The following is a 57,671-nucleotide window of genomic DNA, read 5'->3' on the forward strand; positions in this document are numbered from 1 at the left end:
GGAACTGACGATTTTCCAGCACGGGCAATTGGCTTACATGGAATTCTTCCAACCAGCGGGCAGCCTTTTCCGTCGAGTCCGTCAGCTTCAGCGGCGGAATCATCTGGTTAAGCAAGTCTTCGGCAATCATTGAATGCATCGGGGCGGGCGGGAAGAAAACGGAACACAAGAACCAGAAAGCAACGCTGGCTTTCAAACAGCAAGGAAGTTACTTAGCGAAGAGCGGTACACCAAGTCAAACAGAAGAGTAGAAGTAATTTCCTAACCGTTGCATCAACGAATAAGATTACCCTCTGCACTCCTCGCCTGCCCTAATCAACGACTTTTACCGTAGTCTGGTTTTTAACTAAGAACTGCCGCAGCAGTTGGTTGAACTCCTGCGGGCGTTCCATCATGGGCGCATGGCCGCAGTGGTCGAGGAAGCGCAGCTCGGCCTTAGGCAGCAAGCGACTAAACTCATGCGCCACTACTGGTGGGGTAATGGTATCGTTCAACCCCCAAACCAGTAGCGTAGGCACCTGTATTTTGTGCAGATCCTTAGCCAAGTTATGCCGCTGGGCCGAGCGTGCAATGCTGATAATGCGCAAGCACTTGGCGTTGGAATTGGTAACGTTGAATACCTCGTCAACCAACTCGCGGGTAGCTACAGCTGGGTCGTAAAAAGTGTAGGCCACTCGCTCCTGTACGTAGCTATAGTTACCGCGCTTGGGGAAAGAGCCACCCATACTGTCCTCAAACAAACCGCTGCTACCCGTCAGCACCAACCGGCTCACCCGGGCTTGATTACGCAGAGCATACACCAAGGCAATATGCCCTCCCAGGGAGTTACCTAGTACTGTACATGGCTCCGTTAGCCCTATTTCGGCTAAGAATTCCTCCACAAACTGCACTAGCCCAGGGACGCCGGCTTTGGTAAGCGGCATATCATAGATGGGAAGCAGAGGAATAATCACCCGATAATCCGTGCTGAACTCGGCCACTACGTCTTGCCAGTTGCTGAGCGCACCAAAGAGCCCATGGAGGAGCAGTAGCACCTCACCGGAGCCTTCCTCTACATACTGAAACTCGTTCTGTTGTTTTATCTGCAATTCCATCTTTTCAGGGGTGGCCGTTGCCGGAAGCAGCCGCCGACCCAGTCTGTGCAATGATACAACTCTTGACCCAATTGCCCAGCAAAGCTAGGCCGTGGGGGGTGAGCAAGGCTTCGGGGTGAAACTGCACGCCGCATAAAGGCAGCTGCTGGTGCCGAAAAGCCATGATTTCCTGATGTACGTCGGCGGTTCGTGCCAGGACGTCAAACGTGGCAGGCAGGCGCTGTAGTATCAGAGAGTGGTAACGCGTAACGGGCATGCGCTGCGGCAGGCCGTGCCATAACACGTCGGGTTGCGTCCACTCTATTTCTGATACTTTACCGTGCATGGGCCGGTGCCCGCGAAGTAGCTCCGCCCCAAAGAACTCTCCGAGCGCCTGGTGGCCCAGGCATACTCCCAGCATTGGTACGCGCTGGTGCCAGGCCTCAATAACCTGCAGTAGAATGCCGGCTTCTTGTGGGGTACCTGGGCCAGGCGAGAGTACAATGCCATCGAATTCCAGCTCTTCCAGTGATTCCAGCGGCACATCGTTGCGCCGAACTATGACCTCGCACCCTAGCTGCCGGAGATAATCCAGCAGATTGTAGGTGAAAGAATCAAAGTTGTCGAGCAGCAACAAACGCATACACTGCCTGGAGAAGATGGTTCAGAACGATGTAAATGAGCTGAGGCAACCAATGTTTTTGGCGTGTGGCTAAAACACCGCTCGGAGCTTTTCGAGCAGCGTACCAGCAAACGGCAGCACGAAGCCTACTATCTCCAGCGCTAGCGGGGTTGCGTGCTGCACCACTGGTAGCACCTGCGACTGCGCTACTAAGCCCGGTGAAATGAGGTTGAGCCCCGCTAGGCCTATACCATGCAAAAGCAAGCTTAGGCCCAGCACCCATTTTAGTACTCCGCAGGCCGCACCACCTAAATTATCCAGCAAGCCCAGCGGCGTAAGGTGCACAGCTGTTTTAATGAAAGTACTTAGCAAATGTACGCCCCACCCAATCAGGGCAAAGACCAAGAGGAACGACACCAGCGGCAGTAGCCCGAATGCTTCGCCTACGTAATTCCGTACCAACGGAATGGCATCGTTTAGGAGCGCTAAGCCACCTATCACCCCTAGTACAAAGGCCAACAGGGAAGCCACTTCGAGCACAAGCCCCCGGCGGAAACCTTTCACGGCTCCAACACCCAAAGCTAACAGCAGCAGCAAGTCAAACGCAGACATGCGGGAGGTGGTGAATGAGTAATGAGCGTGAATGAGTGAGGTGGTGGTTGTGCTAATGCAGTGTAGGCCACTTCACTCATTCACGCTCATCACTCGTTCGCCGTTTACACGTTGGTGTTATTGAGCAGGTTGTTCACGGTCTGCGAAATGGCGCGGCCATCTGCTTGCCCGGATAGCTCACGCGCGGCTACGCCCATCACCTTGCCCAAGTCAGAGGGACCGGTGGCGCCTACGCGCTGGATGATGGCTACCAGCTTCTCCACCAAATCTGCTTCGGAGAGCTGCTGGGGCAGGTATTCCTCAATGATAGCCAGCTCGGCCAATTCCACTTCTTCCAGGTCGGAGCGGAACTGCTTCTGGTAGGTTTCGGCAGCTTCGCGGCGCTGCTTGGCCGCTTTCGTCAGGAGCTTTATCTCAGCGTCAGGTGTGAGGGCTGCACCATGCTGCCCTTCGGCAGTTTCGGCCAGCATTATCTGCGACTTGATGCTGCGCAGAGCCGTCAGACGAACTTTATCCTTGGCCAGCATGGCCTTTTTAATATCTGCGTCGATGTTTTCTTTCAGAGCCATAATATAAAGAAGAATGGAGATGCAAGATTACGGGATATTCCCGACTCCGGCAGCGCTAGGCCACTGGCAGGCTCTGCTGGAAAGCGGCGGGATGATCAAGGTATACGGCTACGTGGCGTACCTGCCGCTGTAGGTCGTATGGGCCGCTGACTTTAACGGGCTGCGCAAAAGAGAGTAACAGATTAGGAGCTGTAAAAAGCAATTGAGCCGTGTTTAGCACGTCAGCATTCCGCACGGGTGCTTCTTTCAACTGCTGCACGTGTACCAGGGCAGCCAGCGGCACCCGCAGCTGCCACACAAATCCAACGCGTAGTACCAACTCCTGCTCCTCGGTGATAACGGATGGCCGGAGGCGAACGGCCCGCAAGTGGCCTACCAGAAATAGCAGCCCGTAGACATGCCCCATCAGCACTAGCCCGGCCGCTACCGGGCTCCAGCGCGTTAAGAGCAAGTGCACGGCGCCCATTTCAATCAGAGACAAGAAACCAGCAGTAGCCAGCAGTGCCTCTACGGCTGACTCTCGGTGGCTGGTAAATACTTTGTCGGTAGTCTGAACTTCTGGCTTGGCGCGCCAGCTGAGCAGCGCATAATATAGCATGCCTATTTCTGAAACCAGCAGGCTGAATGAGTGGCCAAACACCTGCTCAAAAGCCGCTTCCAAGCGCTCCATCATGCCGGGCTCCGTGTGAGCAGTAGTTGCGTAGGCCAGTCGCAACTTGCGCAGCTTTACAACGGCCAGGCTGATAGCCGCCAGTTCTAGCGCCGGGCCAGCATACCGCGTATAGGACAGGTACTGCTGTTGGGGCTCTGGAATTAGAAAGTAAGCCAGCGTAATGGCGGCACCTGTTGCTCCTAGCAAGCTACTTAGGGGAAGCTTGTAAGGCCGGATGACCTGCCAATAAAACAGCAGGGGCAGCACCGTGAGCAAATCAAACGTAACGGCGGCAGGCAGCACGGGCCGGGTGGCAAAGTCGGGGCGCCTGATTACCAGTATTTCTACCGCTACAACAGCCAGGGCAAGGCAGCCAAACCACACGGCGGGGCGGTAGCGCGTAAAGGACGTTAGCATCATGAGGATAACCGGAAAGTGAGGTGGCCTGTTTGGGGTTGTATCTTTGACACCCAACCTCCGTTCAGCTCACCCTAAGATATGACGAAGCTCAGCGTTAACATAAACAAAATAGCGACCCTGCGGAATGCCCGCGGCCACAACCGCCCCGATCTGCTGCAAGCCGCCCGCGACTGTGAGCGTTTCGGTGCTCAAGGTATCACGGTGCACCCGCGCCCCGATGAGCGCCACATCCGCTACCAAGATGTGCGCGACCTGAAAGCAGTGGTGACGACGGAGTTCAACATTGAAGGCAACCCCACTCCTGATTTCCTTGACTTGGTGCGTGAAACGCGCCCGGAGCAGGTAACGTTGGTGCCCGACGCGCCCGACGCTATTACTTCCAACGCAGGCTGGGATACCATTCGCCACCAAGAGTACCTACAAGGCGTAGTGCGGGAGCTCAAGGAGCTAGGCTGCCGCGTCAGCATCTTCCTCGACCCCGATCTGGACATGGTGCGCGCCGCCGCTACTACCGGCACCGACCGTATTGAGCTTTACACGGAAGATTACGCCCGCCAGTACCCCCAAGATCCAGCGGCGGCTATCCGCAGCTACCGCGCCGCCGCCGAGCTGGCCCAAGAACTAGGCCTGGGCCTCAACGCTGGCCACGACCTTGACCTCGATAACCTGGCCTACCTGCACCAGAATTTGCCGGGTCTCGCCGAAGTCAGCATTGGCCACGCCCTAATCTGCGACGCCCTATACTTGGGGTTGGAGAACACCATTCAGCTCTACCGCCGCCAACTAGCGAGCAGCCCGACGCAGTACTAAATGAACAATGAGCCCCCATTAGGCCGTTGATAAATCGCTCTGCCCAAGCACCAATGGTCAGGGCTCATTGTTAAGTTCTTCTCATGCCCCGTCTCTCTCTTCCCGACTTCCTGCAAAACCCTTCCGCTGCACCGATTCTAGACGTGCGGGCTCCCATTGAGTACCAGCATGGTCACATACCAGGGGCGGTAAGCTTTCCACTGTTTACGGATGAGGAGCGGGCCCGCATTGGTACTACCTACAAGCAAATCAGCCAGGACAAAGCCGTGCTGCTGGGGCTAGATTTCTTTGGCCCGAAGATGGGTGAGCTAGTGAAGCAGGCCAAAAAGCTGGCGCCACACAAAGAAGTGCGGGTGCATTGCTGGCGCGGAGGCATGCGCAGCGGTGCCGTGCTGTGGCTGCTGGAGCTGGCCGGTTTTCAGGTGCAGCTCCTCGACAAAGGCTACAAGGATTACCGCCGCTGGGTGCTGCAGGAGTTTGAGCGCCCTAGGCCACTGCTGGTATTAGGAGGCCTCACGGGCTCCGGTAAAACAGATGTGCTACACGCGTTAGCTAGCCACGGACAGTCCATTGTTGATTTAGAAGGGCTAGCTCGGCACAAGGGCTCCGCATTTGGCAGCATTGGGCAGCCGGTGCAGCCTACACAGGAGCAGTTCGAAAATGATTTAGCCGGCATACTGGCGGCTTTGCCCGAGGCGGGGCCCATTTGGGTGGAAGATGAAAGCCGCACCATTGGCGGCGTGCACGTACCCTCGCCCCTATTCGCGCAAATGAGTTCTGCCCCGCTCATTGTGCTGGATATTCCGCGGGATGTACGGGTGCGTAAGCTGGCCGAAGAATACGGTCGGCAAGACCCCGCGGCACTGGCGGCAGCTATTCTCAAGATTCGGAAGCGCCTGGGTGGCCTAGTAACCAAAGAGGCCCTGGCAGCCATTGGCGAAGACGATATGGAGAAGATGGTGAGCCTGGTGCTCGACTATTACGATAAGACCTACAGCCACGGCACAGAGAGCCGCCAGATCACCCGCGTGGAGTCCTCCACCTGCGACCCGGTTGTGAATGCCAAGTTAGTACAGCAGGCCTTGGTTAAAAGCGGCTTTTCTCCTAGCTCTCAGTCTGTAGCGCATGATTCCTAAGCTGAGAGTTGCGCGGCCTACCAACAACCTGCAGCCACTAATACGGTTCTACCGTGATGGGCTAGGCCTCTCTGAACTAGGCTCATTCACCAATCATGGTGGGTTTGATGGTGTGATGCTAGGCCACCCGCAGGCACCCTACCACCTGGAGTTTACTACCCAGCAAGACCACCTGATAGCCCCTGCCCCCACTCCCGAGCATTTGCTCGTATTCTATTTGCCTGACCATTCGCAGTGGCTGTTGGCCGTGGAGCGAATGCAGGAGCAGGGCTTTGCTCCGGTAGTGGCCTACAACCCTTATTGGGACCAGCTAGGCCGTACTTTCGAAGACCCCGATGGTTACCGGGTGGTGCTGCAACATGCTGCCTGGAAATATTAAGTATCTGTAACGCCTTTCTGACTTATGTCTATCGCTCCCGAACCCACCGACCAGATCCGCCTCACGCAGTACAGCCACGGCGCGGGCTGCGGCTGCAAAATCGCACCCAAGGTCCTCGACCAGATTTTGCACACTAGCATTCCGCAGCCTCACGATGCTCAGCTCCTGGTTGGCAACTCCTCCCGCGACGATGCCGCCGTGTATGACATTGGGGGCGGCCAGGCCATCATCAGCACCACCGACTTTTTCATGCCGATTGTGGATGATGCCTACGATTTCGGTCGGATAGCTTCTGCTAACGCTATTTCTGACGTGTACGCCATGGGCGGGCGGCCCGTCATGGCTATTGCCGTGCTAGGGTGGCCTATTGATAAGCTGGCACCCGAGGTAGCACGCCGCGTGATTGAGGGCAGCCGCAGCATCTGCGCCGAGGCGGGTATCCCGCTGGCGGGTGGCCACAGCATCGACTCACCCGAGCCTATTTTCGGCTTGGCAGTAACCGGCCTACTCGACATCAAGAACCTCAAGCAGAACGACACCGCCACCGCTGGCTGTGAGCTATACCTAACTAAGCCCCTGGGCGTAGGAATGCTGACCACAGCACAGAAACGCGGCATTTTGCGCCCCGAGCACGAGCAACTGGCCCCCCAAAGCATGATGCAGCTCAACAAGATTGGGCAAGAGCTAGGTCAGGTAGCAGCCGTGCGGGCCATGACCGACGTCACCGGCTTTGGTCTGCTAGGCCACCTCTCAGAGGTATGCGAGGGCAGCAACCTCACGGCAGAGGTAGAATTCAGCAAAGTACCACTGATTGCTGCCGCTGAAGAATACCGGGCTCAAGGTGCCGTACCCGGCGGCACCGTCCGTAACTGGGATTCGTACGGCCACAAGATCGGTGAGATAACTGCCGAGCAGCGTCAGTGGCTCTGCGACCCGCAAACTTCCGGTGGCCTGCTGGTGTGCGTGGATCCTGCAGGTCGCGCCGAAGTACTAGCCATTTTTGAGCGCCATGGGCTGCAGTTAGAACCATTCGGCCAGTTGCGTGAGCACGCGGCTGGGGAGCCCTGGATTTCTGTGCGCTAGGCCCCTGTGAAGCTGATTCCGTTTTTGCGGCCGCTGCTGGAGGCAGCGGCCGCTATTACGCTCATGGCTGTAGGGCTGCGGTTTATTACCAGCTTTTTCGCCAGTAAGAGCCGAGTATATCGGCCCACATTTCTGCGCCAGTTTGCCTTAGCTTTCTGGCCGCTGCTATGCCTTGGGGTAGGCCTACCTTTTCTGGGCTCCTTGTTCTATCTCGGCTCCATGGCTGTATACGAGCAGGTATTGCTTGGCCTCATTACTGCCGTTGTATTGGGCTTCTCAATGCCAGCGCTGGTTCTGCACGCTCAGTATTACGCCCGAAACCTTGACACTACGCTTGTGTTCGACCCCAAAAGGAACGTGTTGGAGGTTTACGAAGGCCGCGTGCGCATTCCCTTCAGCAAAAGTGACTTGGTCCGTGTGGAGCGTGTAACCTGCAAGTCGCGGCGCATGTTCTGGAGCAACTACAACTACATCAAGCTGCATCTGCGCACGGGCGAGGTGCTCACGCTTACGTCCTTGCTTACCCGCCTTGAGCCGGTAGCGGAGTTCCTCCGGAATACTCCTGTCGAGCATCAGCAGCGGTGGTTTTGCTTCGTGTAAGTAGCCCTCAAATTCACAGAGAAGTCAGGAGCTATACTACTTGCTAGTCCACTAGCGTTTATACTTTGAGATACGAGTTTACCCCTGCAATTATTCGATAAAACCGGCTTTTTGCCCGGTAAAGCTCGGAATCAGGCATCTACCTTTGCTTCATTCCTTTTGCCTCTCCCGAGCTGATGCAGCGATTTTTGCTTTTTTGGTTGCTGCTTTTCGCATTCCCCAGCCTAGGCCACACCAGTGAAGAACAGGCCGAAGTAGCTTTGCTTCGCCAGTTAGCAACTCAGCCCGCCGACACTAGCCGGGTACGTCAGTTAGCTTCGTTGTGCCACATATTGCACGACTCCGCCCCTACCCGCGCCATTCCGTATGGTGAGCAAGCGGTTCGGCTAGCTCGGCGCCTCAATGATGCGCAGGGTCTGTTGCGCAGCCTGCTGGTATTGAGCAGCTCCTACGCTAACATCTCCGACGGCCCGCACGCCCTGCATCTGCAGCGCGAGGCTCTGATTCTGGCCCGCCGCCTGCACGACAATAATGGTATTGTGCGCAGCTATACTGGTATGGGCGGCGTGCACCACGAACGCAACGACACTACCGCCGCGCTGCTCAACTACCAACGGGCCCTTGACTTGGTATACCGCCCCGGCGTACACGTGCGCACCCAGCTCATGCTGTTCGGCAACATGGGCAATCTGTACTTCTACCTCAGGAAGCACCAAGATGGACTTTTGTACACCCGCCGGGCGCTTCAGCTTGCACGGCGCATCGGCGACGTAGCGGGCGAGTCGCTGTATCTCGCTGATCTGGGCTCCTACTATTTACAGATGAACCAGCTAGGCACCGCCGAGGGACTTCTGCGGCAAGCACTGGCCCTGGTTGCGCCGTTGCACCGGCCACGCTTTGAGGCTGGGCACCTAGAACTGCTGGCTACTGTTCTCTACCTTAAAGGCAACCTACGTGAAGCGGAGACCCTTACGTTGCAGGCCATGCGGCTGGCCCGCCAGATCAACTATGGGGAACGAGTACTCGATGCCTACAGCTTGCTGACCGACATTTATGCGCGGCAGCGGAAATATGAGGAGGCTTTTCGCTGGCAGCATATGTTCCGCAACCTCAACGACAGCCTCAACAACCGGACTCGACTACAGGTACTCACGGCTCTGCAAGCGCGTTATGAGTCTGCAGAAAAAGAAAACCAGATTCGCCTCCTCACCGAGCGCAGCTACACTGCTCAGCTTCGTAACCGCGAGTTATGGACGGCAGTTACGCTGCTTCTGGTTGGGTTGGGCGGCATGGCCCTCTTATACGGGCAGCTCCGGCGCAGCCGCGCGGCTCTGGCCGAAAACAATGCTGCCCTACAGGAAGCTACTCTCGAACTTCGCCAACTGGCGGCTTCTAAAGACCGCCTATACTCTATTGTAGCTCATGACCTGCGCGGGCCGGTAACCTCTTTTGCCGGCGTCACGGAGCTCATTGACTTCTACCTGCAGCGCGGTGATGAGGAAGGTCTCCGCCGCCTGCCAGACATCGTCCGGCAAGCCGCTCAAAACCTGAACAGCCTTCTCGATAACTTACTGAACTGGGCCGTTACCCAGACCGGTGAGCTGGCATTTCAGCCGGAGCGGTTACCCGTAGCCGAACTGTTCACAGAACTTGCCAACCTCTACAGTACCTCGGCCCAAGCCAAGCAAATTACCCTGCAGGTTGATTATGCTCCTAACCTGACCATTTGGGCCGACCCCCATATGACCCGCACCATCTTGCGCAACCTGATCAGCAATGCTCTCAAGTTTACGCCGGTGGCTGGCAGCATAGTTCTCAAGGCAGAAGCTTTGCCCAAGGGAGTTGTACGGCTCAGTGTCACGGACACTGGCCTAGGCATGCCCCCACAGCAGATTGCAAGCCTACTGGACGCCGATGGCCCGCTCATGCCCACGTATGGCCCCCGCTCAGGCACTGGCCTAGGTTTGATGCTGTGCCGGGCTTTCACCCAGCGCCAGGGCGGAATGCTGCACATTGAAAGCACCGAAGGTCAAGGCACCACCATCTCGGTTACGCTGCCTAACGCCCAGCGCTAAGGCTTGTGGCGCGCATGTGGCGCCGTCTTCCGACCTTTGTCAGACTCACACTACTGTACTTCCGGCTATGCTTCTTCACTTCCGCGAAATGGGCCAGGGCAATCCTCTGGTTATTCTCCATGGCTTATTTGGCACCTCTGATAACTGGCAGACCCTGGCACGGCGCTGGTCGGAAGCAGGCCACCGCGTAATTGTGGCCGACCTCCGTAACCACGGCCGCTCCTTCCACTCCGCAGAACACTCCTACGAGTTGATGTCGCAAGACATCTTGGGCCTGTTTAACCACTTGCAGCTTGATGCAGCTACTACCACGCTACTAGGCCACAGCATGGGTGGTAAAGCCTCCATGCGCTTCGCCCTCGACCACCCAGAACGGCTGGCTCGCTTGGTGGTGGTAGACATTGCACCCCGCGTTTCTGACATGGCTCACCAAGATGATATTCTGGCGGGCCTGAATGCCGTACCCGTTTCAACACTAGAAAGCCGACAGCAGGCCGAAGATGCGCTAGCCCAGCATATTCCTCAGCCCAGCGTTCGGCAATTTCTGCTCAAGAATCTTTACCGCTTAGAAGATAACTCCTTTGCGTGGCGGCAGAACCTGGCCGCTCTGAATGAGCACATGCAGGCTATCGGCGCTGAAATCACCAGCAACCAGCCCTTCCTCAAACCGGCCCTCTTCATCCGTGGCGGTAAGTCTGACTACATTTCGACCGAGGACAAATTGTACGGCATCCCGGCCATTTTCCCCAATTCACAGGTTGAGACAATTGTGAATGCGGGACACTGGGTACACGCTGAGGCCCCTGATGCTGTATTTGAGCTTGTGCATGCCTTCGCAGCCCAGGGCTAACGCTTAAACGAAGGTACCCTGCATAGGCCTATGCTACTCAGTTATCACTTTTACTCCTCTCTGCTTTGAAAGGCACGCTGTACCTCATTCCCACCATCCTCGCCGACGATACAGCCGCGCAGGTGCTTCCCCCGCAGGTGGGAGGCCGGGTGGCCGCTTTATCTTATTTTCTGGTGGAAAACGCTCGCACCGCGCGGCGCTTTATCAAGAGCGTAGCGCCCCAGCACGTTATTGAGGACTTACGCATCGGTGTAATTGATAAAGACAGCACCGAAGCCCAAATTCAGGCCGCGCTGGAGCCCGTGCTCAATGGCAAGGATGCAGGAGTGATTTCCGAAGCTGGCTGCCCTGGCATCGCCGACCCCGGCGCTGAACTAGCCCGCCGCGCCCATCAGGTAGGCATTAAAGTGGTGCCGCTAGTTGGCCCCTCGTCTCTGCTACTAGCCCTGATGGCTTCCGGCATGAATGGCCAAAGCTTTGCGTTTCATGGCTACTTGCCCATTGAACGGGCTAAGCGCGTAGCCGCGCTTAAGAATCTCGAGAAACAGGCGTTAACTCAGCACCAAACCCAACTGTTTATTGAGACGCCCTACCGTAACATGCAGCTGCTGGAAGACCTTCTGACGACGCTGCACCCTGGCACCCGCCTGTGCATTGCCGCCAGTCTCACCGCCGAAAATGAGTACGTGCGCACCGATACCGTAGCAGGCTGGAAGGGCAAACTACCCGAAATTCACAAGCAGCCAGCTGTCTTTCTAATCGGCAAATAGCTTCTTAGTTGCCACTCCTAAAACAGTAGCGCGAGTACCGGATGTAGGCCACTTAGGGCCGGCTCCGATACTCGCGCTACTGTATTTTAGGCAGCTAGGCTTGTTTCTATTTCATCAGTTGATAGACTAGCAGCGCAGAGAAGTAAGCTAGGCCAGTCATGTATAGAAGCTGCATCAGGGGCCATTTCCAGCCTTTTGTTTCGCGGTAGGTAGCAGCCAGTGTGCTCATGCATTGCATGGCAAAAACGTAGAATACAAGCAGAGAAAATGACCGGGCCGGCGTGAAAAACGGCTGACCGTTGGCATCCTTTTCCGATGCCAGCTTTTGCTGCACAGTTTGCTGATCGGCATCCTGGCCTACGCTGTAAATCGTAGACATCGTCCCAACGAACACCTCGCGGGCAGCAAAGGAAGTGAGTAGCGAGATACCAATTTTCCAGTCGAAGCCCAAGGGCCGAATGGCTGGCTCAATCAGGTGTCCGAAATGGCCGGCGTAGGAGCTCTCCAGCTTCTCAGAGGCCACATGCGAGTCAGTCTCAGCAGCGGTAAAGCCCTTCGCTTGGCCTTCTACTTTCGCTCGCTTTTCAGCTTGTTCTAGCGCATCGGCTGGGCCGTAGGAGGCCAGAACCCAAAGCAGAATAGAAATAGCCAGAATGACCTTACCTGCTTGAAAAACGAATGCTTTTACTTTCTCAACAATAGTGATGCCTACGTTTTTCCAGCGGGGCCAGCGGTATACCGGAAACTCCATGATGAAGTAGCTACGCTCCTTGGTTTTCATCAGCAGCTTCATGGCCCACGCCGATAAAATTGCTGCTACAAAACCAAGTAAGTACAGCCCCATCAAGGCAAAGCCGCGCAGATTGAAAATACCCAGCACTGGCTGATCTGGTACTACCAGCCCTATCAGCACCGTGTAAACCGGAATCCTAGCCGAGCAACTCATCAAGGGCGTGACGAAGATGGTAATCATCCGGTCCTTCCAGTTCTCAATGGTGCGCGCGCTCATGATGGCTGGCACGGCGCAAGCCACCCCCGAAATGAGGGGTACTACACTCTTACCGTTCAACCCGAATTTACGCATGATGCGGTCCATCATAAACGTGACCCGCGCCATGTAACCGGTTTCTTCCAGCACCGCAATGAAGGCGAAGAGCAGGGCAATTTGTGGGATAAAAATAAGCACGCCCCCCAAGCCAGCCAGCACACCTTCGGTAAGTAGGTTAATCAGCGGCCCATCAAAGTTTGTTTGGATGAGGCTGTTGATCCAGGCCACTCCCTGGTCAATCAAATCCATGGGGTAGCTGGCCCAGGCAAATACGGCCTGGAACATCAGGAACAGAACCCCCAAGAAAATGAGGTAGCCCCACACTTTATGGGTCAACACCTTATCGAGACGGTTGCTGTACGGCTCGTTGCGCTGGGTGCGCGTAACGGATACTGTGTTCAGCAGAATATCGTTGATGCTGGCGTAGCGGGCAATGGTTTCCTGCGCCTGCCGGGGTGTAGCCTCAAACCCGTACTCTTGCACCAGCTCTCCAATGTAGGCCCGATCATCAGGCGACAGAAAGCTGATCTGGCGGTACTGGTGCGCGTAGTGCAACGCTAGGTAATCGTTGTGCAGGTTGAAGTAGTAGCGAATCTGCCGAATCATGGGCAGTAGCTCATCTTCAATCTCATAGAAGTGCGTAGCAGGCGCATCCAGCATCTGCGCCATCACTATTTTGAGAGCCGCAACACCAATGCCTTTGCGCGCATTCATGGGGATAATGGGCACACCCAATTCCTGCTGCAACGCCACAATATCAATGTTCACGCCATGCTGCGCCGCTACATCCATCATGTTGAGCGCTAGCACCGCAGGCAGGCCTAGGTCGGCCAGCTGGGTAAAGAGCAACAGGTTCCGGCGCAGGTTGCTGGCATCGGCTGTTACCACCACAAAGTCGGGGTACTGGTCGCTCGACCGGTCGTAGAGCAGGTCAGTAATAACCTTCTCGTCGAGGCTTTTGGGATAGAGCGAGTACGTACCGGGTAGGTCGATAATCTCGGCCCGGAGCTGCGGCGTCAGCTGGCTCACGCCGGTTTTACGGTCAACGGTTACACCTGGAAAATTACCCACCTTCTGATTCAACCCCGTAAGTTGGTTAAACAGAGAGGTTTTGCCCGAGTTGGGATTGCCGATCAGAGCAATTCGAGTGAGGGCACCGGGGTGCCGGGGGGCAGCGGCTTCTAGTATCGCGGCCGATGCGCCCGCGCCGGCTCGGCCGGTAACAAATTCCACCCCTGCCATTCGCCTAGGTTATTTCAGAATAATAGTAGCTGCCTCGCTTACGCGTAACGACAACGTATAATCCTCGCTCTCCCCTACCACTACCGTAATAGGGCAGCCCAACGGGGCCCGGCTGTTAAGCCGAACCTGCGTACCCGGTATACAGCCCATTTCCAGTAGCTTAAGCGCCATTTCAGGATCTTTCAGGCAGCAAATTGTCCCACTTTCGCCTAAGCGTAAATCTTTCACGCTACGAGGCATGGCGGGCGAAGCAGTAGTGGAACGGGTGGACACGGGCAGGCGGGATTATTTAGATTCACTTTAAACAAAGGTACCACCCTTTTAGGTTTCGGCCAAAGCGCATAATTCTCTTCGCGTAACGACCGAAAATCTTAATTGTCAGGCTTATAATTATTCTCAAAACAAATTGCACAATTATAAATATTCTGTGAGGTATTGCTTTTAATGCCCGAAATCATTGTAGTTTTGGCATAGTCTTATCCTGTCTGCATATGCTCCAACGCGTACTCTCACTTCTCTTCTTGGCCTTGCTTCTCCCAGCCTTAGGTTTTGCTCAGGAGAATAAAATATCAGGCCGCATCGTGGACGAAAAGTCCAAAGAGCCCATTCCTTTCGCCTCAATAGGCCTACGGGAAGAACAAACGGGTGCTCTTACCAACGAGTATGGTTACTTCCAGCTGGCTATGCCCGAGAAGAACCCTCAAGACTCCCTCATCATTAATGCCTTGGGCTACTTCCGCAAAGCGGTGCTCATCAAGCCCGGCATTAAGGTGCAGGACATGATTATTGAGGTTCCGAAGCGTGCCATTGCTCTAAAAGAGGTAAAAGTGGTGAGCAGCGCCAAGATTAAAAATCTTGACCTAGGCTCTAAGTCTACCACTCCGGGTGAAGGCATGATCCAGGGTATGCCGGGCAGCCAGTATGCCTTCTTCGTGAAAAACGATAAGGGCAAAAACTTGGGCAACGTTCGCTCGGTATCCTTCTACATTGGTGAGAATGGTTTCCCTCGCGAGCCTTTCCGCGTACGGCTCTACAAGGCCGATGGCAACTACAACTCCCCCAACACCGACTTGCTGACTGATAACATTGTGGTATCAGCCCCCAAAGGCGGCGAGTGGTACACTATTGACTTAACACAGTACAACATCGAAGCGCCTAAAGAAGGCTTCTTCGTAGCCATGGAATGGATTGTAAGTGGTGACAAGTTCTACACCACCAACTTCATGGACAACTACACGCCCTACGGTCAGATCCTGCGTCCCACGTTTGAATTTAAGGAGAGCCGCACCTGGAACTACACCATCGGCCGCGGCTGGAGCCTAATTACTCTGGCCAATAACGGCCAGCGCTACAACGCCATGATCCGCGCTGAGGTGGATATGATCAAAGACTAGTTATGGGCTGGGGTAAGGCTTAAAGCTGCTTTTAGCTGCGCTAGGCCACCTCAAAACTCATCAGTAAAACAAACAGGCCGGTCCACTCAGTGGACCGGCCTGTTTGTTTTACTGATGGGGGCACCTTGATTAAGGTGTCCCCATTTCATTTCTTCAATGCTCCGGTTTACTTGAGTTAGAACTCTACTAAACCGAAGCATCTCACACTTTATTTACGCACGGCAATTTCTACGCGGCGGTTCTCTTGACGGCCTGCAGCCGTAGCGTTAGAAGCCACCGGAGCAGACTCGCCGAAGGACTCAATGCTCACGTTGGCAGCGTTCATTTGCCCGTTGCTAGTCAGCCAATTTTTTACTGCAGCAGCGCGCTTGGCAGCCAACTCCCGGTTGTACGACTTATCGCCGCGCGAGTCAGCAAAGCCCAGAACCCGTACCTCTTTGCCACGGAAACGCTGAGCTACAGAAGCACTGATTTCTGACAAAGCCCGGGTAGCAGAAGGCTTAATCTCAGCTTTGTCGGTGTCAAACAGAATCTTCTCTTCTAGGCCATACACGTTGTATTGATCATCGCTGCGCACGGTCACTTCTGGAAGGTCAATTTCTTCCAGTTTTACGTCTGCGAGCTTAGCCTTCGTCATGTCCCAGGCATTGCTTACAGCGGCACCAGCTTTGTCAGCGGCATTTTCAATTTTATCGCCAGCTGTACCAGCCGCGTCGGCAGCAGTTTCGCCTTTGCGGTAAACCACAGCCGTATCGGCGGTAGCTTCCTGAGGCTGGTCTTTGGTTTCGGGGTTTTTAAGGTCGCTGCAGGCAGTTAGGAGAGCCGTAGCAGCGAAGACAGAGAGAATTTGCTTTTTCATACTATAGTAAGGGAGAGAGAAAAGATGAGTTTCCGCATACGCAAAAGGGGGCCGAATGGCTAAGCTCATTCGGCCCCCTATCTTAAATACGCTCTAGCAAAAGGCGTTATTTTTTGGCTTTATCGGGCTGAGTCTGCTGCACTACCCACTCCCGGATAGCTTCTTGAGCTGCGGGGGAGAAGGTCGGCTTTTGTTGTCCATTCACCAGAGGCCACTCCTTCGGATCTGGCTGGAAAAGGTGATTAACTCCTACAAGCTTACGGGGGGTCACGCTGCCGCTGCTCTTCAAGCATTTAGTAAGTACCGCCAAGTTAGCATCCGCTCCCACATCTAGGTCAGCGGTGCCATTCAGGAGTAGTACTGGGCATTTAACATCACCCATTTTGGCGGTAGGGTCGAAGCTGAGAAATGCTTTGTAGCGAGGAGAGGTTATGTCGGCGGCGGCAAGCTGCACAGCGCTAGAATCTAGCAGTGGATTGCTTTGGCGCAGCATGTTAGCGATGATTGGCTTCGCTTGTGAGGGATCTGGCGTTTGGGTGATGAAGTCAAACATAGCTTGCTGATTTTTCAACGCAGCCTCAATTTTGGCGGCATCAGCACCTGCTGCTTTCAAGATATTCGCCTGCTGCTGGGCCTGCAGTACTTTGCCAGGCAAGCCAGGGGCGCCAAGTGTCACTACAAAGCTGGGCGGTAAAGGCTGAGCAGCCGTGAGCAGGGCCACATTGCCGCCCTCTCCGTGCCCGATTACACCCAGGTGCTCCAGATCAATTTCGGGGCGAGTACGCAGAAAGTTCAACGCGGCCTGCACGTCGGATACCATATCCGGCACAGTGATTTTGTTGGACTCTCCGCCTGATTTACCTACGCCACGGTCATCGAAACGTATGACGGCAATACCCCGCCGAGTCAGGTAGTCGCCCAAGGCCCCCAGAACGTGGTAGTCGCCAACGGTACCTTCCCGATTATGAGCGCCCGCATCGGACACTAGTACTACCGCGGGGAAAGGCCCTTTACCGGCTGGTATAGTCAACATTCCCGCCAAGCGCAGGTCCACGGGGATATTGGTGAAGAGCACTTCTTCCTCCCGGTAAGGTGGCGTAAGGTGAGCTTTGGGATTAGTATCGATGGTAGCTGGCACAAACTCTAGCAGCATCGGGACCGTGAAACCGGGTTGGCTCCAGGTGCCATCGATTTTCTTTCCATCTGCCGTCAGGCGACCCATGAAGCGGCTCCCAGCTTCTTCGGCAGCCAGCGAAACTGTGTCGCCATGCACCGTTACGGCTACTGGCATTCGGTTGACCTTCTGCAAGGGCACATCCATAGCCGCGAAGTAGGTACCATCGCTCAACTTCACTAGCCGAAAGATTACTTCCAGCTTGCCGCCTGGCACTTGCAGCGGGCCTTTCCAGTACCCATCGAGGGCATTCTGAGTTTCGCCAGCGAGACTACGCCCGCATGTTAGAACTACTAGTAGCAGATACAACAGCGCGTGCTGCCACCAGGATACGTGTACAAGTTTATTCATGCAGTAGGTGGTAAGAGTAGGGGACGAAATGCGCAAAGGCAGAATCGGGTAAGCAATTCTAAAATGGCAGGTGCCTGGTCTTACGTGAGGGAGAGAAGTGAAAGAGCGACCCTCTTTTACAAGCTCTACGGGCTAATTTCGGCCTATAGCTCCTGTTTAGAGAGGTAATTGAGTGAAGCAAGTATAGTAGGTATACATTCTTTCTCATTCTGAGACAGCAAAACTGCTCAAGCCCCCTCAGAATGAAATAACAGCCACCATAAATGAGGGGTCAAAATTATCACACAGTGCGGTATAAAATAGCATTGATGCTATAATTATTTCTACATCCTCTAAGACAATTATTATTCTAATAATGAATAAGACATTTCCCCTCAGACACTTGCTAAATTAAGACTAAGTGACTCACTGCACTATTCGGTGACAAACACCCGTTTTACTCGCTCACTCACGTTAGTGAGGAGTTCATACGGAATAGTACCAACGCGGCTGGCTAGTTCTGGTAGAGGCACTCCTTCACCAAATATTACGGCCGTATCACCGGCGTGCACCTCCGGAATATGGGTTACATCAACCATGCACATATCCATGCACACATTCCCGATAATGGGCGCCCGCTGGCCGCGGATGAGTACTTCACCCGCGCCGTTGCCGAAACGTCGGTCATAGCCATCGGCGTACCCAATAGCCAGGGTAGCAATGCGCCGGTCATGGTCCACGGCTTGTCCGCGGCGGCCGTATCCCACAGTGTGGTTAGCAGGAAGGGTCTTCACCTGCGAGATAGTGGTACGCAAAGTGCTAACGGGGCGTAGCGCATCCTGCTCCTGCCCCGTTGCTTCTACCCCGTAGAGGCCAATACCTAGGCGCACCATATCTAGCTGCGACTCGGGAAAGCGCACAATGCCCGCCGAGTTAAGCGCATGTTTAATGATAGAGTGGCCTAGGGCGGCTTCGAGCTGCGGCGTCATGCGGTGAAAAGCGGCTAGTTGCTGCCGGGAGAAGTCATTGTGCTGGGCTTCGTCGGCGCCGGCCAGATGGGTAAGGGCACTGGCTACGCGCAAGTGGCCTAGGTTGCGTTGCAGGACCTGGCAAAGAGCGGGCACGTCTTCCTCCGCAAAACCCAGGCGGCGCATACCGGTATCGAGCTTGAGGTGGATGGCGGGCAAGGGGCTCTCCTGAGCAGCAGCCAAATAGGCATCCAGCAGCTCAAATGAGTATATTTCAGGCTCCAGATGGTACTGCCGTAGTTTCTGAAAGGCATCCGGCGACGGGTTCATCACCATGATGGGCAGGCTGATGCCATGCTGGCGCAGATCCACTCCTTCGTCGGTGTAGGCCACCGCTAGGTAGTCGGCCCGATGGAACTGGAGCAGGTTAGCTACCTCATAGGAACCACTACCGTAAGCAAAGGCTTTCACCATGACCATCAGCCGGACGCCGGGCTGCAGGCGGCGACGGTAGAAGTTGAGATTATGCACCAAGGCATCAAGGTTTACCTCCAGCACTGTACCGTGAATCTTCTGCTGAAAAACTGCCACAATCCGCTCAAACCCATAGCGCCGCGCACCCTTCACCAAGATGGTCTCATGGCGAAACTGATCGGCCTGGAAGCTGGCTAGGAATGCTTCGGTATCAGCATAGAAAGCAGTTTCTAGGCCAGTAAATGCCCCTTGGTTCTGGCTGATTTCAGGGCCAACCCCAATGAGGCGTTCTACACCGTGGGCCGTAGCCTGGGCCGCAACCCGCTCGTATAGCTCATTAGCCGGCAGCCCCGACTCCAGCACATCAGAGAGAATGAGCGTCCGGCGGCCCCGGCGCGGCTGGCGGGCCAGTGCATCGAGGGCGAGGCTAAGGCCGGCCAGGTCATTGTTGTAGGTATCGTCGAGAACGTAGCAGTCGTTGAGGGCCTGCTTCATCTCTAGGCGCATGGCCACCGGCTGAAGGCGGTCGAGGCGACGCTGGATTTCAGCGGGACCCACTTGGCGCCACAGCAGCACCGTGAGGCCGTGGAGGGCATTTTCTACCGAAGGCTCATCGGCGAAGGGCAACGTAAATGTGTGCTCCTGGGGTAGTGGCCTAGCGCGCTCAACGCGCACCACGGTGCGCTCAGCTGAGGCCTCGTGGATGGTGATAAGCACATCGGCCTGCTGACTATCAAAGAGCGTCCGCTGCCGAGTCCAGGGGAAGCGTATGGTACGGCGGCTGTCGAGCTGGGCCTGCGCTACTTCATGAATCAGGGTGTGGTCGGCGCAGTAGAAAAGTGTGTCGACGTTCTTGAAGAGCTGCATCTTCTCCTGGGTTTTCTCACGTGCTGAGGTAAAACCAGCGTCGTGAGCTGTGCCGAGGTTCGTAAACAGGCCTAGGGTGGGTTGAATAACGCGGGCCAGACGCGCCATTTCGCCGGGCTCTGAAATGCCGGCTTCAAAAATGCCCAAAGTATGCGTTGGGTTTAGCTCCCACACGCTCAGAGGCACACCCACTTGCGAGTTGAAGCTGAGGGGGCTTTTACAAATCAGCTCATCGGGGCTGAGCAGCTGGGCCAGCCACTCCTTTACAATGGTTTTACCATTGGAGCCAGTGATGCCAAATACGGGCAACCGGTACTGCTGCCGGTGGCAGGCGGCCACTGCTTGCAGAGCAGCCAGCACATCGGGCACTAACAGAAAACCGGCTTCCGGAAAGGCCGCTAGGCCACCCTCCCAAGCTGCTTCGGTATCAATCACGAATAGCCTCACGCCCCTGCCGTATAGCTCCGCCAGGTAGCGGTGCCCATCATGCCGGGGACCACGCAAGGCGAAGAATAGTGCCCCCGACGGCTGCCCAACCCGACGGCTATCAATGAGCAGTTGGTGAATGGACGCCGCTGTAGCTGGCGTTTGGAGCAGGGTGCCGCCCGTGCAGGCCGGCAAATCGGTGAACTGAAGCATAGCCCCGCAAAGGTACAACGAGAGGCCTAGGTGTTGACAGCGCAGCAGCCGAGGCCAGTTACTCTAAGGCTACAAATAAGACGGGCTTTAGCAATCCTGGCGATTTGTAGCGGAAGTTCTAATGGGGGCCATATAGACAAAATTCTATTTTCAGAGGCCGTGCATTGTACCTTTGTGGCGCCAATATTTTTTCTGGCTCTGCTTTTGAAACTCTCGCGTCATCACCTGGCTGCTTTGGCGGCTTTTCTCATCTGGGGGTTCTTCCCTATTCCGCTGCGCTGGTTAGCGGGATATGCCAGCGGCCAGATCCTATTTTTTCGCATCCTGCTTTCCCTACTTATTCTGCTGCTGTTGCATGGGTTAGGCCGGCGCGCAGTCGTACAACAGGTGTGGGCTCAGTGGCAAGCCGCCCCCAAAGCAGAGCGCCGTAGCGTAGGCCTATCGACGGTGGTAGGCGGCTTGCTGCTGACCTCTAACTGGCTGCTGTTTATTTATGTCATCAATCAGGTGAGTGTGCAGGCGGGTTCGTTTGCCTACCTCATCTGCCCCATTCTAACGGCGCTACTGGGCTTTGTAGTGCTGGGTGAGAAGTTGCGCAACAACCAGTGGCTTGCCATTGGGCTGAGTGCATTGAGCTGTTTGCTGCTGGGGGCTGGGGAGCTGCGGAGCATGCTGATGAGCTTGGTGGTAGCCATTACCTATGCGGCCTACCTGATCAGCCAGCGCCGTTTACAAGGCTACGACCGGCTGGTACTGCTCACGGTGCAGCTGGTACTGGCTGCCCTACTTATTCTGCCGCTAGCCCCGCTACTGGGCGCCGACCCAGCCGCTGGCTTCCAAGATACCCGGTTACTGAGCGTGGTATTTATCCTAAGCTCCCTTTTCACGGTTATTCCGCTGTTTCTGAATTTGTATGCCCTCAATGCCTTGCCTTCGGGTACGGTGGGCATCATGATGTACATCAACCCCATCGTGAGCTTCGCGCTGGCATTCGTGTACTTTGGCGAAGCGGCTACTGGAGTGCAAGGGGTAGCCTACACCATAATTTTTTTCTCCGTATTGCTGTACAACAGCACCTTGCGCGTGGGGCGGCGCTAGTTGACCAACCACTTAAGTTGGTTGAAGTAAGACAGCGGTTGATTGACAACCACACGGAGCAGCCATGCGTGCACTCAGGGCAGCAACGCTCTACACTGGCCTAGAACTGCATCTGATAGGCAGCTAGAAACCCTGAAAACGGCTACCTTCGGGCTGCTTTGCCGGGCCAAGTGGCCTAGCAGATCGTTTTCCGACTTTCTTCAAGCCGAATGACCACACTTTCCCGTCCGGCCGATGCGCCCCTGTGGCGGCGGGTGCTGCCGCACCTGCTGGCCGTTTTATTCTTCTTGGTGCTGGCCGCCGTCTACTTCTCCCCCATTCTATTCGGGGGCAAGACCCTGGCCCAGCACGACATCGTACAGTTCAATGGGGGCGCACATGAGGCCGCCGAGTGGCGGGCCAAAACGGGCCAGGAAGCACTCTGGACGAACTCCATGTTCTCGGGGATGCCCACTTACCTTATCAGCACCCGCTTCCCCGGCGACCTGAGCATCTACTTGCACAACCTGTTCACGCTAGGCCTGCCGGCAGTAGTGGCCAACCTGTTTCTGGCGTTGGTGTGCGGCTACGCGCTGTTTGTGGCGCTGGGGCTGCGGCCGTTGCTGGCGGTGGTGGGCGCCATAGCCCTGGGCTTTACTAGCTATAACATTGTGATTCTGGCCGCGGGCCACAACACCAAGTCCTTGGCCCTGGCCTACGCGCCATTAGTGCTCGGTGGCTTGCTCGTAACATTTCGGCGCAACCAGTGGCTAGGAGCGGCTCTGTTCACATTGGGGCTGACTATGAACATGCGTTCCAACCACTTGCAGATAACTTACTACCTGCTGCTACTGGTATTGGTGTTTGGTATTGTGGAGCTGATTTTTGCCGTTCGCGAGAACCGCATTCCTGATTTCATCCGCCGTACGGCCCTGCTGGGTGCAGCGGCGCTAGTAGCCGTGGGCGTGAGCTTTGGTCGCCTCTACGTAACGGCCGAATATGGTAAGTACTCCATCCGGGGCAAATCGGAGCTGACCAAATCGGCCCCAACTGCGCCAGGCCAGGCAGCCGCAGCAACTGAGGAAGGTGGCTCCGGTCTGGAGCGCGATTATGCCTTCAACTGGAGCTACGGCGTGGGCGAAACCATCACCCTGCTCATCCCGAACTTCTACGGCGGCGCCTCCCAAGGCAAGCTCAGCGACAACTCCGAAACCGGCAAAGCCCTGGCAGCCGCAGGGGTACCTCCCGTGCAGCTCAGCGACTACCTGGCCCAAATGCCGCTTTATTGGGGCGACCAGCCCAGCACCAGCGGGCCCGTGTACGTGGGCGCCGTAGTGTGCTTTCTGTTCGTGCTAGGCCTACTAATTGCCGACCGCCGGACGCGCATTTGGCTGCTGGTGGGCACTATTCTGTCTATCATGCTAGCTTGGGGCAAGAACTTCGAAGTGTTTAACAACCTCATGTTCGACTACTTCCCCGGCTATAACAAGTTCCGGTCTGTGAGCATGGCCCTAGTAATTGCCCAGCTGGCTATGCCCCTTCTGGCGGTGCTTGGGCTGGCCCGGGTACTGCAAGGCCGCCCCACTACGGCGGCAGCACCTGGCAGCACGCATCCTAGCCTAGCTGCCCTCACCGGCCAACCCGTTGATGATGCTACGACCAGCCTGCTCAAGCGTAAGGTGCTTATGGCCCTGGGAATCACGGCTGGTATCTGCGCCCTGGCCTTCATGGCGGGTTTAGTTGCCGATTTTGCCGCTCCTGTTGATGCACAGCTGCAGCAGCAGGGCTTTCCGCTGGATGCGTTGCGGGCCGACCGCGCCTCCCTCATGCGCACCGACATCTTCCGCTCCCTTGTATTCATTGCCTTGGCTGGCGGAGTGCTGTGGTTTTTCCTGCAGCGCAAGCTCTCCATGAGCATGGCAGCGGCGCTGGTAGGCCTGCTCACGCTGATTGACCTGTGGGCCGTAGATAAACGCTACCTCAACGAAGCAAACTTCCAGAACGAAACCGTGGCGGAGCAGTTCGTGCCTTCCCCTACCGATCAGCAGATTTTGCAGGATAAGGACTTAAGCTACCGGGTGCTCAACCTAGCCAGTCCCTTTCAGGAGGCCAACACCTCGTACTTCCATAAGAGCATTGGGGGCTACCATGGCGCTAAGTTGCGTCGTTACCAAGAGCTGTTCGATTGGCAGATGCAGCCCCAGCTTCAGCAGATTTTTGCCCAGAGCAAGCCTGATGCGGCCCCGGTGCTCAACATGCTGAATATGCGCTACCTCATTATTCCCGCCAACGCGCAGGCCAAACAGCCAGAGCAAGCCGTGCGGAACCCCGGCGCGCTGGGCAACGCCTGGTTCGTGCAGGATGTGCAGAAAGTACAGAACCCCGATCAGGAAATTCAGGCGTTGGGTGCTCTGAACCCCGCCACTACGGCGGTAGTAGATGCATCGAAATTCCCGCTACCCAAAACCACTTTTTCGGCCGCCGGCTCTACCATTGCTCTCACCGCCTACGAGCCTGATAAGCTGACGTACCGCGCCACGGCAGCCCAAGACGGGTTTGTGGTATTCTCCGAGATCTATTACAAAGATGGCTGGAACGCTTACCTCGACGGCAAGCAGGTGCCTTACGTGCGAGCCAACTACGTGCTGCGCGCTATGCAGGTACCCGCAGGCCAGCACACTATTGAGTTCCGCTTTGAGCCGCGCGAGTATGCGCTAGGCAACACCATCTCAATGGTGGCATCTATTATCCTGTTTGTGGTGCTAGTAGCCGCACTCTACTACGCCATTAAGCGCCGCCCGGAGCCTCACTCAATCCAGGATACACTACTGACGGCTTAGCCGTGAAGTAGGCAAGGAGATGCCGGGCAAAACCCGCACGTCATCCTGACGCGGGAAGACTCTCATTACGTAGGAAATTGGGCGCTAGGCCTGTCGTTCCAACGTGGTAAGATCCTTCCTGCATCAGGATGACGTGTTTTTTACGTTTTCAACTCACACTTCACTCCGGCCAAGCCCATGCTTTTGCAGCCCCTCAACGAGCCAGTAGCTGACCGCGCCGGGGTACGGCTACTGCTCCTGCGCGACGACCTGACGCATCCGGAGCTGCCGGGCAACAAGTGGCGTAAGCTTAAATATAACCTCCAGGAAGCCCGCCGCCTAGGCCACCACACGCTGCTTACGTTTGGAGGTGCGTACTCCAATCACTTGGCCGCCGTGGCTGCCGCCGGCCGCCTCACCGGGCTGCGCACCATTGGCATAGTACGCGGCCAAGAGTTGAGCCAGCAACCTCTCAACCCCACGTTAGCTCAGGCCCGAGCCGATGGCATGGAGCTACAGTTTATTGACCGGGCAACCTACCGCCGCAAGCACGAGCCCGACGTACTAGGCCAGTTGCTAACTACCCTTGGCCCTGCCTACGTAATACCCGAAGGGGGCTCTAACCTATTGGCGTTACCGGGCTGCGCAGAACTGGTGCAGGAGCTAGAAGCAGCAATAGATTTCGATTATCTCTGCGTAGCCTGCGGCACCGGCGGTACGCTGGCCGGCCTGCTAACTGGCCTACGCGGTCAGCGCGAAGCACTTGGTTTCGCCGCCTTAAAAGGAGCTGACTTTCTGCGGCATGACATTAACCAGCTCACTCAACAAGCCACCGGTACTACTTACACGAACTGGTCATTACAGACTGATTACCATGGCGGTGGCTACGCCCGCCTCTCACCAGAGCTGCTGCAGTTTGTGCAAGCTTTTGAACAGCGCCACCAGGTAGTATTAGATCCTATTTACACCAGTAAAATGCTGGTGGGCATACTTGATATGCTGGAGAGCGGGTACTTCCGGCGCGGCAGCACGGTTGTGGCCGTGCATACGGGTGGCCTACAAGCATGGGCGGGGTTTCAGGAGCGGGTAGCCCTATAGCCACACGTGAATTATCCCCTTTGCGGGCGCGGTAACAGCGTAACTAAGCGTATGCCTGCCAGGGCGAATACGCAGGGTAAAACGGGCAGTAAGAAGCGCACATCCCAGTCTTCCACCGTCATCATCACCACGGCTCCTTGTATCATGACCACCGCTACTAAAAATACGCGCACTGGTAGCCACGCCCACGTAGCGCGGGAACCTTGCCAAGCCAGCCAGTAGCAAGGGTAAATAAATACTACAATCATCGCAATGTGCGACCAAGAGTAGTAGCTCTTGATGTAGCTGAAAAACAAGCCTCCCTTCAACAAAGCTAGCTTGGTGAAGTGCACTGGGTTGCACACGATAAAATACCCCAATCGCAGCACTGGCGCTAACCCAGCTGGCGGCAGTAGCAGAGGCTCGGTGGGCTCCACCACCCAGGGGGTATATCCATAAATGATTTCGCCGCGCAAGTAAGTTTCTACCAGCGTGAAAGTGAGCAGCAGCTTGTTCAGGATTACCCATATCACCGGTGTCAGCAGCAAGAGGCCTAGCAAAGCACGCCGATACGCCCGCTGCCCAGGCTGCTGGCGCAGCCCTACCAACGCGGCCACTGCCCCCGCCGCCGCTACCACAAACCCGTTTGGTCGCACAATTCCCGTTAGCAAGGCCAGCAAGCCAAATATCACCCAGCCGCGGGCACCCGTGCGGTACGCTCGGCAGAGCGCCCAGAGGGATAGAATAGTCAGGCTGGCAAACAACGACTCCGTGAGAATGTACACATTGAATTGTTGAGCATCGCGCCATCCTATTAGGGCAGCAGTAGCTAAGGCCGCCGGCCGCCAGTCGAGAGCATTGGGCGTTAGCCGCCGCAGCGTGTTATAAAATGCATAGGCCGCTAGGCCTGCTACGGCCATCTGGCCCAGCGCAATGCCCCACCAGCCCGCTCCTACTTTCAGCCAGAAACTAATGAACAACGGATAGCCTACGTATCGCAGGTTGTGGTCGTGCTCAAAGTGCCACTCCTGGGCAATGCGGGTGCCGTAGGCCAGGTATCGGCCGCTGTCGTTGACGTAGCGGGGGCCATGGTGTTGCCAAAGCAATGAGAGCTGTACCAGCACCCACAAGCTCATCAGCAGCCACCTATGCCATTGGCGCAGCCAGCCTGGCCCAGGTTGAAGTTCTTGACCTGCATCGGGCGCAATAGCAGACATTGTAAGCAGTGGAGTAACAGCCATAAGCAGAGCCAAAGGTACTGGCAAAAAACGCACCTCAATCTGTTGTGCTCCGTAAGCCTTATACTCGTGCTTACCCTGTTCTATGCTCCTTACTCGTTTGCTCCGCCGTTTGCTGCCCCTGGCTTTCTTGCTAGGCCTGGGGTGGTTTCTCTGGACGAAAGTTCGTCCTACTTTGCTTGAAAATCCGTTAAACCCAGAGCCTCGTATCACCGTGACGCATAACACGGTGCTAGAAAAAGTAGAAGACCTGGGCCGCCTAGAGCTAGTGCAGTACCAGTTTAAAGATGTGGTAGAATACAAAAAGAGTACTTACCGCTTTCTGCCCGATGCTAAAGTGGCCCTCATTGTATCGGGCCACGCCGTAGGCTGCCTTGATTTGCGCAAGGTGCGTGCCCAAGACGTGGTGCTGGAAGGTGACTCAGTAGTCCGCGTAGCGTTACCGGCCCCGGAGCTTTGCACCTGGCAAGTAGACCACAACAAAAGCCGCGTATACAGTGTAGAAAACGGCTTTTTTCAAGATGCTGAGCTAGTAGACGCGGGCTATAAATATGCTGAAGCTAACGTGCGCAACGCGGCGCTACAATCCGGTATTTTGGGGCAAACCCAACAAAACGCCGAGAAAATATTGCGCCCCATGCTGGAAACCCTCACTGGCCGACGGGTGGTGCTCACTCAGCAGATGCAGAACCCACAACTCCCGGCACGCCGCTAACAACCTGCACGAGTGCGCTTGGCCTATTCACTGTCGTCTTCAGGCGCTTTGCCTAAATCATCAAGCGCCAGTTTAATCAGGTCTTGCTCGTAGCCTTTGTTCATCAGGAATATCTGAATTTTTTGGCGGCGAGCCCTTGGGTTCTTCTCCTTTTCTAGCCGGTCTTTTTTCTCCAGAACATCCACTAGGTTCTGATAATACTCGTCGCCGTCTATTTCTTTCAGCCCAGACTTAATGCAGTAGTCAGATATACCTTTCTGTTTCAGCTCCTGCACTATGCGCCGGCGCCCCCACTTCTTGTGTCGGTAGTGCCCGCGCACGAAGCTCTTAGCATAACGCTCTTCATCCAGCATTTTTTCGCGGCTCAGGCGAATAATGATTTCCCCAGCTTCGTCCTCATCCAGACCATACTCCCGCAGTTTGGACTCTACTTCCTTCTGGTTGCGCTCCTGATAGGCGCAGAAAGCAGCAATTTTCTGAAGTGCTTCGGCGGGTGTATAAAAATTCTTTTTGGCGGGTTGCATCATAAAGTAAAGGGTGAGCGCAGGCCTACAGCTGGTCCATATAATTAGGACGTCAACTGTGCCCAAATCGTTCGTTGGTTCAGTGCTGAGGAGGCAGCATCACAGTAATTGTATAACAGCTCTGAGCCTAGAAACCTTCACCAGATATGGAATCTCAAAAGGCAAGGTAACAAGTTCAGCTTCTAGGCCTCAATTCCTGGGCACCAGAAATGTTTAAATAAAATTTTATCCTTTTATCTAATAATCAACAACTTACAAAATACCGGATAATACGTAAAGTTCTGGTACTAATACGGAAATATCTGTAAGATATGGTCGGAGCTTTACCGTAGGGACGTAAGAAGCAAAGGAATTTTCACCCTTTATTCAATATTTCCTTATGTCAAAGCTTCACGATTCGGGCGCGACGGATCAGGTGCCCAGTGCCCTGGTGCAGCCCATCCAACGTCGGTCTTTCTTACGGTACACTGGAGCCGGTATGGCTCTCTCCGGCCTGTTTTTGGCCGGCTGCGACGATGATGACGAGAGCAATTCCAACAACCTACTAGATGTAGGGAGTAGCGACAATGGTGTACTGAACTATGCCTATGCGCTAGAACAGTTGGAGGCCGCCTTTTATGCCCAGGTAAAGACTGGTCAGTACTATAGCACCGCCAACGCTGCGGAAAAGCAAGTATTTGATGACTTAGCGCTACACGAAAAGGCACACACTGACTTCTTGAAAGCGGTGCTTTCAACTAATGCTATCAAAGCATTAGAGCCCGACTTTTCGAGCATTAACTTCAACGACCGTTCAAGCGTGCTAAACGCTGCTAAAACGTTTGAAGATCTTGGTGTAGCTGCCTACAACGGTGCTGGCCGCTATATCCAAACGGCTGCTTACTTAGTTATTGCCGGCAAAATTGTATCGGTAGAAGCTCGCCACGCAGCCCTAATCCGAGACATGATCGGGTACAACACGTTTGTGGATTCAGATGTAGTTGACCTGTTTACTCCTACTGGCTCTGTCTCTACCCCTGGTGTAGGCAATGGCACCGGCAGAGAGCGTTCTATGACGCCTAGTGATGTGTTGACTAAGGCTAACGCGTTTCTCAAAGAGGGCTCACGTCTCAGTGCTAACAGCCTGAGATAAGCTCAGCTTAGTCTTTCTATTAACTTCTTCGCCTTTCGTCATGGACCTCTTCAAAATAATTTCAGATATAGAAAAAGTAGACCCGGAAATCTACGAGCGCCTTGATTCGCGCCGCCGGGTATTTAAGCACTTTGGCCTAGCGGGCAAAGCTGTTACGGGTGCTATGCTGCCAGGCCTAGTGAGTGGCTTGTTCCAGCGCGCCTATGGCCAGACTAGCGCATTATCACCAGATATTGTAGCCGTCTTGAACTTGGCTTTAAGCTTGGAATATCTTGAGTTCTATTTCTATGATAGTGGCTTGAATGCAACTGGCTTAATTCCTAATGCTGACCGCCCTGCTTTTGAAAAGATCCGCAATGATGAGTCTGGTCATATCAAAGTATTGCGTGGAGCACTTGGCAACGCAGCTATCCCCGATCCTACCCGTGCTGCTTTTGACTATAGCGGTGGCCGAGGAAGAACGGTTGGCCCCTTCGCCCCAGCTTTGGTAAATGATTATGCTTTGTTTTTAGGGTCATCTCAGGCATTTGTCGACACTGGCGTACGAGCCTACAAAGGTGGAGCACCTACTCTAATGCCTAATAAAGACTTATTACAAGCTGCTCTCGACATTCACTCAGTAGAAGCACGTCACTCATCTCACGTACGGACCGTACGTCGTGGCTTAGCAGCATCTCAGAGTGGCCAAGCGGCTACCACAGTTGCCGGTGACCTCAACAACCTAAGTGGCAAGACTGGCCGCCCGAAGAGCTGGATTTCCGGTACTGATAACGGTGGTCCATCGCCCAGCACCACTCCTTCTACTACGCCTGTATACGGCCCCGGTAACCCTGCTACGGGAGCCCCTACAGCCATTTTCTTCCCAGCTGAAAGCAACACAATGCAAGCAGGAATAGAAATATCCACCCTTGCCGGACTGAATGCAACTGCTGCCTCTGAAGCTTTTGATGAGCCTTTAGATCCAACTACTGTAAAGTCTATCGCTCGAAACTTTGTCAACGAATTAGTGGCCCCCACGCTGTTCGCATAGGTATCGAAACAAACTTAGCTATAGAAAAAGGGCAGCCCAAGGGCTGTCCTTTTTTGTTTCCGACTAGCGCAGACAACCTTACAGGCCTAGATTATATCTATCTTGACCAGACTGTGGCCTCTATCCTTATGCGTTCTGTTTTACTTCTGATTTGCTTTCTCTTGTCTGCCTTTGTAGCGCAGGCTGGTATTGTGCGGGGGTTGGTTTCTGACCCCAAAGGTCAGGCTCTGGCGTTTGCTAACGTAGCCGTTCGCGGCACTACTACCAGCACGGCCACAAACGAGCAGGGTAACTACCAATTACGCCTAACCCCTGGCAGCTACGAGCTGGTGTTTCAGTACGTCGGTTACAAGCCCCAACAGGCCTCCGTTAAGGTAGCAGGCGGCGATACGGCCACGGTACTCAACATTACGCTTGTGCCAGAGAGCTACCAACTGCGGGAGGTAGTAGTGCGCTCAACAGATAAAGACCCGGCCTACACCATTGTGCAGCAGGCCATTCAATGGCGCAACTATCACCAGCGTGAGGTAGCGGCCTTCAAGGCGCGTACCTATATCAAAACATTGGCTCGTTTTACGGATGTGCCAGGCAAAATCATGGGCCTGGTGAAAGTAGGACCTGACTTCAAGCCCGGCATCTTCTATCTGTCAGAAACGGTCTCGGAGATGAGCTTCCGCCAACCCAATGTGGTACAGGAGCGCATGATTTCCTCCCGTGTGAGCGGCGACACTAAGGGGATCAGCTTTAACCGCGCAAGCGCCGGCCGGGGGCTCAATTTCTACCAAAACGTATTGAAAAGCGGGTTTTCTGAACGAGGCTTCGTATCCCCCATTGCCGCCAATGGGCCGCTGTTCTATCGCTATGAGCTGGAAGGCAGTACACAGCAAGGCAGCCTACTCATCCACAAAATTAAAGTAACGCCTCGTCGCCGCTCCGACCCGGTTTTCTCGGGCCACATCTACATTGTAGATGGCACTTGGCGCCTACACTCGGTGTCTCTTAATCTGACCAAAGACGCCCAGCTTGATTACGTAGATAACCTGCACATTGAGCAGATCTTCGCGCCAGCTCCAGGGCCCTCCGATGTGTGGGTGATGCAGTCGCAGAAGGTGACGGTGGGCTTCACGGCGCTGGGCTTCAAGGGCAATGGCTACATCACGGCTATACTCTCAAACTACAAAGTAACACCTACCTACCCCAACCGTCCGGCGCCTACGGTAGTGCCCCCCGCTCCGGCCAGCAAGGAACCCGCTGATGCCCCCGTTACCCGCGAAACCGTAGCCGACGTGAAAAAGCAGAAGCCTAAGCTGCAGGGCCTGAGTGCCGCCGTGCGCCGGCAATCGAAGCAAGCTGCCCGCGATACTAGCGGCCTAGGCCTAGGCAAGCTGAAGCGCGGAGAAGTGATGCTGGTGGAGAAGGGCGTAAATGAGCGCGATACCAGCTATTGGTCGTCGGTGCGCCCGATTCCGCTCACGGCCGAAGAAGAAAAGGACTACCAAGTAAAGGATAGCACCGAAGTAATCAGGAACTCGAGGCCCTACCAAGATTCTCTTGACCGCAAGCGTAATGAGCTCGAGGTGGGCAAGTTCCTCCTCACGGGCTACGTGTATAACCAGACGTTCTATAAGCGGCAGTGGTACGTGGCTCCAGTGTTTAATATTCTGAACTACAACACTGTGGAGGGCGTGGTAGTAAACCCGCAGGCCACCTTCACGCAGCGCACCGATGACCGTCGCGTATGGTCCGTAACTCCCTCGTTGCGCTACGGGGTCAGCAATAAGCTGTTTAGCCCTAGCATCTCAGCCTATTGGCAGTTTGATGCAGTGAAGCTGGCCCGCGTGAGCATCCGCGCTGGTCGCACTATCGAGAACTTCGACCCCAGCAGTCAGCTCACTCCTTTTATTAACTCCTATTATACGCTACTCAAAAACCGTAACTACGCTAAACTCTACCGCCGCGATGGCCTAGAGCTTGGCTACCAATGGGAGTTGGTAAACGGCCTTACAGTGCAAGCCACGGCCAGCTATTTCGACCGGCAGGAGCTGTATAACACCACCAACAAGCTGTTCGTTGACAAGCCAGAAATAGGCTTCACCCCCAACGCCCCCGTTAACGCTGAGCGCTCCACTAGCTTTGGGCGCAGCCAGGCGCTAACTACTGAGCTAAGCGCTTCCTTCCGCCCCGGTCAGCGCTTCATCACCCGCCCCGATGGTAAGTTCAACCTAGGCTCTAAGTACCCTACTTTCCAGTTCCGGTGGCGGCAAGGTGTGGGTAGTGTGCTAGGCTCTGATGTGCGTTACACCTTGCTAGAGGCTGGGATTAGACATTCCGTAAACCTAGGCCTCTTGGGTACCAGCAACTACCGCGTAGCTGCTGGCTTCTTCCCGGGCTCGCAGCGCCTTGACTTTATGGACTTTCGCCACTTCAGTGGCAACCGCACCTACCTAGCCAGCGACTTCAGCCAGTTTCAGCTTCTCGATTATTACCGCTTTAGCACCCAAGATCGTTTTCTGGAAGCCCACTACAACCACCACTTCAACGGTTTCCTGCTGAATAAAATCCCGCTGTTGCGCCGCCTGAAGTGGCAGGAGGTAGCTTCTCTTAATTACCTTACTACCCCTGCCGCCAACCACTACCTCGAGCTAGGCGTGGGCGTAGAGCACGTATTCAAAATCCTGCGCGTTGACTTCTATACTGGCCTACAGTCGGGTCAGCGGGTAGGTACTGGCCTACGCGTAGGTATTGGGTTCTAAAACCACAAGCGTTAAATGTAAAAGGCCGTCATCCTATGTGAGGATGACGGCCTTTTACCTGCATGCGAATTTCTACTTCACCTCTTCAAAGTCAACGTAGTCGCCGCCTTTAAACTCCTTGGGCTGTGGTTTCTGGCGGGGTGGCACATAGTCAACGTGCACTTCGCCGGTTGAGCCATTACTGCGGGGCTGAGCCGGCTCAAATGGCGCGCCGAAGGGGCTACCTCCTGCAGCCTGCCCGTAGCGGCGAGCTTGCTTCTTGATGAAGTTGCCAACCACCATGCGCAGCACAACGGGCAACACGAAGCGGGCAATGAAAAAGACAATGAGAAGGGTAAGCAGGAATGTAGCCATTAACGGGTAGCCTCGGAGAAAGCAGGGGAAATGGGTTGAAAGTAAAAATCAGCTGTGACGGCGCTGGTTAGCTGCGCTTCAGAGCAGGGTACCAGTTCAGAACGCTCAGAAAGCACAAATGGTTTGTAGCCGAGCTCAGCCAGCAAGTTTACTACTCCTCGGCGGTTTTCTAGGCCATTTAGCTCCGTTTGAATGAGGGGTTGGAAGCGCCGTAAGGTAGCTTGCATGTGCCGGAACACTTCATATTCGAAACCTTCTACATCGCACTTCACGAAATCGAGGCGCTCTAATTGACTAAATAACTCATCGGGTACGCGCATAGGAACGTCGTAGGTGCGGGCGTAGTGTTCTTGCGTGTTGCTGGCTGCTACTTTAGTCATGCCATGGTGCAATAGGCCGTCGCGCTCAGGCGTGCCCATTTGCACAGTGGTATTCTCACCGCCGAGGGCATAGGGCAGCAGCGTTAGGTTCTGAAAGTTGCTTAAGCGCACATTGTCTTTCCAGATAGCCTGGAAGTCTGGGATGGGCTCCACGGCCAGCACTTTCCCCTGCGCCCCCACCAGCCGCGACAATGCCACGGAGTAGTAGCCCAGGTTGGCTCCAATGTCCACGCAGGTGAAGCCGGGTTTTACTAGCTTCTCCAGGAAAAACAGCTCCGGATACTTCTGCCGGCCCCATCCCATGCCAACCAGCCGCAGGTACACGCGGCTAACCAGACGGATATACGACTCGAAACCAAGCGTGCGGACCAACAGCTTACGGAATTGCTTCATCATAACGAGCGCAAAGGTAGCACGTCAGGTCGCGTAGTGCGCGTATGGCTTGTATCTACCCCTTACTACTCCTTCTTTCGCCCGCCGTTTACTCTTGCGCTTTACTCCAGGCCCACGAAACACCAGCCGTAGCTAGGCCACCTATCAGGTACCAAGCTACCGTCATGGCTTTGGTTTGGGGTGTCCGGTTACTAGGCCCCTCGCCTAAGCCCATTGGCCCCGGTAGCACTACACCACCCACACCAGCTGCTAGGCCTAGCGCTGCCCCGCGCAGCCATACCCCGCCTCCGGTGCCTACTAGGCTATAGTAAAGCCCATTGCTAGCTAAGTCGCCGAGCATAGTTAGGCCGTAAGCCGTGTCCTCATCGGGCTGCGGAGCATCAGCTTTGCGCAGCAGCTTGCGTAGCCCACGCTTCCCGAGCACGTCCATGCGCGGTGCATCAGCCGGCCGAATATGCCGCACCGTTTCGTGGAGGATATTAAGTACCAAAGCGCCAGCGAGGCCACTGCCGACAGCCTGCAGTACGGTGGATGATTTTTTCATAGTATTTATCCGAGTGTTGTTTCAATTATGATGGACTTGGTATACGGCTTGACGGCCCTCCCCTGGCAGGATCTTGCAAAAAAGTGCCGTTGCTGCTTGCGTATTGTTTCGGGAGCTGCCTATCTTTGCTGCCCCTGACGGATACGCCGCCGTGGGAAATGCCTCTTTAGCTCAGTTGGTAGAGCAGCTCATTCGTAATGAGCAGGTCGTTGGTTCGAGTCCAATAAGGGGCTCCAAAAAGAGAAGGCCCCGTGTATGTAACATACACGGGGCCTTCTCTTTTTGGAGCTGTTAGCCCTTACAGGTCGCTAGCATAGTCGTCGTCGTAGCTGCGGGTTGCGCCACGATATACAGAGTCGCTGCTGCTATTCCATTTCGAGTCGCCGCTATTGCTGTTCCACTTCGAGCTGCTGGAGTTGCTATCGGAAGAGCCGCGGTACGAGCGGTAAGTTTCTCCCTTCGATGAGCTGCTCTTCGAACGCAGTGCCAACCAGCTCAATCCGCTTACTAGCAAGGCGCCACCTACTACTTTTTGCGTGGGCGTGAGCTTATTTACTTGGTCAGCAGCTTTGCTGCTGAGGTCTTTGATCTGCTGAGGCAGCTGATTCACGTTGATGTTCTTCAGCCACTGCTGTTGGTCTAGCCACGATTTCTGCTGGCCGCCTTGGCTTTGTTGTCCACCTTGTTTCTGCTCGCTCTGCTGGCTTTGCTGCTGGCTGCCTTGCGCAGAAGAAGCTGAGGCACTGCTATTGCTACCGCCGCTATTGCGCGACGAAGAGTTCTTATCTGAAGAGGCCGAAGCGCCGCTGTTGCTAGCTCCTTGTGAGCCTTGGTTGGAAGATGAAGCGCTGCTGCCACCTGAGCTTTTGCCGGAGGCTTGCTGACGGTTGGTTTCCGAGTCCATTGCTGAAGCTGAATTGCCGGGTGCCGGCGTACCAGCAGCCCCTGCCGACATAGGAGCCGCGGAGATATTCTTATTAGAAGAGTTCGAGTTCTGGTTAGAGCCGTTGTTCGACTGGTTTTGCTTGTTTTCCATGACAGGGAGGGATTTGCGTGATAGAGAAATATCAAAGGCTGAGCCATATAGCCAACCTACCCCCTATTCGTGAAAACCGGCTAAAAAGTTATATAAAGGCCCAATAAATACATTACACAATCATGGCATACCCCCCTACAGCTATTGGCATTAGTGGGCTACAGCGTCATTGATGCGCTTTTTCAGCGAACCAACTTATCACCTCTAACTATTACGACTATCTGTCGATCAAGCGAAGATCGATTTACTATATGTAATAAGTAACCGATGGCACATGCTCCTTCCTACTAATAAACTAAGGATGTTGCTTACAACACTGTCTAAGCTCTGCTTCCTTTTGGAGAGGGGTGCCGCTGTTCAGGAGTAGGCAGGGGCATACCTTGGGCATAAAGCACGGCGTCTCGCTCACCTGCTTCGCGGGCGGCTACTTCAAACGGGATGTTATAATAGCCGTGCCGAATCCAGCCTAGTAAGTATCGCCACAAGAAGCCAAAACGGCCATACTGCTTGAACTGGCGAATATGCTCCATCTCGTGCGCTACCCAGTGTGGATCACGAAGGAATTGTTCTCGGGTAGCCCCACTCAGATGGATGGTATTGCCCAGCACCATGGCCACGCTCTTCGCCTTGAGTTTGGTGCGAGCCACTCGGGCAAAAGGAGAATTTTCAATGATGCGCGGTAGCTCCATATGGTTGAGTAAAACAGGGCGGAGTATACGCACCTTTTAACCAAGCAGTTGAGTTTTGATGCTTGATTTTTTCACGATATAGTTGGGCTTTAAGAAGAACTTTTACCTATTTGGGGTACTAAAGTTGGTCATCCCAGATTTTTGGAGCTAGCTTTAATAATCGGCAGGTTAAACTGTTCAGCTTATCAGGCCGGTAAAAGTTGTTCTTAACACCTCTTACTTTTTTCGTTTTTCAGGTTTCTCGCCTATCGAAAAAACAGCACGCGTCAGGTTAGCCGGTTGCCCCGGTTACCTATTTTGCCACCTCCCGACGGACAATGAAAAACAGCATCCTGTATTGCCTCGCCGCGGCCTCGATGGTCCTCTCCTTTTTCTTCGAAAGAACACCCGCAACATCCCAGCCTTCTTCGGCTGCCTTAGCCCCTCAGGAAGCCTCCTTCCTCAGCGGTTTGCTAGACACCGATGATCCGCACTCTAACGTGCTGCGTACTTCTTCTGATTCAACGGAATACAGCAAATACGCGCAGCGCTTGGGCATTGAGCCCAGCTTTGACGAGAATAAAGACCTTCTGGCTACCGTAGTATCGTGGTTGGGTACCCCCTACCGCTACGGCAGCAACAGCAAAAGCGGCACTGATTGCTCGGGCTTCGTAACCCGCGTATTTAAAGAGGTATACGGAATTACCCTGCAGCGCAGCTCTCGTTCTATGTTTGAGAATGTGAAGCACGTGCAGAAGGATGAAATGCAGACCGGCGACTTGGTATTCTTCCGTCGCGGCCCCGGCCAACCCATCTACCACGTTGGCATTTACCTGAAAGATGGCAAGTTTGCTCACTCCGCTTGTGGTGGTGGCGTAATGGTTAGCTCCCTGAACCAGGCCTACTATAGCCGCAATTTCTACGCCGCTGGCCGCGTTGAGAACAACTAGTCCGCTTGCACTCTGATGCATATTCTACAGAAGCCTCATTCTCCGGAATGAGGCTTTTTTTGTGCAGTTTTGCCTCACAACGCTCGAAAACTATTTCGGCCTGAAACAGTATAGCAAAGCGCTAGTCATCTGCTGATGACCTTCCCTTTTTCTCTCCCTACTGCTTACTCATATGGCTAACGAAACTCCTAAAGGCGAAAACATTGCCTCCTCGCCCCTCTTCAAGAAATTTGTAGGCAAAGCCGAAGAATACATCAAGAAGCCTACGCGCATGAAGCAACTGCTCAATGACGCGTATCAGAAGGCTAGCGAAAAAAATGATGTAGGCTCACTGGCACAAGAGGCCTGGGAAACTCTGCAAACTCTTTTCCGCCTCATTCGCACCTCCATTTCGGGTGAGTACACTGGCCTACCCACCAGCACGGTAGTAGCGGCCGTAGCCGTAACCATCTATTTCCTGAGCCCAATTGACCTGATTCCGGACTTTATTCCGGTGCTAGGCCTATTGGATGATGTAGCGCTGGTAGCTTGGTTCAGCACTACCATCAAAGAAGAACTCGACAAGTTTGCAGAGTGGGAGAAAACCCGCCCTACCGTAGTAGAAGATGAGGAGCCGGTTACCGCTTCTGCCTCTACTGCTTCTACCTCCCATATTACGCCCGTAGAAACGCCTGACGCCGCCCGCCCTACGGCCGCTAACGCCGACAGAGAAGCCGCTGAAGCTAAACTGCATGCTGACACGGCTGCCAATACCACAGATAGCAGCCGCGAACCTAACACAACTTCCGAATCGCGGCCGAGCGGTGGCAACCCCGGCGGTAATGTTCGCTAGGCCCCTACCAGCCAAACAAAAAAGGCCCGGAACTTAGGTTCTGGGCCTTTTTTGTTGAGGTATTACTACGATGGCTGTGGCTCTAGGCCGCCTTGGCGTGCGAGGCTACATAGTTTACAAAGTCACCCACGGTAGCGAGGGGAACCTCATCGGGGATGACAATGTGAAAGTTACGCTCCAGCTCCAGAATAATATCTACCACATCAACCGTGTCGAAGCCCAGCTCGTTGCTGAGGCTGCTCCCGATACGCAGGCGCCGAGCTTTAATAGCCTTACGCTTGCTGATAATCCGCAGTACTTGCTGCTCAATAGTTTTGGATGGGGAAGTCGTCGAAATGTTCATAGGAGAAACGACAAAGAACGAGGTACTAGATGAGAGCGGGCGGTGGTCCTGACACTCCCCCGCCCTTCGGGCGAAGGAGTGCCAATGCCTGCAATTCGGTTGCAAGCTCCACCTAAAAATTTACTTAGTATTCAGCTAATACTGGCGGACGAGCAGCTTCGACTTCGGTGTCGTTAGGAGCCTCATCTTTCTTCAAGCGCAGCTTCAGGCTTTCGCTCAGCAGATACATTACAGGTACTACTAACAGCGTAATAGCCGTCGCAAATACTAGACCGAAGATGATAGTCCAGGCCAGTGGGCCCCAGAACACTACCGATTCACCACCGATGAAGAAGTGGGGGTTACCGGAAGCAAACAGCTCATAGAAGTCGATATTCAGACCGATAGCCAGCGGAATCAGACCCAGCGTAGCGGCCGTGGCCGTTAGGATTACCGGGTTGAGACGAGTGCGGCCCGCTAGCACAATGGCTTCGCGCAGCGGCATACCTTGAGCCCGTAGAATGTCCGTGAATTCTACCAGCAGAATACCGTTTTTCACCACAATACCGGCCAGGGCAATGATACCTACCCCGGTCATTACAATGGAGATGTTCATGCCCGTGATGGCCAAGCCCCAGAACACGCCCGCAATGGAGAACAGTACCTCAGAGAGGATGATAACCGGCTTGCTGAACGAGTTGAACTGCGTTACCAGAATCAGGAAGATAAGAGCTAGAGCACCTAGGCCAGCCATGGGCAGGAAGTCGGTAGTTTCTTTCTGGTCTTCCTCAGCACCACCCATCTTGATGGTATAGCCGGCCGGCGTGGGAAATGACTTAAGCGCGGTGCGGATGTTGGCTACCACATCGGGGCCAGTGTAGCCGTTGAGCACGTTAGACGAGATGGTGATAACCCGCTTGGTGTCTTTGCGCCGGATACCGCCGTAGGTGGAGCCATAGCTTACCTGGGCAATAGACGAAATAGGCACTTGGCGTACAGCTCCAGTAGCATCGCGGAAGGTTAGCGGGGAGTTGATGATGGCATCTACATCGTTGCGGTACGGTTTGGCGTAGCGCACCTGCACGGGATACTCATCGTCGGGGGTTTTGAATTTGCTGGCCTCCGAGCCGTAGATAGCCGTCCGCACTTCCAAACCAATCTGGCCGGTGCTGATGCCTTCCCGGTTAGCGCGGGTACGGTCGATGTTCACGGCAATTTCGGGGTTCCGGTCTTCCAGGTTGGAACGCAGGGCCTCCACACCGCCAATGTTGAGCGAATCAACGTAGCGGGTTACTTTCTTCGAAAGCTTAGCCAGCGTGGGGTAATCGTCGCCGATAACCTCGATGGCAATAGGCTTCTGCTGGGGTGGGCCACTAGCCTCCTGGTCAACCGAAATTTCGGCGCCAGGAATGCCTTTCACCGCTTCCCGGATTTTATCCATGTAAGTGCCGGTAGTTGGACCGGTCCGGTCGCTGAGCTCCTTAAATGCCACGGCTACCTTACCCATGTTCGACATGGCCGTACCGCTAGACGAAGACGCGTCGCTGGGGTCACCGGCACCGATGGCTACGTTAGTTATCACCGATTCTACGTCAGGGTTGTTGCGGCCAATAACACCGTAGATGCGGTTTTCCAGCACTTTCGTAATAGAGTCCGTTACCTCTACACGGGTACCCACCGGCATCTTCAGATAGGTGTAGATGAATTTGGGGTCACCTTTAGGGAAGAAGTCTACTTTGGGCCCGCGGGCACCAATGGCCACAAACGAGCCAATGAACAGCACAATCACACCGATCATCACGAGGGCAGGATGCCCAATGGCCCACCGCACCAGGCTGGCGTAGCCGTTCTGAAACTTCGGTAGTGCGCGCGTCTGGAACCAGGCAATCATCTTCACCAGCACGAATTTATCGAGCAGGATAAATCCAGCCAGAGCCAAGCAGATGTTGCCGATAAAGTGGCCCATTAGGCCGCTGGTTTGTCCTTCCGGGCCCACCTCAGGGGTAGCACCGAAGGCCAGCACGTTGAACAGAATGCCTAGCACCACCAGTACGCCAACTGCAATAGTTAGGCCTCTAGTCAGCTTTGGCTTGCTGTGCAGATCTTCTTCGAAGTGCTCTTCACGCTCCATGAAGCTCACAGCAAATACCGGGTTCATGATGAAGGCTACTACCAGTGACGACATCAGGGTGATGATGAGCGTTACGGGCAGGTAGTACATGAACGAACCCACAATACCGGGCCAGAACATGAGGGGCACGAAGGGAGCAACCGTAGTAAGCGTACCAGCCAATACCGGAACAAACACCTCACCAGCGGCAAATTTAGCGGCCTTCTCGGTGCTCAGTTCAGGGTGCTCATGCAGCAGGCGGTGCGTGTTTTCGATTACCACAATGGCGTCGTCCACTACAATACCCAGTGCCAGCAGGAAAGCGAAGAGCACAATCATGTTCAGCGAGAAGTCGAAGCCTGGAATAATCAGGAAGGCCAGGAACATCGAAATCGGCACCGACAGGCCTACGAACATAGCGTTGGTAGTGCCCATGAAGAACAGCAGGATGGCCGTTACCAGCAGGAAGCCGATAACAATAGTATTGATCAGGTCGTGCAGAGTAACGCGGGTATCGTTGGAGGTGTCGCCGGTTACGGTCACTTTTAACTCCTTGGGTAGCGTTTTCTCCGATTCAGCAATGAGCGCCTTGATCTTGTCAGAGGCGTCAATCAGGTTTTCACCTTGGCGCTTTACTACGTTCAGAGTGATGGCGGGCTTGCCATCAAGACGGGCATACGATTCCCGGTCTTTAAAGCCATCCTCTACCGTGGCAATATCACCGAGGCGCACGGCCGCGCCATTGAGGTTCTTCACCTGAATGTCGGCAATGTCCTCAGCGCGCACGTACTGGCCAGCCACGCGTACGGCCCGCTTCTGAGAGCCCACATCAACAGAACCGCCCGAGATAGTTACGTTTTCGCGAGCAATGGCATTGCTGATATCCGAGAAGCCCAAGCGCGAGGCCCGGAGCTTGTTTAGGTCCACGTCCACGTTTACTTGCTGGTCGAGTGCACCCACAATATCTACGCGGGTAATTTCGGGCAAGGCCTCAATCTTATCCTGGAAGTCGTCGGCGTACTTCTTGAGCTGCACTGCCGGCAGGTTACCGCTCAAGTTCACGAACATGATGGGCTGCTCTGAGATGTTGATTTCCTTCACCGTAGGCGGCGAGGGCAAATCATTGGGCAACTCAGGGGCGGCCTTATCCACAGCGTCTTTCACCAGCTGCTTGGCATACTGCACGTCCACGCCCGAGTTGAACTCGATGTCAACGATACAGTAGTCCTGGTTGGAAGTGGAGTTGATTTTCTTCACCCCGTTTACGCTTTTCAGCTCCTTTTCGAGCTGGCGTGTCACTAGGTTCTCAATGTCGGCCGGCGAGGTACCAGGGTAAATGGTAGCCACGATGATGCGCGGGATTACGATGTCGGGGAATTTCTCTTTGCCCAGCTTGATGTAGGCAAAAATCCCCGCCACGCACAGCAGCACCGTGATGATGTAAATGCTGGTTTTGTTATTGATGGACCAACTGGTTGGCCCAAACTCTTTCTCTAAATCCTGCATGGCTTTGATTCTTGACGTTAAGTAACGCTGGTTACAGCGTCACTATTTGGCCTTCGTTCAGGGTTTGGTAGCCGGCTGAAATCACCTGGTCGCCGGGTTGGAGGCCGCTGGTCACTTCCACCTTACCGTTATAAGTGTTACCGGTCTGGATGACCCGCTTGGTAGCCACTTTTTGGTTGCCTTTGTTGCTCACTACCAGTACGTAGCTATTTTGCTCGTCTTTCTGCACCAGGTCTACGGGTAGTACGGTGGCGTTCTGACGGTCGTAGTTCTGGATGCGCACATTGGCCACCATGTTGGGGCGCAACTGGCTAGCCTTGTTGCTATTCAGACGCAACTCCGTGGTGAAGGTGCGGCTGGTGGGGTTAATGGTGCTGGATACTACCCGCACTGTAGCAGGAAGCTCCTCGGCACCCAGGTCCGGGATGGTTACCAGGGCTTTGTCGCCGGCTTTGATGCGCGAAGCGTAGGCCTCTGAAACATCAGCCAAGATTTTACCCGTACCGCTGCTGCTGAGCAGCCGCACCACCGGGGCACCAGGGGCTACAGTTTCACCCAGCTTGGGCAGTACGTCATCTACGGTGCCGGCAAAGGGTGCCACCACGCTATAGAGGGCGCGCTGCTGGTTTAAAGAAGCCAGGTTACGCTGCAGGGCCTGATAGTTGTTCTTGGCCTGCAGATATTGAATCTCAGTTCCAATTTCCTGTTTCCAGAGGCGATCCTGCTTTTCATACACCACGCGAGCCAGATCCATACGGGTGCGCAGCTCGGCAATACTGGCGTCAAGCACGGAGGCATCCACAGTAGCCAAGGTCTGGCCTTTCCGAACTTGGTCACCGCGCTGCACGCGCAAGCTAGTGAGCGTACCAGCGGCACGGGCCGCTACGTTGGCATTCTGGTCGAAATCAACGCGACCTTGCAGCTCTAAATAGCTCTTGAAGCTCTCGGGAGCCACTTTAATCACCGATACTGGGGTAGTCTGGGCGGCCGCACCCTCGGCCTTAGCGCCGGTTTTGGCTTCCAAATCGGCAATTTTTGCCTGATTGGCGGCCTGTTCTTTCTTCAACTGAGCCAACTCAGCTTTGGGGTCTTTTTCACCGCAGGCGGTTAACAGGCCCAGAGTTAGGAGTAAGGCAGAGGCAGCGTATTTCATGATAGAAACGAGTAGCAAGGAGTTTTGAGCTAGAAGAGAATACATGTAGTCGGCCGTTCAGGAGGTGGCTTCTAGCACCCAGCTCCCGGCTTCTGGTCCTTACTTTTTGGCTTGGTTATACAGCTCACCTGTTGCCTTGTCGCGGTCTACTTTAGCTACCAGCACGTCGTAGAGGGCGGCGTAGTAGTTGGTTTGCGCTTCGCGGAGGGAGGTTTCGGCCGTTACCACTTCAATGTTGGAGCCTACGCCTTCCTTGAACTTGATGCGCGACACCCGGGCCACCTCATCAGCCAGGTCGAGGTTGGCGCGCTGGTTGTCCAGCACATCCAAGGCGTTGATGAGTGTGGTGCGGCTTTGTGCATCCTGCAGGTCAATGCTCTGGCGCAGAGTTTCAAAGCCGCGTTCAATGGTCTGCTGCTGAATGCGGGCCTGCTGCACCAGATACTTGCGGCGGAAGCCATCAAACACCGGAATCTGCAGGCTCAGGCCCACGTTGCCGAAACCAAACCAGTTCTGGTTGGGGAAGCCGTTGGCCGCCCGCGAATCGGGCCCACGGAAGGCAAACAGGTCACGCCGGTTGTTGGCCGAGCCCGTAAAACCATAGGCTGCTGTAGCAACTAAGCGGGGGTAAGCCCCGGCCCGACGGTTAGCTAGGTCTAGGCCAGCTAACGCCTGCTGCGTTTCCAGCGTCGAGAACTCGATGCGGTTGTTGTAGTTGAAGGTGGCGGCCAGTTGGCCAGTGCGGGCACCGCTAAGGGCGGTTTGCTGGTCTTGGCGGTTCTGCTCGGGCGTGTTGGTTGAAGCAGGCGCTGGTGCAGAAGGCACCCCGCCTAGGCCAGTAACCCCAGCGCCAGTAGCCATATTAGCTACGCCTAAGCGCTGGCGCAGAGAGCCCGCATCTACTACCGCAGCGCTAAGCGAGTCGGTGAGTTGTACCGTCTGGTCCTGGGGCAGACCCATCTGGAATTTGAGCAGGGCTACGCTTAGCTCCGTGAGGCGCTGGGCTTTCTGCTGCTCTACCACCAGGTTGTTGCGCTGCACCTGCAGGCGCTGCACGTCCAACTTCTCGGCAAAGCCAGCCTTAAAGGTTTGGTTGGTTTGGTACAGGATAGTGTCGAGGCGCTGCACGTTGCGGCTTAGCAGCTGCAGACGCTCGCGGGCTACTAGCGTGCTGTAGTAGGCTTTGCTTACCTGCTCCACCACGTCAATTTCTGCCTGCTGGGTTTGCTTCTGCGCAAGTTGCTCGTACACCTTCGCGGCTTTCAGGCCAATCAGGTAGGAGCCATCAAACAGCAGCTGCGACACGGAAGCGCTGGTGTTACCAGCATGGCGTAGCCCGAAGGCAATTGCCCGCGGCGGCACCGGCTCGGCAGGTATGGAAACCGTACCTAGGTTTACCGTCTGACCGCTTTGAGCCGCAGCAATATCACTGGGCGTAAGCGTGGTAGCTGAGCTACCTCCGGCAAACGCGCCAAAGTCTACTAAGCTTTTCTGGAGTTTAAAGTTATCGGCTAGGTTGGCCGCCACGTTTACTTGGGGCAAGCCCGCCGACCTAATTTCTCCAACTCGCGCCTTAGCCGTCTGCTCGCCTAGGCGTGTAGCCAGCAACGACGACTTGTTCTTAATAGCATAATCAACGGCCTGTTGCAACGACAGGGGCATGTTGTCCACTGCGGCTGACTGGTTGCTGAGGCCCGGCCGAGTGGCCGTGGGCGTTTGCGCCAAGGTAGCACCAGCGGGGGCCAGCAGGCCCGGCCCGGCGGCCAGTAGCAAAACGCGGAGGTTCTTCTTCATATGGAAAGCAAACTCTGGTGTCGGAGCAGTTATTCTTCTTCCGTCACATGACGGTATTCATTAATCAACTTGTGGCCTTTCAGCGTAACCATCCCCAGCAGAAAGTGCTCGTTGCAAACCATTTGCACCCGGCTCTGATTGAACTGCGTGTGGGGAAACAGAGTAGGATCGAAGAGAATATCAATCTGAGCCAGGCGCAGGCGCGAGAGCACCTCAATGTCTAGGTCTGCCCGGTAGAGGCCTTCGGCTACTCCGCGGCGCAGGTTGTCCTGGATCTGGTTCAGGATGTACTTGTTCTTGTGGGCGTGGAACAGATTCCAGGCCTCAGGATAGTATTTGCGTAGATCGTGAATGGCATTGGGGTTGACTTCCGCGAATTGACGTTCCGCCCAGTCCATCATTTGCACCATCTCATCCACCGCATTCTGGGTTTTGCCGATGATGCCTTCACACTCCCCTTGCACCCCGTTCAGGTGGTTGGAAATAACGGCTGATACAATCTGGTCTTTGTTTTCAAACCACTTATAGAGCGTTTTTTTGGAGATGCCTAAATGCGTGGCAATGTCATCCATTGACACGCTCTTAATGCCGTTGCGGGTAAAGAGCCCTAGGGCAGCTTGCAGGATTCTGTCTTTCACTTCCATCACTTCGAAGGCAAAGGTACTATGGAAACTTTAAATGATTCCTAAGTTTCCATTAGTATTTTGCTATCAAATTTTTGTGATAGATAGTTCCCCATATCATCTGACGATTAGCTCACTCTAATACTTTAGCCAAGGGCAACTTTTTTCTGCTTGCCTATCCGCTGTGGGCTGGTCGGCGGCGTTGGTGTACCTTGCTGCTCTGTTCTCCAAACTTTTGCCTTTATGAAAATCCGTACCGGCTTCGGCTACGACGTTCACCAACTGAAGGAAGGCTTGCCGTTCTGGCTGGGCGGCATTCAGGTTCCGCACACTCACGGCGCACTAGGCCACTCCGATGCCGACGTGCTCATCCATGTTATCTGCGACGCGCTGCTGGGCGCAGCGAACCTACGCGACATTGGCTTCCACTTCCCCGACACTGACCCGCAATACAAAGGCATTGACAGCAAGCGTTTGCTAGCCGAAGTGGTGCGCTTGCTCACGGAGCGCGGCTACAGCATCTCTAACATCGACTCCACTATTTGCCTGGAGGCTCCCAAGGTGAACCCGCACATTCCGGAAATGCAGCGGGTGCTGGCAGAGGTAATGGGCATCGAAGAGAATGATGTCAGCATTAAGGCTACCACCACCGAAAAGCTTGGCTTTGTGGGGCGCCGCGAAGGCGTGGCGGCTTACGCTTCGGTACTCATCATGCAACCTTAGCGGTGAAGTGGTGAAATTGTGAAGCGGAGCGCTTAGCGCTTAGTAGTAAGTTCTGCATTCACGCCCGGCTAGGCCAGTAGAGCATGAACTTTTTAGCACACAATTTCCCAACTTCACAATTCACCTTTCCCATCTTCCATCCTACTCTATGTACAAACCTTCCCTCCTAGCCCTGTTGCTTGCGGCTAGCTGCATGACTTCGGCGGTGGCCCAAGAGGCCCCCGAGAAGATCAAAGTCAAGACCAAGCGTAAGAATAAGACAGAAGCCCCAGCGGCTACGCCGGAGGCCACCAAGCAGGCCCCGGTTGAGGCTGACTGGGCTCTGAACTACGGCCAGACCATCACCCAGGCCGACCTGCGCCAGCACCTCACTGTGTTAGCTTCTGATGCCTATGAAGGCCGCGAAACTGGCGAAAAGGGCCAGAAAATGGCGGCGGAGTACATCAGCCAGCAGTTTAAAGCGCTAGGCCTCACGGGCCCCGTGCAGGGCTCCGACAACCCCTACCTGCAGCACTTCACCATGGAGCGCAGCACCTGGGCCGATGGAGCTACCCTGAAAGTGGGCGGCCAGACCTTCAAGTGGCTGACGGACTTTTATGGCACCGGTAACTCGCCCTTCCAGAACGAGACGGCCGTGCAGCCGGTGTTTGCAGGCTACGGCATTGAGCAAGATGGCTACTCCGACTATAGTGGCCTAGGCGATGTAAAAGGCAAAGACCTGATCATTCTGCTAGGTGAGCCCATGAATGATAAGGGTACTGCCACGCTGGGCAAGGATGGCCAACCCAGCAAATGGGGCACCGACTACCGGGCCAAAGCTGCCCTGGCCGCACAGAAAGGCGCCCGCTCAATATTCTTCGTAGACTTTAGCCCCAACGCGAACTTCGAGAAGCTGGCAGCCCGCATGACGCCTTACATTGGCCGGCCCAGCATCAGCTTCAAAGATGCACAGCAGGCACCCCGCCCGGTGGCCTTCTTCGTATCGCCGGCGGTGGGCTACAAGATGCTAGGTACTACTGCCGCCAACGTCACCAAGTATGCTGCCGCTACTGGCAAAGCTGGTAAGCCCACGGCCAGCACTTTCAAGCCCGCGAAGGTGATGCTGAAAGCGCCCAAAAAGCGCGAGGACTTCACCACCGAAAACGTGCTGGGCTTCTTGGAAGGCACCGACCTAAAAAACGAGGTACTGGTGCTATCGGCTCACTACGACCACATTGGCATCATCAACGGTGAGGTGCACAACGGCGCCGACGACGACGGCTCGGGTACGGTTTCAGTACTAGAAATGGCCCAGGCGTTTACCAAAGCTAAAGCCGAAGGCCATGGCCCACGCCGCAGCATCTTGTTCCTGACCGTAACCGGTGAGGAAAAGGGCCTGCTGGGCTCGGAGTACTACACCGACCACCCCGTTTTCCCGCTGGAAACCACCATTGCCGACCTGAACACCGACATGGTAGGCCGCACTGATAAAGACCATGAGGGCAAGGGCGACTACGTGTATGTGATTGGCTCGGATAAGCTTTCCTCGGAGCTGCATACTATCCTGCAGGGCGCTAACCAGAAGTACACCCAAATGGACCTCGACTTCCGCTACAACGACCCGGAAGACCCGAACCGCTTCTACTACCGCTCCGACCACTACAATTTTGCCAAGCACCGCATTCCGGTGGCGTTCTTCTTCAACGGTGTGCACGATGACTATCACGGCCCCGGAGACGAAGTAGAGAAAATTGAGTTTCCAAAGATGGAGAAGCGCGCCCGTCTGGTGTTCTTCACTGCCTGGGACCTCGCCAACCGCGACCAGCGCATCGTAGTTGACTCAAACAAAAAGTAAGTAACCTATCTAAAAGCTGTCATTCTGGGCCGCAGCGAGGCTAGTATCTATAAGAACGAGGTTGTGCGTGCAGCTCGTTTTGATGAAGCTCTTGCACTGGCCTAGAATGACAGCTTTTTTGTGCCCCAGCTTTTCTATTGTCCTGCTCAGTGAACAGATATTTATTGCCCGCTATCCTTATACTAGGCGCTGTTTCGGGAGCTTGGGCGCAAAAGCCGTCTGCCCCAGCCGCCCCTGACCCCGCGGCCAGCTTTGCCGCGGCTGTTACGGCTACTGATTTGCGCCGTCACCTCACCGAGCTAGCCTCCGACGCTTACCAAGGGCGCGAGACCGGCCAGCCGGGCCAGAAGAAAGCCGCCGAATACATTGCCCAGCAGTTTGCCAGCCTAGGCCTCCGCGGCCCCGTGACTGGCGGTAGCAACGCCTACTGGCAGTCGTTTGGCTTGGTCAAGACCACTCCCAACGGGTACGCCTCCATCAGTATCAATGGCCGCTACTTTGACCTGATGCGCGACTTTATTGGGTTCGGCGCTTCGCCCTTTAGCACACCTACCGCCGCCGACCCGGTGTTCCTGGGGTTTGGGATTGAAACCGAGCGTTACAATGATTACGCGGGCCAGCCGAGCGTGCGCGGCAAAGATGTAATTGTGCTGCAGGGTGAGCCTACTGATGGGCGCGGTCATTACCTGTTGTCGGGCTCCACCAAGGAAAGCTCCTGGGGTTCTGGTTACCGCAAGGCAGCCCTGGCCCGCGACAAAGGCGCGCGAAGCGTGGTGGTCATCACGTTTGCTGGTACCGTGCAGTTCGAGGCTATGGGGGCCGGCGTTGCGGAACAGCTAGCGGAGCCGGCTTTCACGCTGGCTGCTCCCACGCCCCAACCTCAGGACGAAAGCACGCTAGCCGAAACGCCACCGGAAGGAATTAGCCTGTACATCACCTCCTTCGACCTCGGCCTGGCCCTGCTCGGCAGTAAGGCAGAAGCTCTGCAGAATTACGTGCTGAGCAGCTACGGTACGGGCAAGCCACCCAAACCGTTGCAGCCAGTACCCTTTACCTTTTCCATCCCACAGAAGCAGGAAGCCATAACCTCGGAGAATGTGCTGGGCTTTCTGGAGGGCACCGATAAGAAGGATGAACTGGTAGTAATATCTGCCCACTACGACCACCTGGGCATTCAGCACGACACCATTTACAACGGCGCCGATGATGATGGCTCGGGTACCAGCTCGGTGCTTACTCTGGCGCAAGCATTTGCCCAGGCCAAAGCGGCTGGGCAAGGCCCCCGGCGTAGCATTCTGTTTCTGCTCAACACAGGCGAGGAGAAGGGCTTGCTGGGCTCTCAGTATTACACCAGTCACCCGGTAGTGCCGCTGACTTCCACCATTGCCGACCTGAATATTGACATGGTGGGCCGCACCGATCCGCGCCATACCAGCAAAAGCGAGTACGTGTATGTTATCGGCTCTGATAGGCTCAGCCCGGAGCTGCACGCGCTGAATGAAGCCGCTAACAAGCGCTACACCCACCTGAAGCTCGACTACAAGTACAACGAGCCCAATGACCCCGAGCAGCTCTACACCCGCTCCGACCATTACAATTTCGCCAAGTATCGCATCCCTGTCATTTTCTACACCAGTGGCCTACACCAAGACTACCATAAAGCCACTGATGATGTAGAGCGAATTGAATTTGATAAGCTGGAGCAGCGGGCCCGCTTGGTTTTCTACACCGCCTGGGACCTCGCCAATCGCGCCCAACGGCCCGCCGTGACGGTACAGTAGCTGCTATTCTAAATTAAACCCGCACGTCATCCTGAGGCAGGAAGGGGCTGCCCGCGAAGAATACCGCGCTAGGCCAGTCGTTCCAGCGTGAGTAGCTCCTTTGCTGCACTCAGGATGACGCGCGGGTTTATCGTTAGTGGCCTAGAAACTATTTGCGGGCGGCTGGTTTTATCTTTGTTCTTCTGCTGACGCCACACCCTCCTTGCTATGAACCTTACCCTGCCCACGCCCACTAAGTCAAAGCAATTTCTGGCCGATGCCGACCGCAAGGCGTTTGACTTGGAGCACCGGCGCAAAATCCGGTTCAACATTGGCAAGTATAATGCGGCGGTTCAGACTGGCCTAGGCTTCTACGAGGACCATGAACTAGCACGGGCGCGGGCCTCCTACCTGAAAGCGCAGGTTATCAATAACCTCGATCAGTACTTACTGCAGTGGGAAGAGAACTTTACGGCGCGGGGCGGCAAGGTTATCTGGGCGCAGAATGCGGAGGAAGCGCTGTTTGAAATTGGAAAGATCATGCAGCGGCGCAAGGCGCGCACCGTGGTGAAGGCCAAGAGCATGACCACCGAGGAAATCCACCTCAACAAGTACCTGGAGAAGAACGGTATTGAGTCGGTAGAAACAGATTTGGGCGAGTTCATTGTGCAGCTGAATGGGGAGCGGCCTTACCACATCGTGACGCCGGCCATGCACCTGAGCAAGCTCGATATTGCTGATATCTTCGTGAAGCACCTCGGTATTGAGTACACCGACGATGCCCAGAAGCTGGTACTCACGGCCCGCCACCTGCTGCGCGACAAGTACACAGCCGCTGAAGTAGGTATTACGGGCGGCAACTTCCTGATTGCGGATACCGGCGCCATTGCCGTGACGGAGAACGAGGGCAATGCCCGCCTCTCGGCTGCTTTCCCGAAAACACACATTGCCATTGTGGGCATTGAAAAGATGATTCCGCGGTTGCAGGACCTCGACTTGTTTTGGCCCCTGCTCAGCACCAGCGGCACCGGCCAGCAGGTAACGGTCTATAACACCATCTACACTGGTCCGCGCCAGCCCCTGGAAAAAGACGGCCCCGAGGAAATGTTCGTGGTACTCCTCGATAACGGCCGCACCAACCTGCTCGCCCAGCCCGATAAGCGCGAGGCCCTGCACTGCATCCGGTGCGGTGCCTGCCTAAACGTGTGCCCGGTGTATAAAAACATCGGCGGCCATACCTACGAGGCTACGTACTCGGGCCCCATTGGCTCGGTTATTACGCCCCACCTCAGCGGCATGGCCGAGAACAAGCATCTGAGCTTTGCCAGCAGCTTGTGCGGCGCCTGCTCCTCGGTGTGCCCCGTGAAGATCAACATCCATAACCTGCTCCTTAAAAACCGCCAGCAAAGCGTGCAGGAAGGCCACTCCGACAAGGAAGAGCAGCGGGCTATTACGGTGTGGCTGCATGGTATGAAGCGGCGCTGGGTGTGGGACCTGGCTCCCGCTTCGGCTAAGAACTGGGTGCTGAGCCGCCTGCTGGGTCAGACTGGCTGGAGCAAGCGCCGCGAGGCCGTACAGATTGCTCCCAAATCGTTCAAGCAGCTCTGGAAGGCCCGGAAATAGCTTTAGTAGGCCAGTAGCCCAACCTCCTTTCTGCCAACCAAGTACAAGGCAGGCGGCCATTCTGCCGCCAGTTGCTACGTATACATGTTGGATGCAAGTGTCAATGGGCTGGTCTTCACGATTGGCTCTTTTATGGTGGGCATCACCGTCTTATCGGCCATCCGTTCGTTTGTGTTGCCCCGCAATGAGTCGGTGCTGCTCAACAGTTGGGTATTTCAGGGCATTCGGAGGGTGTTTGAAGGGCTGGCTATGCTGGGCCGAACCTACGAGCAGCGCGATAAGGTAATGGCCTTGTATGCGCCCGTTGCGCTGGTTGCGCTGCCCATTGTGTGGTTAGGCGTAGTCAGCTTTGGTTATTCTATCGTCTATTGGGCGTTAGGCGAGGGAGATTTGGAACGCTGCTACCGCATCAGCAACAGCTCCTTGCTGACGCTGGGCTCGGAGGAACCCAGCAAGCACGGGTTGGCCAACATCATGTCGTACTCAGAGGCGACGCTAGGCCTGTTGCTGCTCACGCTGCTCATCTCCTACTTGCCAACTATCTACCAGGCTTTCTCACGACGGGAGCTGACGGTGGCGCGGCTAGAGATGCGGGCAGGCCCCAAGGCTTCCGCCGTTGAGTTGCTGCTTTGGCTGCATGGCGCTGACTTGCTGAAGCATGGCCCCCAGTGGCAGCATTGGGAAGAATGGTTTATTGAAATTGAGGAGACGCACACCTCATTGCCTATTCTATCCTTTTTCCGCTCGCCGCAGCCGGGCCGCTCCTGGGTCACAGCTGCCGACCTGATTCTGGACGCCGCTGCTCTTATCATTAGCTCAGTAGATACCCCGCAAGACCCTCACATGGTCATGTGTTTCAAAGCGGGCACCGTGTCTGTCAATCGGGTTTCGCGCTTCTTTAAGGAATCGGCTAAAACAAAACCCTACGAGTCATTAACGGAGCAGCAATCCGGCAACAACCCGCAACGCACTGACTTCCAAGACGCGTATCAGAAAATGCAGGAAGCGGGTATTTCGCTGCATGCCGATGAAGAGGCAGCTTGGCAGAAATACCAAGAGCTTCGCTCTCACTACAAACGCGCCATTGAGTTCCTGGCCAAACTAACAATGGCCCCAGAAATCAAGCCTATCTAGCTTGCCGCTGACTGGCCTAGCGTGGCTTGTAAGGTACCACGCCTAGTGTAGCAATAGGGCACCCTTTGGCTACACCAAGCATGGTAGGCTTTGCTTATTGCGCGTCTTCGTCGGGCAGGATTTGTACGTCCTGCACCAGCACCATCTTCTCAATTTCACGGCCGCGGGTGGTGTTGGCTAGGCCACCCAGGGCCGTTTCCTTGTACCGGGTTTCCATGCTCTGGCCCACCTCGCCAAGTGCCGCCACGCACTGATCCACGGGAATAACCGGATCGACGCCGGCAATGGCAATTTGAGCCGAGCTGAAGGCAATGGCTGCGGCGGAGGCATTACGTACCAAGCAGGGCACTTCTACCAGCCCCGCCACGGGGTCGCAGATGAGGCCTAGCATGCACTGAATGGTAACGGCCACGGCGGCAAACGTTTCTGCTACCGAACCGCCCAGGCAGTACACAATGGCGCCCGAGCCCATGGCTGCTGCCGAGCCCGTTTCAGCTTGGCAACCGCCTACTGCCCCGGCTAATGAGGCATTTTGCTCAATAATGAGGGCAATGCCGGCGGCCACCAGCAGGCCTTCCAAAATCTTACGGTCGTCGAGCTTGTGCAGGTCCTGAAGGGTAACCAGTACGCCGGGCAAGATGCCGGAGGCGCCAGCTGTTGGGGCGGCTACCACGCGGCCCATGCAGGAGTTTACTTCCTTGGCGCCCAGGGCCCGGGTCACGAGTTGCTTAAACTCCGGCGAAAGCACGGTTACGGGGGAAGCGGCAATTTTCTTAGCGCCGTTGTTCACCATGCCCGAGCGCGAGGTCATATCCTGGGTCAGGCCGGTGTGCACGGCATCGCGCATCACATCGTAGGCCCGCTGTAGGCCACTCCAGATTTCCTCCTCGGTGCGCCCCTTCTGCTCAATCTCGTAGGCCAGTACCGCCTGGTAGAGTGGCTCCTGGGTGGCAGCACAATGGGCCTGCCAGCTGGCAAAATCGTTGAAAAGTAGCGACATGGGTGGGGTGGGCGATGAGTGGGAGAAACGCGTTGACTTGCCTGTAACAAGGAATGGCAAAGTGGGGTGCAAAAATCAGCATTAAAATGGTATCCTCTCAGGAAATAGAGAACATAGCAAGGTAAGGCTGAAAAGCCCGGTTCCATACAGTAGCGTTTCTCTGGCAGCAGCCCTCCTATTTGCAGCGTACAGGCTGGGGCAGGGCACCTTGTGCCGGGGCTTGCATTAGCTGTTTGCCACCCGCGAAAGTGTCCTTCACGACTCGTCTAGGCCACTACCCAGTGACTTTTCTCCGTTCGCCGCGCGAGCAAAGCTGGTAGATAGATACCCACTTTGAGGCACGCCCTTCCCGGGCCGTGAGTTGGGCTCACCTCAAGCTGCTAGCAGGTAAAAGGGCACGTAGGCCGTATTGCGCTACGTGCCCTAGTTAAGGCCTAGGGCTGTAGCTGAACCTTGTGACGCTGGAGCTTCCCATGGGCGGGCCGTAAGGTGAGGTGGTAGAACCCTGGCGCGGTGGCTGGGGTCTTTACCTGCACTTGGTTAAGGCCGGCTTGCAACTGCAGAGTCTGCTGCACCACCACCCGGCCCAGCGCATCAGTCAACATAAGCTGCGCGTTTTGCGCCTGAGAGCTCTGACAGTTCAACGTGAACGTGCCGGCATTGGGGTTGGGGTACACGCCCAGCTCAGGCCGAGGAAGCGCCGCCGGTGGGGTGAACGGCGCAGGGCGGCGTGCCTGGGCTACGCCGGTCCCGCTCAGAGGGCGTACTTCCAGAGCCGACAGCTTGGGCTGATCTAGGCCACCATCAGCAGCCAAGGAACTTAGCTCCAGGTTGAGCACCCCATCCGTGACCTTAGCAGCGAAAGACTCGGTAGTAGCCACGTTGGCACCCACCTTGCGGAAGATGTCGTAGTCGTCGAGCACCTTCTGGCCTTCCAAACTCACATCAAAGAGCCGCTCGCCGGTGTTGTGCCAGTAAATCTCGGCGAAATGCAGCACTACCTGGTAAGAACCATTGGGCAGAGGCAATGCGTAGCTCAGCTGCCCCGCCGTGCCATAGCGCTCCGTTTGATACAGCGCATCATCTTGTGTGCCAGCAATGGCCATCGTGGTAGAATAGGTATTACCGGGAGACGGAGAGTAAGCGGTATCGGCGGCGAACAGGCCTAGTGACGTGCTGAGCTGCGGGCCGCCGCAGTTGAGCTGATATGCCCGCTGCAGAGGCAGCACTTCCAGAGCCGAGAGCTTGGGGTAGTCTACTCCTCCGTCCTGCGGAAGAGAACTCATATCCAGGGTTAAGATGCCGTCGGTAACGGTGACGGTGAACGACTCGGTGGTGGCCGTGTTAGCACCCACTTTGCCGAAGATGTCGTAGTCGTCGAGCACCTTCTGCCCCTGCAGGCTCACGTCGAACAGCCGCTGCTCCGGGGCCGACCAGTAAATTTCGGCGAAGTGCAGTACGACCTGATAGGAGCCATTTTCCACCGGCAAGGCGTAGCGCAACCGACCGGTGGTGCTATAGCGTTCCGTTTGGTAAAGGGCGTCGTCGGTGGTGCCTGCAATAGGGGCCGTGGTGGAATAGGTGTTACCGGGAGCTGGAGAGTAAGCGGTGTCGGCGGCGAACAGGCCTAGTGAGGTGCTCAGCTGCGGGCCGCCGCTGTTGACCCGGTAGGCGCCAGGGCTGCCGTTCTGGTTCAGGCGCACGCTCACCGTGTTACTGCCCATGTTCACAGTTACCAGGTCCAGGTCGCCATCATTGTCCATATCGCCCAGAACCAGCCCACGCGGCATGAGGCCCACCACTACCTCCTGACTGCCGCTAAACACCCCCGCCCCGTTGTTGAGGCGTACGCTTACCGAGTTACTGCTGCTGTTGAGGGTGAGCAGATCCAGGTCTCCATCACCGTCTAGGTCTCCTAGCACCACCTTCTCGGGGTTCAGGCCTACGAGTATTTCCTGGGCGCTGCCAAACGCGCCGCTACCGTTATTGAGTAATAAGGTAACCTGTCGGCTGCCGGGGTTGGCCAGGAGTAAATCTAAATCTCCGTCCGCGTCCACGTCGCCCAGCGCCAGACTGCGCGGGTCAATGCTCGCCGCCACTTCCTGAGTAGGATTGAATGTTCCCCGGCCATTATTGAGGTATACTCGGGCGGAGTTAAATGCCACCACAAAATCAACATCTCCATCACCATCTAAGTCGCCGGCAGCGGTGCCGTAGGCGGAGGAAAGAGCATCAGTAATCCCCGAAAACACCCCATTACCGTCATTCAAGTATGCTCGTGCACGAAAAATGGCTTGGCCGTCCATGTTGGAGAAGCCCTGAGTTAACAGATCTAGGTCACCGTCGCCTTCCACATCACCAAAGGCAATACTAATCCTGTCGCCGCTGCCTAAAGCTATTCGCGGCGACATAGAACTGAATGAGCCTGTACCATCATTACGCCAGAAGTCTACCCGGCCCGTACTGAACCTATCATTATAACTCACTACCAGATCCAGGGAACTGTTGCCGTCCAAATCCTGCAGGAATACTTCGTTTAAGACAGCGCGAGTGAAAGTAACAGCCTCCCTCCCATTCTTAAACCCACCTTTACCATCGTTGAGGCGCAGACTCACAGTACTGGTGCCATCTGGGGCCTGGATGTTAGCTGTCAGCAAGTCTAGGTCACCGTCGCCATCCACGTCGCCCACGGCTACACTACGGGGCCGAGAACCAACTGGCACCTCTGGGCCTCCGCCAAAATAGCCCGCGGAAGGGGCGGTGGCAGTGGTAAACTGCCAGACCTGGGGCTTGGCCAGGGGCGTACCATCATTGCTCCGCAGAGCGGAAGTAAGTGTGGCCCAAATTTGCTCCCCAGCCCGGAAGGGGGTGGCCGGAGTAAAGGTTAACGTGGAGCCGTTGGTAGATAGAGTACCCGTGCGCTGACCACCTTCCTGAGCACTGAATACGCGCAACGTGGCCGCTGGCAACTCTGCTGGCAGCGCCTGGTCAAAGTCCAGCACCAGGGCCGTGGAGCGAGGAGCAGCCAATGCGTTGCGCGTTGGCAAGAGGCGGGTGAGCACGGGCGCCTGCGCCTGGGTGGTGCTACTGCACAACCCTAGTAGCAACAGAATCACTACGGGGGTAAGCCCTTTGACAAGACGCAGCCAAGACGAGTAAAAAGTAGGAGCTAGCATGATAATCCGGCTTAATAGCTGCGCTTGCTCCCTGCCCAGGCAAGGCAGGCCGGGCATCCCGGTACGGGACCAGCGCAAATGAAGCTATCAAAAAGGCTTCTTTATTCATATTAAATCATTGAATGTTAGTAATATATATAAAATTTTATACTAGCATACTAGCCTCATTCTTAGCTCTTTTTAGGAGCCGGCTGGCTGTACGCTTTTTCTACTGCTGCTAAGTAGTTCATCGTGTCCTTCGAGAACTGGGGCGGGTGGGTAGCATCCTTCTGGGCGGCCTTTTGGTAGAGCCGCACGAAGGCAAACGGATTGTCGATGTGCGCAATCAGCTCCTTGCGGTATCCATTGGCCTCAATAACCCGCGCCATGTAGCACCCTGGCACGTGCCCCGCCGAGTGCAGGATGCGCTGGTAATACGTTGCCGGCTTCTTAGCCGGAGCGCCCAGTTTAGCCACCGACTGAAGCAGAGAATCAAGCCGCTGGATAGAGCGGGGCGCGGGCGTCAGGAACTGCGCTTGCACGCGGTGGGGGTCGCCGGGCACTTGGTACATGGGCGTCTTATCAATCAGATCGGCAATACCTTCGCTGCGTATGCCACGCAGGGCCCAGAATAAGCCTTTATCCTCGGGCGCCACGGTACCGAAATCCTTGGTCGGGACGAGCTGGTGGTGCATCTCGTGCGCTTCCACAATGCCAGGCTTGGCCTTGTCATGATCGACGACGGCTTTCAGACTGTAGAAAATAC

The 57,671-nt window shown here is 55.4% G+C and carries 48 protein-coding genes, 1 tRNA gene and 1 pseudogene (2 of these 50 cut by a window edge); 24 read left to right on the top strand and 26 right to left on the bottom strand.

The features are described from left to right. From EU557_RS19605 to EU557_RS19630, 6 genes are all read right to left on the bottom strand, one after another. On the bottom strand, nt 1-139 hold the 5' end (the start) of the coding sequence (locus EU557_RS19605; protein WP_135532180.1) for a CBS domain-containing protein. The gene continues 539 nt to the left of window position 1, outside the view; only the first 139 of its 678 coding nucleotides appear in the window; it begins with the start codon at nt 137-139; its stop codon lies beyond the left edge, outside the window. A gap of 172 nt (nt 140-311) precedes the next feature. Then, a complete protein-coding gene (locus EU557_RS19610) occupies nt 312-1,094 on the bottom strand; it encodes an alpha/beta fold hydrolase (protein WP_135532181.1) in 783 nt (260 codons plus the stop codon). A 4-nt stretch (nt 1,095-1,098) separates the two neighbouring features. Continuing rightward, nucleotides 1,099-1,716, bottom strand: a complete 618-nt coding sequence (locus EU557_RS19615) for an anthranilate synthase component II (RefSeq protein ID WP_135532182.1) — start codon at nt 1,714-1,716, stop codon at nt 1,099-1,101. A 69-nt stretch (nt 1,717-1,785) separates the two neighbouring features. After that, the gene (locus EU557_RS19620; RefSeq protein ID WP_135532183.1) at nt 1,786-2,307 is read right to left on the bottom strand and encodes a CvpA family protein; all 522 of its coding nucleotides are present in this window, start codon (nt 2,305-2,307) and stop codon (nt 1,786-1,788) included. A 104-nt stretch (nt 2,308-2,411) separates the two neighbouring features. Then, nucleotides 2,412-2,876, bottom strand: a complete 465-nt coding sequence (locus EU557_RS19625) for a GatB/YqeY domain-containing protein (RefSeq protein ID WP_135532184.1) — start codon at nt 2,874-2,876, stop codon at nt 2,412-2,414. A gap of 55 nt (nt 2,877-2,931) precedes the next feature. Then, nucleotides 2,932-3,948: a hypothetical protein gene (locus EU557_RS19630; protein ID WP_135532185.1), complete on the bottom strand. Its 1,017-nt coding sequence runs from the start codon at nt 3,946-3,948 to the stop codon at nt 2,932-2,934. A gap of 78 nt (nt 3,949-4,026) precedes the next feature. On the opposite strand from EU557_RS19630, the gene EU557_RS19635 reads away from it, so the two are divergent. The 8 genes from EU557_RS19635 to EU557_RS19670 all read left to right on the top strand — a co-directional run bounded on the left by EU557_RS19635 (nt 4,027) and on the right by EU557_RS19670 (nt 11,651). Further along, a complete protein-coding gene (locus EU557_RS19635) occupies nt 4,027-4,758 on the top strand; it encodes a pyridoxine 5'-phosphate synthase (RefSeq protein ID WP_135532186.1) in 732 nt (243 codons plus the stop codon). Nucleotides 4,759-4,841: 83 nt separating this feature from the next. Beyond that, nucleotides 4,842-5,894, top strand: a complete 1,053-nt coding sequence (gene mnmH, locus EU557_RS19640; RefSeq protein WP_135532187.1) for a tRNA 2-selenouridine(34) synthase MnmH — start codon at nt 4,842-4,844, stop codon at nt 5,892-5,894. Then, nucleotides 5,884-6,273, top strand: coding sequence for a VOC family protein (locus EU557_RS19645; RefSeq protein WP_135532188.1), 390 nt, complete (start codon nt 5,884-5,886; stop codon nt 6,271-6,273). Before mnmH ends, EU557_RS19645 begins: the two co-directional genes overlap by 11 nt. A gap of 24 nt (nt 6,274-6,297) precedes the next feature. Then, nucleotides 6,298-7,356 (top strand): selenide, water dikinase SelD, encoded by a 1,059-nt coding sequence (gene selD / locus EU557_RS19650; RefSeq protein WP_135532189.1) that lies wholly within the window; start codon nt 6,298-6,300, stop codon nt 7,354-7,356. Between the two features lie 6 nt (nt 7,357-7,362). After that, nucleotides 7,363-7,956, top strand: a complete 594-nt coding sequence (locus EU557_RS19655) for a PH domain-containing protein (protein WP_135532190.1) — start codon at nt 7,363-7,365, stop codon at nt 7,954-7,956. A gap of 176 nt (nt 7,957-8,132) precedes the next feature. After that, a complete protein-coding gene (locus EU557_RS19660) occupies nt 8,133-10,031 on the top strand; it encodes a tetratricopeptide repeat-containing sensor histidine kinase (RefSeq protein WP_135532191.1) in 1,899 nt (632 codons plus the stop codon). Between the two features lie 67 nt (nt 10,032-10,098). Beyond that, nucleotides 10,099-10,881: an alpha/beta fold hydrolase gene (locus EU557_RS19665; RefSeq protein ID WP_245326335.1), complete on the top strand. Its 783-nt coding sequence runs from the start codon at nt 10,099-10,101 to the stop codon at nt 10,879-10,881. A 65-nt stretch (nt 10,882-10,946) separates the two neighbouring features. Beyond that, entirely contained in the window at nt 10,947-11,651 is a 705-nt protein-coding gene (locus tag EU557_RS19670) for an SAM-dependent methyltransferase (RefSeq protein ID WP_135532192.1), read from the top strand. A 106-nt stretch (nt 11,652-11,757) separates the two neighbouring features. On the opposite strand, the gene feoB is transcribed toward EU557_RS19670, so the two are convergent. Both feoB and EU557_RS19680 read right to left on the bottom strand, forming a co-directional pair. Further along, nucleotides 11,758-13,941: a ferrous iron transport protein B gene (feoB, locus tag EU557_RS19675; RefSeq protein ID WP_135532193.1), complete on the bottom strand. Its 2,184-nt coding sequence runs from the start codon at nt 13,939-13,941 to the stop codon at nt 11,758-11,760. Between the two features lie 9 nt (nt 13,942-13,950). Continuing rightward, on the bottom strand, nt 13,951-14,214 hold the full coding sequence (locus EU557_RS19680; RefSeq protein WP_425351967.1) for a FeoA family protein: 264 nt from the start codon (nt 14,212-14,214) through the stop codon (nt 13,951-13,953). Between the two features lie 218 nt (nt 14,215-14,432). On the opposite strand from EU557_RS19680, the gene EU557_RS19685 reads away from it, so the two are divergent. Next, nucleotides 14,433-15,335, top strand: coding sequence for a carboxypeptidase-like regulatory domain-containing protein (locus EU557_RS19685; protein WP_135532194.1), 903 nt, complete (start codon nt 14,433-14,435; stop codon nt 15,333-15,335). A gap of 208 nt (nt 15,336-15,543) precedes the next feature. Here EU557_RS19685 and EU557_RS19690 read toward each other — a convergent pair whose 3' ends face one another. From EU557_RS19690 to EU557_RS19700, 3 genes are all read right to left on the bottom strand, one after another. Continuing rightward, nucleotides 15,544-16,194, bottom strand: coding sequence for an OmpA family protein (locus tag EU557_RS19690; protein WP_167855284.1), 651 nt, complete (start codon nt 16,192-16,194; stop codon nt 15,544-15,546). Between the two features lie 106 nt (nt 16,195-16,300). Next, on the bottom strand, nt 16,301-17,719 hold the full coding sequence (locus EU557_RS19695; protein WP_135532196.1) for an alpha/beta hydrolase family protein: 1,419 nt from the start codon (nt 17,717-17,719) through the stop codon (nt 16,301-16,303). A 413-nt stretch (nt 17,720-18,132) separates the two neighbouring features. Next, nucleotides 18,133-20,646, bottom strand: a complete 2,514-nt coding sequence (locus EU557_RS19700) for a bifunctional UDP-N-acetylmuramoyl-tripeptide:D-alanyl-D-alanine ligase/alanine racemase (RefSeq protein ID WP_135532197.1) — start codon at nt 20,644-20,646, stop codon at nt 18,133-18,135. A gap of 204 nt (nt 20,647-20,850) precedes the next feature. Between EU557_RS19700 and EU557_RS19705 the strand changes: the two genes are divergently transcribed. The 3 genes from EU557_RS19705 (at nt 20,851) to EU557_RS19715 (ending at nt 25,640) form a co-directional block, all read left to right on the top strand. Further along, nucleotides 20,851-21,744, top strand: coding sequence for an EamA family transporter (locus tag EU557_RS19705; RefSeq protein WP_167855285.1), 894 nt, complete (start codon nt 20,851-20,853; stop codon nt 21,742-21,744). 209 nt (nt 21,745-21,953) lie between these two features. Further along, complete coding sequence (locus EU557_RS19710; RefSeq protein WP_135532199.1) at nt 21,954-24,563, top strand: YfhO family protein; 2,610 nt, start codon at nt 21,954-21,956, stop codon at nt 24,561-24,563. A gap of 177 nt (nt 24,564-24,740) precedes the next feature. Continuing rightward, nucleotides 24,741-25,640, top strand: a complete 900-nt coding sequence (locus EU557_RS19715; protein ID WP_135532200.1) for a 1-aminocyclopropane-1-carboxylate deaminase/D-cysteine desulfhydrase — start codon at nt 24,741-24,743, stop codon at nt 25,638-25,640. An 11-nt stretch (nt 25,641-25,651) separates the two neighbouring features. Here the strand turns inward: EU557_RS19715 and EU557_RS19720 are convergent, their stop codons facing one another. Further along, the gene (locus EU557_RS19720) at nt 25,652-26,836 is read right to left on the bottom strand and encodes a hypothetical protein (protein ID WP_135532201.1); all 1,185 of its coding nucleotides are present in this window, start codon (nt 26,834-26,836) and stop codon (nt 25,652-25,654) included. A 106-nt stretch (nt 26,837-26,942) separates the two neighbouring features. On the opposite strand from EU557_RS19720, the gene EU557_RS19725 reads away from it, so the two are divergent. Further along, nucleotides 26,943-27,572: a DUF4230 domain-containing protein gene (locus tag EU557_RS19725; protein ID WP_135532202.1), complete on the top strand. Its 630-nt coding sequence runs from the start codon at nt 26,943-26,945 to the stop codon at nt 27,570-27,572. Between the two features lie 23 nt (nt 27,573-27,595). Here EU557_RS19725 and EU557_RS19730 read toward each other — a convergent pair whose 3' ends face one another. After that, complete coding sequence (locus EU557_RS19730; protein WP_135532203.1) at nt 27,596-28,099, bottom strand: regulatory protein RecX; 504 nt, start codon at nt 28,097-28,099, stop codon at nt 27,596-27,598. Between the two features lie 376 nt (nt 28,100-28,475). Between EU557_RS19730 and EU557_RS19735 the strand changes: the two genes are divergently transcribed. The 3 genes from EU557_RS19735 (at nt 28,476) to EU557_RS19745 (ending at nt 33,011) form a co-directional block, all read left to right on the top strand. Further along, nucleotides 28,476-29,228, top strand: coding sequence for a ferritin-like domain-containing protein (locus tag EU557_RS19735; RefSeq protein ID WP_135532204.1), 753 nt, complete (start codon nt 28,476-28,478; stop codon nt 29,226-29,228). Nucleotides 29,229-29,415: 187 nt separating this feature from the next. After that, the gene (locus EU557_RS19740) at nt 29,416-30,258 is read left to right on the top strand and encodes a ferritin-like domain-containing protein (protein ID WP_210116093.1); all 843 of its coding nucleotides are present in this window, start codon (nt 29,416-29,418) and stop codon (nt 30,256-30,258) included. Nucleotides 30,259-30,419: 161 nt separating this feature from the next. Then, nucleotides 30,420-33,011, top strand: coding sequence for a DUF5686 and carboxypeptidase regulatory-like domain-containing protein (locus tag EU557_RS19745; protein ID WP_167855286.1), 2,592 nt, complete (start codon nt 30,420-30,422; stop codon nt 33,009-33,011). Nucleotides 33,012-33,083: 72 nt separating this feature from the next. Here the strand turns inward: EU557_RS19745 and EU557_RS19750 are convergent, their stop codons facing one another. The 3 genes from EU557_RS19750 to EU557_RS19760 all read right to left on the bottom strand — a co-directional run bounded on the left by EU557_RS19750 (nt 33,084) and on the right by EU557_RS19760 (nt 34,682). After that, nucleotides 33,084-33,365 carry a DUF4834 family protein gene (locus EU557_RS19750; protein WP_135532207.1) on the bottom strand — a complete coding sequence of 94 codons (282 nt, stop codon included), beginning with the start codon at nt 33,363-33,365 and terminating at the stop codon, nt 33,084-33,086. Beyond that, a complete protein-coding gene (locus EU557_RS19755; RefSeq protein WP_135532208.1) occupies nt 33,365-34,141 on the bottom strand; it encodes an FkbM family methyltransferase in 777 nt (258 codons plus the stop codon). The genes EU557_RS19750 and EU557_RS19755 overlap by 1 nt, the downstream gene beginning before the upstream one ends. An 85-nt stretch (nt 34,142-34,226) precedes the next feature. Further along, nucleotides 34,227-34,682, bottom strand: a complete 456-nt coding sequence (locus tag EU557_RS19760) for a hypothetical protein (RefSeq protein WP_135532209.1) — start codon at nt 34,680-34,682, stop codon at nt 34,227-34,229. 160 nt (nt 34,683-34,842) lie between these two features. Here EU557_RS19760 and EU557_RS19765 point away from each other — a divergent pair. Next, nucleotides 34,843-34,918, top strand: a tRNA-Thr gene (locus EU557_RS19765). Nucleotides 34,919-34,980: 62 nt separating this feature from the next. Here EU557_RS19765 and EU557_RS19770 read toward each other — a convergent pair. After that, complete coding sequence (locus tag EU557_RS19770) at nt 34,981-35,718, bottom strand: hypothetical protein (protein WP_135532210.1); 738 nt, start codon at nt 35,716-35,718, stop codon at nt 34,981-34,983. 320 nt (nt 35,719-36,038) lie between these two features. Further along, nucleotides 36,039-36,407 (bottom strand): hypothetical protein, encoded by a 369-nt coding sequence (locus tag EU557_RS19775; protein WP_135532211.1) that lies wholly within the window; start codon nt 36,405-36,407, stop codon nt 36,039-36,041. Between the two features lie 317 nt (nt 36,408-36,724). On the opposite strand from EU557_RS19775, the gene EU557_RS19780 reads away from it, so the two are divergent. Next, nucleotides 36,725-37,336, top strand: coding sequence for a C40 family peptidase (locus EU557_RS19780; RefSeq protein ID WP_135532212.1), 612 nt, complete (start codon nt 36,725-36,727; stop codon nt 37,334-37,336). A gap of 271 nt (nt 37,337-37,607) precedes the next feature. Beyond that, nucleotides 37,608-37,862: pseudogene (locus tag EU557_RS25965) on the top strand (YkvA family protein); the annotation flags it as partial. Between the two features lie 388 nt (nt 37,863-38,250). Here the strand turns inward: EU557_RS25965 and EU557_RS19790 are convergent. The 5 genes from EU557_RS19790 to EU557_RS19810 all read right to left on the bottom strand — a co-directional run bounded on the left by EU557_RS19790 (nt 38,251) and on the right by EU557_RS19810 (nt 45,697). Further along, entirely contained in the window at nt 38,251-38,511 is a 261-nt protein-coding gene (locus EU557_RS19790; protein ID WP_135435631.1) for an acyl carrier protein, read from the bottom strand. A 124-nt stretch (nt 38,512-38,635) separates the two neighbouring features. Next, the gene (locus EU557_RS19795) at nt 38,636-42,106 is read right to left on the bottom strand and encodes an efflux RND transporter permease subunit (protein WP_135532213.1); all 3,471 of its coding nucleotides are present in this window, start codon (nt 42,104-42,106) and stop codon (nt 38,636-38,638) included. Nucleotides 42,107-42,137: 31 nt separating this feature from the next. Beyond that, entirely contained in the window at nt 42,138-43,259 is a 1,122-nt protein-coding gene (locus tag EU557_RS19800; protein WP_135532214.1) for an efflux RND transporter periplasmic adaptor subunit, read from the bottom strand. Nucleotides 43,260-43,358: 99 nt separating this feature from the next. Beyond that, nucleotides 43,359-45,053, bottom strand: a complete 1,695-nt coding sequence (locus tag EU557_RS19805; protein WP_135532215.1) for a TolC family protein — start codon at nt 45,051-45,053, stop codon at nt 43,359-43,361. Nucleotides 45,054-45,082: 29 nt separating this feature from the next. Next, entirely contained in the window at nt 45,083-45,697 is a 615-nt protein-coding gene (locus EU557_RS19810) for a TetR/AcrR family transcriptional regulator (protein ID WP_135532216.1), read from the bottom strand. A gap of 222 nt (nt 45,698-45,919) precedes the next feature. Here EU557_RS19810 and ispF point away from each other — a divergent pair, with 222 nt between their 5' ends. From ispF to EU557_RS19835, 5 genes are all read left to right on the top strand, one after another. After that, nucleotides 45,920-46,399 carry a 2-C-methyl-D-erythritol 2,4-cyclodiphosphate synthase gene (gene ispF, locus EU557_RS19815; RefSeq protein ID WP_135532217.1) on the top strand — a complete coding sequence of 160 codons (480 nt, stop codon included), beginning with the start codon at nt 45,920-45,922 and terminating at the stop codon, nt 46,397-46,399. A 148-nt stretch (nt 46,400-46,547) separates the two neighbouring features. Continuing rightward, the gene (locus tag EU557_RS19820; protein WP_135532218.1) at nt 46,548-48,233 is read left to right on the top strand and encodes a M28 family peptidase; all 1,686 of its coding nucleotides are present in this window, start codon (nt 46,548-46,550) and stop codon (nt 48,231-48,233) included. A 149-nt stretch (nt 48,234-48,382) separates the two neighbouring features. Further along, entirely contained in the window at nt 48,383-50,014 is a 1,632-nt protein-coding gene (locus EU557_RS19825; RefSeq protein WP_135532219.1) for a M28 family peptidase, read from the top strand. Nucleotides 50,015-50,221: 207 nt separating this feature from the next. Beyond that, the gene (locus EU557_RS19830) at nt 50,222-51,616 is read left to right on the top strand and encodes a LutB/LldF family L-lactate oxidation iron-sulfur protein (protein WP_135532220.1); all 1,395 of its coding nucleotides are present in this window, start codon (nt 50,222-50,224) and stop codon (nt 51,614-51,616) included. Nucleotides 51,617-51,700: 84 nt separating this feature from the next. Next, nucleotides 51,701-52,750, top strand: coding sequence for a hypothetical protein (locus EU557_RS19835; RefSeq protein WP_135532221.1), 1,050 nt, complete (start codon nt 51,701-51,703; stop codon nt 52,748-52,750). A gap of 94 nt (nt 52,751-52,844) precedes the next feature. Here the strand turns inward: EU557_RS19835 and sdaAA are convergent, their stop codons facing one another. The 3 genes from sdaAA to EU557_RS19850 form a co-directional block, all read right to left on the bottom strand. Beyond that, a complete protein-coding gene (gene sdaAA / locus EU557_RS19840) occupies nt 52,845-53,750 on the bottom strand; it encodes an L-serine ammonia-lyase, iron-sulfur-dependent, subunit alpha (protein WP_135532222.1) in 906 nt (301 codons plus the stop codon). 434 nt (nt 53,751-54,184) lie between these two features. Next, nucleotides 54,185-56,926 (bottom strand): malectin domain-containing carbohydrate-binding protein, encoded by a 2,742-nt coding sequence (locus EU557_RS19845; protein WP_167855287.1) that lies wholly within the window; start codon nt 56,924-56,926, stop codon nt 54,185-54,187. Between the two features lie 170 nt (nt 56,927-57,096). Next, nucleotides 57,097-57,671 carry the 3' portion of a DUF5700 domain-containing putative Zn-dependent protease gene (locus EU557_RS19850; protein WP_135532224.1) on the bottom strand. 556 nt of this gene lie beyond the right edge of the window, so the window shows 575 of its 1,131 coding nt (coding positions 557-1,131); its start codon lies off the right edge, out of view; it ends in the stop codon at nt 57,097-57,099.

The organism is Hymenobacter wooponensis (assembly GCF_004745865.1).
Classification (GTDB): Bacteria; Bacteroidota; Bacteroidia; order Cytophagales; family Hymenobacteraceae; genus Hymenobacter; species Hymenobacter wooponensis.

Coding starts and splice junctions, on each gene's coding strand:
- EU557_RS19620 (WP_135532183.1), bottom strand. CDS start 2,307: ATGTCTGCGTTTGACTTGCTGCTGCTGTTAGCTTTGGGTGTTGGAGCC.
- EU557_RS19610 (WP_135532181.1), bottom strand. CDS start 1,094: ATGGAATTGCAGATAAAACAACAGAACGAGTTTCAGTATGTAGAGGAA.
- EU557_RS19685 (WP_135532194.1), top strand. CDS start 14,433: ATGCTCCAACGCGTACTCTCACTTCTCTTCTTGGCCTTGCTTCTCCCA.
- EU557_RS19720 (WP_135532201.1), bottom strand. CDS start 26,836: ATGTCTGCTATTGCGCCCGATGCAGGTCAAGAACTTCAACCTGGGCCA.
- EU557_RS19625 (WP_135532184.1), bottom strand. CDS start 2,876: ATGGCTCTGAAAGAAAACATCGACGCAGATATTAAAAAGGCCATGCTG.
- EU557_RS19630 (WP_135532185.1), bottom strand. CDS start 3,948: ATGATGCTAACGTCCTTTACGCGCTACCGCCCCGCCGTGTGGTTTGGC.
- feoB (WP_135532193.1), bottom strand. CDS start 13,941: ATGGCAGGGGTGGAATTTGTTACCGGCCGAGCCGGCGCGGGCGCATCG.
- EU557_RS19790 (WP_135435631.1), bottom strand. CDS start 38,511: ATGAACATTTCGACGACTTCCCCATCCAAAACTATTGAGCAGCAAGTA.
- EU557_RS19635 (WP_135532186.1), top strand. CDS start 4,027: ATGACGAAGCTCAGCGTTAACATAAACAAAATAGCGACCCTGCGGAAT.
- EU557_RS19695 (WP_135532196.1), bottom strand. CDS start 17,719: ATGAATAAACTTGTACACGTATCCTGGTGGCAGCACGCGCTGTTGTAT.
- EU557_RS19690 (WP_167855284.1), bottom strand. CDS start 16,194: ATGAAAAAGCAAATTCTCTCTGTCTTCGCTGCTACGGCTCTCCTAACT.
- EU557_RS19700 (WP_135532197.1), bottom strand. CDS start 20,646: ATGCTTCAGTTCACCGATTTGCCGGCCTGCACGGGCGGCACCCTGCTC.
- EU557_RS19770 (WP_135532210.1), bottom strand. CDS start 35,718: ATGGAAAACAAGCAAAACCAGTCGAACAACGGCTCTAACCAGAACTCG.
- EU557_RS19755 (WP_135532208.1), bottom strand. CDS start 34,141: ATGATGAAGCAATTCCGTAAGCTGTTGGTCCGCACGCTTGGTTTCGAG.
- EU557_RS19660 (WP_135532191.1), top strand. CDS start 8,133: ATGCAGCGATTTTTGCTTTTTTGGTTGCTGCTTTTCGCATTCCCCAGC.
- EU557_RS19810 (WP_135532216.1), bottom strand. CDS start 45,697: ATGGAAGTGAAAGACAGAATCCTGCAAGCTGCCCTAGGGCTCTTTACC.
- EU557_RS19730 (WP_135532203.1), bottom strand. CDS start 28,099: ATGATGCAACCCGCCAAAAAGAATTTTTATACACCCGCCGAAGCACTT.
- EU557_RS19795 (WP_135532213.1), bottom strand. CDS start 42,106: ATGCAGGATTTAGAGAAAGAGTTTGGGCCAACCAGTTGGTCCATCAAT.
- EU557_RS19735 (WP_135532204.1), top strand. CDS start 28,476: ATGTCAAAGCTTCACGATTCGGGCGCGACGGATCAGGTGCCCAGTGCC.
- ispF (WP_135532217.1), top strand. CDS start 45,920: ATGAAAATCCGTACCGGCTTCGGCTACGACGTTCACCAACTGAAGGAA.
- mnmH (WP_135532187.1), top strand. CDS start 4,842: ATGCCCCGTCTCTCTCTTCCCGACTTCCTGCAAAACCCTTCCGCTGCA.
- selD (WP_135532189.1), top strand. CDS start 6,298: ATGTCTATCGCTCCCGAACCCACCGACCAGATCCGCCTCACGCAGTAC.
- EU557_RS19750 (WP_135532207.1), bottom strand. CDS start 33,365: ATGGCTACATTCCTGCTTACCCTTCTCATTGTCTTTTTCATTGCCCGC.
- EU557_RS19800 (WP_135532214.1), bottom strand. CDS start 43,259: ATGAAATACGCTGCCTCTGCCTTACTCCTAACTCTGGGCCTGTTAACC.
- EU557_RS19715 (WP_135532200.1), top strand. CDS start 24,741: ATGCTTTTGCAGCCCCTCAACGAGCCAGTAGCTGACCGCGCCGGGGTA.
- EU557_RS19780 (WP_135532212.1), top strand. CDS start 36,725: ATGAAAAACAGCATCCTGTATTGCCTCGCCGCGGCCTCGATGGTCCTC.
- EU557_RS19710 (WP_135532199.1), top strand. CDS start 21,954: ATGACCACACTTTCCCGTCCGGCCGATGCGCCCCTGTGGCGGCGGGTG.
- EU557_RS19665 (WP_245326335.1), top strand. CDS start 10,099: ATGCTTCTTCACTTCCGCGAAATGGGCCAGGGCAATCCTCTGGTTATT.
- EU557_RS19645 (WP_135532188.1), top strand. CDS start 5,884: ATGATTCCTAAGCTGAGAGTTGCGCGGCCTACCAACAACCTGCAGCCA.
- EU557_RS19760 (WP_135532209.1), bottom strand. CDS start 34,682: ATGAAAAAATCATCCACCGTACTGCAGGCTGTCGGCAGTGGCCTCGCT.
- EU557_RS19830 (WP_135532220.1), top strand. CDS start 50,222: ATGAACCTTACCCTGCCCACGCCCACTAAGTCAAAGCAATTTCTGGCC.
- EU557_RS19805 (WP_135532215.1), bottom strand. CDS start 45,053: ATGAAGAAGAACCTCCGCGTTTTGCTACTGGCCGCCGGGCCGGGCCTG.
- sdaAA (WP_135532222.1), bottom strand. CDS start 53,750: ATGTCGCTACTTTTCAACGATTTTGCCAGCTGGCAGGCCCATTGTGCT.
- EU557_RS19615 (WP_135532182.1), bottom strand. CDS start 1,716: ATGCGTTTGTTGCTGCTCGACAACTTTGATTCTTTCACCTACAATCTG.
- EU557_RS19820 (WP_135532218.1), top strand. CDS start 46,548: ATGTACAAACCTTCCCTCCTAGCCCTGTTGCTTGCGGCTAGCTGCATG.
- EU557_RS19725 (WP_135532202.1), top strand. CDS start 26,943: ATGCTCCTTACTCGTTTGCTCCGCCGTTTGCTGCCCCTGGCTTTCTTG.
- EU557_RS19845 (WP_167855287.1), bottom strand. CDS start 56,926: ATGCTAGCTCCTACTTTTTACTCGTCTTGGCTGCGTCTTGTCAAAGGG.
- EU557_RS19775 (WP_135532211.1), bottom strand. CDS start 36,407: ATGGAGCTACCGCGCATCATTGAAAATTCTCCTTTTGCCCGAGTGGCT.
- EU557_RS19835 (WP_135532221.1), top strand. CDS start 51,701: ATGTTGGATGCAAGTGTCAATGGGCTGGTCTTCACGATTGGCTCTTTT.